This window comes from Paraglaciecola sp. L3A3 (genome assembly GCF_009796765.1).
GTDB lineage: Bacteria > Pseudomonadota > Gammaproteobacteria > Enterobacterales > Alteromonadaceae > Paraglaciecola.
The window spans coordinates 3,495,731-3,553,401 of record NZ_CP047023.1 but is presented as its reverse complement, the minus strand read 5'-3'; the positions used below and the strand labels follow the sequence as shown (position 1 = coordinate 3,553,401).

The following is a 57,671-nucleotide window of genomic DNA, read 5'->3' as shown; positions in this document are numbered from 1 at the left end:
ACTGCAACAGGTTTATTAACCTCTGCTGCTGAACAACTTAATCGGGGTTTTATTAAACGAATGAAAACCGGTCAACCTTGGGTAACAGTCAAATTAGCTTCTACCTTAGACGGTAAAACCGCCTTGCAAAATGGCTTAAGTCAATGGATCACCGGCCCGATGGCCCGCCAAGATGTGCAACGTCATAGAGCAAAAAGCTGCGCTATTTTATCTGGCTCGGGTACTGTGATGGCCGATAACCCCTCACTTAACGTGCGATATGCCGAGTTAGGTTTATCCGCCGATGACTTACTTCTAGGTAATCTGCGCCAACCCCTAAGGGTGATTTTAGATGGCCGTAATCAGTTACCTAGCAGTTTAGTTTGTTTGCAGTCTATACAGAAAAATCAAGCAGGTGATGTGTTATTAATTAATGGCCAAGTAAGTCAACATGAATTTGCAGAGCACGTCGAGCAATGGCAAGCGCCCTTTAATAATAACAAATTGGACTTGCCTGCAGTGATGTCTAAACTCTCAGATATGCAATTAAATCATATTTGGGTTGAGGCAGGAGCTAAGTTAGCAGGTGCTTTGTTACAAAATAATCTGGTTGATGAATTGATTTTGTACCAAGCGCCCAAATTAATAGGGGCAGCCGGTCAAAATCTTTTTGATATTTTACCTATCGAGTCAATGCAAGAGGTGGTGGATTTGTCTATCACCGATGTGAGGCAAGTGGGCGAGGATATTAAAATCACCGCGCTGCTTAACAAGAAGTCAGTTAATTAGTATTCAGTTAATCAAAAATAAAGTTATCGAGAGACTATGTTTACCGGAATTATTGAAGATGTAGGTGTCATCAAAAGTTTAACCCCTACAGGTGAAGACATTAGGTTGTCGATAGACGTCAACAAATTAGACATGAGCGACGTTAAACTGGGTGACAGTATAGCCAATAACGGTGTGTGTTTAACGGTTGTCGCTATGTCGTCTAACGGTTTTAGTGCTGATGTGTCCCATGAGACAATTAAGCGTACAGGGTTTGTTGCCTATAAAGCCGGTCATAAAGTTAATTTAGAAAAGGCATTGCAAGCTAACAGCCGTTTAGGTGGCCACATAGTCAGTGGTCATGTGGATGGGGTAGGCCAAGTATTGTCGGTGACAACTGTGGGTCGGTATGTTGAAATTTGGCTTAAAGCTCCTGATGAATTAGCTAAATACCTTGCAGAAAAAGGGTCAATTACTGTGGATGGGGTTAGCCTGACAGTGAACCAAGTGAATGGCGCTAAATTTTTGCTGACACTTATTCCCCATAGTTTACAAGAAACCATTATTGGCTCTTATAAAGTGGGCACTAAAGTGAATCTAGAAGTCGATGTAATTGCCCGTTATTTAGAAAGATTAATCATGGGTGACAAAGCAGCACAAGAGCAAAATGATAATGCTAAAAGCGATATTAGTATGGCGTTTTTAGCTGAAAATGGTTTTTTAAGATAAAAAATTTAAATCTATCCCTAATGCGTTAAACCTATTGGTTTTAACAATTACCAAGTCAATAAAGAAAGTGAATTATGTTACTCAATAGCTGTGAAGAAATAATTGAAGATATTCGTCAAGGTAAAATGGTTATCTTGATGGATGATGAAGATCGCGAAAATGAAGGCGATCTAATCATGGCCGCAGAACATGTTACGCCTGAAGCGATTAATTTTATGGTGACACATGCAAGAGGTTTAGTATGTTTACCTATGACAGCAGAACGCTGTCGCGCACTTAACCTACCTTTGATGGTAGATAACAATGGCGCACAATTTTCCACTAATTTTACTGTTTCTATTGAGGCGGCAGAAGGTGTGACCACAGGTATTTCTGCCGCAGACCGAGCTAAAACAGTATTAGCCGCAGTGGGCAAAAATGCGCAGGCCAAAGATATAGTGCAGCCAGGGCATATTTTTCCCTTAATCGGTAAAGAAGGCGGTGTGTTAAACCGAGCTGGGCATACGGAAGCGGGCATTGATTTAGCCCGTTTAGCTGGTTGTGAACCCGCTTCTGCCATTGTTGAAATTTTAAATGAAGACGGCAGCATGGCTAGACGTCCAGAATTAGAGCAGTTTGCGATTAAACATGGTCTGAAAATAGGTACTATTGCTGCTCTTATTGAATATAGAAACTTAAATGAAACCACTATTCAGCAAGTCGCAAAATGTAAATTACCCACTGAATATGGTGAGTTTGATCTCGTCACTTATAAAGATGTTATCGACAATCAAGTACACTTTGCTATGTGTAAAGGCCAAATCAAAGGTGATGAGCCTGTTTTAGTCAGAGTGCATTTACAAAATTCTTTGAGTGACTTATTGGGCTCTCAACGTTCAGTTTCCCGCAGTATGGGATTATCTGAGGCCATTAAAACCATTGCAGAAAATGGCGGTGTGTTGGTGGTGCTGGGCAAAGAAGAAGATCTGTTGTCGCAAGTGAAATTGTTTGAAGCTGAAGATAATGGCGAGCAGCCAGTGACACCTGCTTGGCAGGGGTCGTCGAGAACAGTCGGCGTTGGTAGTCAAATTTTAGCTAGTTTAGGCGTGAAAAAAATGCGCTTATTAAGTAAACCTAAAAAGTATCATGCCTTATCTGGATACGGTTTAGAGGTGGTTGAGTACGTAGAAGTTTAACTCTGTTTGTTATAACAAATAGAACTGAAAATTTCGCAATATTTTAAACTATGGATGTGCTAAACTGCGCGCCGATTTTTCTAGTAAGGTTTTTAGATGAATATTATTGAAGGTAACGTTCGCGCTACAGGTAAAAAATTCGCACTTGTGGTTGCTCGATTTAACAGTTTTGTGGTTGAAAGTTTAGTTGAAGGTGCTATTGATGCACTAGAAAGACACGGTGAAGTTAACGAGCAAGACATTACGCTAGTTCGTGTGCCAGGCGCATATGAGTTGCCTATTGTGGCTAAAAAACTTGCTGAACAAAATAAGTATGATGCAATTATTGCATTAGGTGCCGTGATTCGTGGCGGTACTCCACACTTTGATTTTGTGGCAGGCGAATGTAACAAGGGCTTAGCTCAAGTTTCTCTAGAATACGGAATTCCAGTATCTTTTGGTGTGATTACCACTGACAGTATCGAACAAGCGATTGAGCGTTCTGGTACTAAAGCGGGTAATAAAGGCGCTGAAGCGGCAATTAGTTCACTAGAAATGGTTAACGTTATCGCAAATATTGAAGGGGCAGAGTAGGTGAAACCTAAAGCTCGCCGCCTAGCCAGAGAATTAGCAGTGCAAGCTGTTTATTCTTGGCAAATGTCTAAAAATCCAGTTGAGCAAATTGAATTAAGCATAGTCACTAGTAACAATATGCAAAAAGTAGACACTGAATACTTTTTGGAATTATTACGTGCTGTTGTTAAAGACTGTGCTGAAATTGATAAAAAGGTTAAGCCATATCTTGGCCGCTTGCCTGAAGAACTGGATCCAGTTGAGAAAGCTATTCTCAGAATTGCTACTTATGAACTTATCGCTCGTTTAGATGTACCTTATAAAGTTGTCATTAACGAAGCTATTGAATTAGCTAAGTCTTTTGGTGCTGATGAAAGCCACAAGTTTGTTAATGGTGTGCTGGACAAAGCTATCAAAACCCTGCGTAAAGACGAGTTATCGTAAATTTACCCTAAGTTTATGACTAGACAGTACACTGTCTAGTCACTTTAGTGCCATGCTAGTTAAATGATAAGTAGGTTCCTGTCATTGTGAAAGAATTTAATCTGATAGAACATTTTTTCAAAGCCAATAGTGGCCAACGTAAAGATGTGATCATAGGCATCGGTGACGATGCTGCTGTTACCCATATACCTCAAGGCCAAGCATTAGTGACTACCACTGATACTTTGTTAAGTGGTGTACACTTTTTACCTGACGCTAGTGCTCATGCTGTGGCGCAAAAAGCCATTGCCGTCAATTTAAGTGACTTAGCTGCAATGGGAGCAGAACCTGCTTGGTTAAGTTTATCATTGAGCGTGCCCCATGCTGATGAGCTGTGGTTAAAAGATTTTTCTACTGGTCTCCAAGAACTTGTTGATTATTATTCTATTCAATTAATTGGTGGTGATACTGTTCAAGGACCTTTGGCTATCACTATTACCGCTCAAGGTTTTGTGCCTTTTGAACAGGCAATCACCCGCAGTGGCGCTAAACCTGGTGATCTTGTTTATGTGACTGGCACCCTTGGTGATGCAGGATTAGGCTTAGCTATAGCTAAAAACCAGCAAGAAAAAGTGACTGACTCTGCTATCACTGCAGAAAATAGAGACTTTTTACTTAAGCGATTAAATTATCCCACTCCCAGATTGTTAACTGGCACTATGCTTCGTCGTATTGCCAACTCTTGCATTGATCTGTCTGATGGGCTTATTTCTGATATTAAGCATATTCTGACCATGTCTCACTGTGGCGCGACTTTAAATCTTGATAAATTACCATTATCAACTGCTTTATCTGAGTCAGTGGATGAAGAAACCGCGATAAAGTATGCTCTCAGTGCTGGCGATGATTACGAGTTGTTATTTACCGTTAGTGAAGAACAAAAAGGTAATTTGGAAACAACTTTAGCCAGTGCCAATATTCAAGTGACTTGTATTGGTCAATTGAATGGTAGTAACGGAAAACTAGATTTACGTAAAAATGATCAAGCCTATACACTTAATATTCAGGGTTACCAACACTTCTAAAGGACTACAATGGATAAGCAAATACGTCAACGTGTCAGTCTGTTTAATCCAGTACATTGTTTGGCTTTAGGATTGGGCAGTGGTTTAGCGCCAAAAGCCCCTGGTACATTTGGTACTTTAGCGGCCCTCCCTTTAGTGATTGTTTTATCACTATATAGCAGCTTTAGTTTTTATCTGATCTTTACTTTGATTGCCTCGGTTGTGGGTATTTGGATCTGCGGTAAAACTGCTGATGACATGCAAGTGCACGACGACTCGTCAATTGTGTGGGATGAAGTCGCAGGCATGTTGATCACTATGTTGGCTGTGCCTTTGTCATGGCAAACCTTATTGGCTGGGTTTGTATTATTTAGAATTTTTGACATATTAAAACCTTGGCCTATTAGTTACCTTGATAAACATGTGCATGGTGGTTTTGGGATTATGATTGACGATGTGCTAGCAGGGATATTTGCTCTTACATGTCTACATTTAGGTCTGTATTTGCGTAACCCATTTCTATACTTCTGGTTAATCCCATGAGCTGTTTTGCCTTTCAATATTTTCAATAATAAATCATATACAATTTATCTAAGCTTATGTATCTTGTTACTTTTATGTTAAGAAATCGTTTTCATTGATTTTTCTAGAATAATAAAAGTACTTGGAGGTACTCAGTGGCAATCGTTTCAGTTGGTATTGCAATACTCATTTTGATTTTGTTAGTGACTTGGGCAAAACTTAATCCTTTTCTGGCATTTTTAATCACTTCTATTATTGCAGCCATCATGCTTGATGTGCCGCTAGACACTATTCCCAAAACTCTCGAGCAAGGAATAGGGGGCTTGTTAGGCTCTCTTGCTGTGATTATTTGTGTAGGTGCTATGTTTGGTAAATTAATCTCAACCAGCGGGGCTGCACAGCGAATTAGTAGTAGTTTAATGAGTATGTGTGGTGATAAATATATTACTTGGGCCTTAATGCTCACGGGCTTTATCGTAGGTATCCCACTCTTTTACAATGTGGGTTTTGTTTTGTTGGTGCCATTGGTGTTTTCTGTGGTGTACCAAACTAAGTTGCCTGCTGTGTACTTAGGTATTCCTTTGTTAGCGGCTTTATCAGTTACTCATGGTTTTTTACCTCCTCATCCTTCACCGACAGCCTTAGTACCACAATTTGGTGCTGATTTAGGTTTAACCCTAGTTTATGGTTTGATTGTAGCTATTCCGACTATGGCTTTAGCTGGGCCTGTGTTTGCTAAAACTTTAAAAAATATCGATAGTAAACCTTTAGATACGTTCAAACCGCAAATCATGGAAGAACATGAATTACCCAGTGCACTGAATAGTTTTGTCACTAGTTTATTACCTGTAGTGTTAATTGCCGGCACCACGGCCTTACCTTATATTGCCGGTGAAGAGTCATCAGCTTTGATTAAATTTATCGGTAACCCCATGGTGGTGATGTTAATTGCACTGGTTATTGCCACTTATACTTTAGGTATATCTCGAGGCATTAACATCAGTAAAATAATGGACGATTATAGCGAGGCAATTAAAGATATTGCGGTGATCTTATTAGTCATTGCTGGGGCAGGGGCTTTGAAGCAGGTTTTTGTCGTCAGTGGCGTGAGTACTGAAATTGGCGATGCGCTTAAAAGTATCGATATTAATCCGTTAATTCTAGGTTGGTTAATTGCCACTATTATTCGTATTTGTTTAGGCTCAGCCACAGTAGCTGGGTTAACCGCAGCGGGTATTGTTGCGCCTTTAGTGTTATCTACAGATGTTAATCCTAACTTAATGGTACTAGCCATTGGTGCCGGTAGTTTGATGTGCTCCCATGTCAATGATTCTGGCTTTTGGATGTATAAAGGTTATTTTAACTTGAGTTTAAAAGATACTTTCAAATCTTGGTCTTTGATGGAAACAATTGTTGGTGTGGTAGGAATTATTAGCGTGTTGATTTTAGATCAATTTGTCTGATGTCTATCATTTTTAATCATGCTATACATTAGCAATTGTAAGTATTAATCTTCGCTGTTGAAATTATTCACTAGTAAATAAGGGAATTTATAATGAGGTTTGGTGTAAGTATTTTATTGTTATTAGCAGGTCTTTCGGGTTGTGCATCACAAGTTGAAGTGGATGCTAGTTTTACTGATTCAGAGGATGTCATGGATTTATATACAGGCAATATACCAGGCGCGATTGAATCAAAAAATCTGGAGTATGTGCGCGACTCTATTGAAGTAAATAAGTTTTTAATTGATGTCACTTTTCCTCAATTAACAGCTTATATGCCGGCTCCTGAAGCTGCCAATGGCACAGCTGTGATTATTTGTCCTGGTGGCGGTTACAAAGGTGTGTCTATTTATGCTGAAGGTGAACAAATTGCTAAACGTTTTAATAAGATAGGCGTAACAGCTTTTGTTCTTAAATATAGAACACCTTTAGATGAAACTATGCAAAACAAAAGTGTTGGCCCATTACAAGATATTCAACAAGCTATTAGTGTGGTTCGACAAAATAGCCAAGAGTGGAACATCAATCCGAATAAAGTGGGAGTGATGGGCTTTTCAGCTGGTGGACATTTAGCATCATCAGCGGCAGTGCATTACAACAAAGCTGTTAATCAAACATTAGCCGGGCAAAACCTACGTCCAGATTTCCAAGTGTTAATTTATCCTGTTATTAGTTTTGCCGATGGCATTGTGCATAAAGGCTCACGGAAAAACTTAATTGGAGCCACTTTAGATCCTACATTAGTCAAACATTACTCCAATGAGTTACAAGTCACAGCCGACACACCTCCGGCTTTTATTACTCATGCTGGTGATGATAAGGCTGTTCCGGTAGAAAATGCATTAGTCTATTATCAAGCACTGAATGACAACAAAGTACCTAGTCAGCTATTGATATTACCTGAAGGTGGTCATGGTTTTGGATTACGTAACTCATATGATTGGTTCAAAGATTTAACCCAATGGATGGATATTAGTCAGTTATTAACTGAGTAATAAGTTCTATCAACCAATAGGTAAAGCTGTAGTATTAACTGGGGACTTCAACACAAAAGATGAATGTACCCCACTGACACCTTCGATTGGGGTGAGTTTATTCAGTAAAAATTGCTGAAAATCATCCATGTCTTTGACTATTACTTTCAATAAATAATCAGCCGACTGGCCCGTCACTAAGTGGCATTCTAATACTTCAGAAAATTCAGCTATTTTTCTTTCAAAACTTTTGAAACGCTCTGGCGTGTGTTTATCCATACTAATTTGCATAAAACACATGAGCGTTAAGCCTAGTTTTCTGGCATCGAGTAAGGCCACATAACCCGCTATCATACCTGATTCTTCTAATTGGCGTACACGGCGCAAACAAGGCGAAGGCGATAAGTTAATTGCCTCGGCTAACTCTTGGTTTGAGATCCTGCCTTGTTGCTGAATAGTCTCTAGAATTAAGCGATCATACTTGTCTAATTTCATGATTTTCACTATTGAAGGTTAATCTTGCTAATAATGTTTTTATTCTAGCAATAAAATTGCGGTTAATCTGCTGATTGTTGGGTCTTCGCAATTATCTATGCCTGTTTTTACGATAACCTTGTTTTATTCTTTATTAGCCGAATTTTGGAGCAGCACATGATCAATAATCCTCAAAGTAAATATCAAGCCTTTAAAGGGATCAAATTGACTCAACGACAGTGGCCTAACAAGACTATTGTTAACCCACCTATTTGGATGAGTACAGATTTGCGTGATGGAAATCAGGCGCTAATTGATCCAATGTCGATAGAAACCAAATTACGTTTTTTTAAAGCATTAGTGGCGATTGGTTTTAAACAAATTGAAGTGGGGTTTCCATCGGCTTCAGAAATTGACTATCAGTTTGTGCGTTTATTGATCGAAGGTAATCACATACCCGAGGATGTAAGCATAGAAGTTTTAGTGCAAGCTAGATTCGACTTAATTGAAAAAACCGTAGACAGTTTAAGAGGGGCTAAACAAGCCATATTGCATATGTATAATCCCTTAGCGCCGACTTTTCGTGAGATTGTTTATAAAACTGATAAAGCCGGTGTGAAAAAAATTGCTACCCAAGGCACCCAATGGGTTAAACAATTAACAGCTAATGCGCCAGAAGTGGATTGGACTTATCAGTATTCACCAGAAGTGTTTTCTAGTACCGAAATTCGCTTTGCCAAAGAAGTGTGTGATGCTGTGGTAGAAATTTGGCAACCCAGTAAGGCAAATAAGATCATTATTAATTTACCCGCGACAATAGAAATGAATACCCCTAATACTTATGCGGATCAAATTGAATGGATGCATATCCATCTTAAACAAAGACAACACATTATCTTAAGTGTGCACCCTCATAACGATAGAGGCACAGCCGTAGCTGCAGCAGAATTGGCCATTATGGCAGGCGCTGACAGAGTAGAAGGTTGTTTGTTTGGTAATGGTGAACGTACCGGCAATGTGGACTTAGTGACCTTGGCCATGAATATGTACACCCAAGGGGTACATCCTGAATTAGATTTTTCAAGTATTGACCAAGTGCGTAAATTGGTTGAAGAATGTAATCAAATGCCAGTGCATCCACGGCACCCATATGCCGGTGAATTGGTTTTTACTGCTTTTTCTGGCTCCCATCAAGACGCTATTAAAAAAGGCTTAGCGGTACAAGATAAGCAAGGTGTGTGGCAAGTGCCATATTTACCGATTGATCCTGCCGATTTAGGCCGTAGCTACGATGCTGTGGTGAGGGTGAATAGCCAATCAGGTAAGGGCGGGGTTAGCTTTTTATTAGAACAAGAAGCAGGCTTAGCTTTACCTAGAAAATTACAAATGGAGTTCAGCCGCATTGTACAAAAAGTGAATGATGAAACGGGCAAAGAAGCCACAGCTAAAGCAATAGTCGCGTTATTTGAACAAGAGTACTTTGCTCAAACTACGCCTATTGAATTTATCAGTAGCCAGATGACCACCATACTTGATGGTCGACAAAAAGTGGATGTGAAGTTTAGTTATCAAGGTAACAAACAAAATATCAGTGGAGTAGGCAATGGCCCTATTGACGCTGCGGTTAACGCCATTAGCCAGTTTATTCATACCCCAATAGAAGTGGTAGATTACCATGAACATTCTATTGGCAGTGGTTCAGACGTCGCGGCTGTGTGTTATGTAGAGTTAAAAATAGACGGTATTAACTGCGGTTTTGGGGTAGCTAAAGATAGCAATATTATGACTGCAGCAATTAAAGCTTTGTTTTCTGGAGTGAATAGACAGTGGGCAGAGACAGAGATGCAACAGCAGGCTTAAGCTTCTGCTCATTTAGATATTTCTGACGGTATACAGTGCGCTATTTCTACTTCAGTCTAGTTGCTGTGACTTGAGTGTCATTTTTTGTGTACAGCGTGTTTAAGCTGGGTCATTTGAAATTTAATTGATATTTATTTAACAACTCTTGGTAATAAGGTGTCGTAATTAATTGTTTTGTGAGCTGTTCAAGGTTCTCTTTTATTTCTAATGAATTTTTTCTTTTCTTTGTTAATGCTATATATAGTGGGGTCATTGCAATATAGGGAGTCATTCCCTTAACCTTAGACCTTATACTTTGGTTAGAAATCAGCTTATTAAAATGTAACGGATTCGAAATAACAAAATCAATGCGTTTTCCCAGTAATAACTTTAGCAATACCTCTTCGGTAAAGGTGGAGAATTTTGTCAGGTAGTTTGCTTGCTCGAAAGACTCGCCATATGAAAAACCAGATTTAACGCCAATTATATATGGTGTTAAATCTGCTAAGTGGCCATTAAATTCGAATTTATTGTCTGTTAATGTAAATAGTTGAATGGCTTCGTTGGCGTATGACGGCTCAATAAAATGATATGCTTGCTCGCGTTTTGCTGATTTAAACAAAGTCAGCATCAGATCAATCTTACCTTCTGCTACAAAATGCATAGCTCTCGACCAAGGTAGAATTATAAATTCAAAATCATACTTTGAATTTTTTTCGATATAATTAAGAATATCAATGGAAAGGCCTTTTCTTGACCCATTTTCTTCGAAATTGTAGGGGGAAGATCCGTGTTCTGTTGTGGCAACAGTCAGAGTTATTTTATTTGCCGTTGAAGCGGGCATTAGAATTTTTGGTGTGGCAGAGGTGTGAGCTATTACCGACAATGGATAGATTAAAAAAAGAAATATTATTTTAATTAAAATATTCATAATAATACTCAAAAGAAGAGATGCTAATTATGTAAAGTAGGCTAATTTTTAGTCTAACATTTTATTATTGGTAATTCGTAAGGATTTTAACGACAGCTCTAAACGAATGAATTGTTCTTGTTGTGGAACGCCAAACCTTAGGGCGTTTTTTTCGTCGCATAGTCTAAGGTAGATACCTTGTTGGCATAGGTGGAAGAATATTTGTGCGGCGTTTTTATGTTGAATAGTTGAAGCTTATCAGGACAGCCATAGCTTATCAGGACAGCCATAATAGTATTGTCATGGGCTAGGCTGGCCTACCTGTTTAGAAAACAAGATGAAGAACATAAACAGGACAGGCATAATTATTTGTTGATATGGAAATTGGGTCGTTTATTCTCTGGGTTATCTAGATGAATTGTTTGCTGCCCATAAAAATAGGAGTTTTGTGTGGATATAGATGAAAATAAAATTGATGAAGCAGCTTTAGCGTTAATGTATTTGACTCTTCATGATAATGGTCGAGCTTGGAAAAAAATCGATTGGCAGGCTATGAGTAGACTTCACGAGAAAGGTCTTATTTGCGATCCTGTTGGAAAGGCTAAGTCGGTTCAGTTAACCGAAGAAGGGCTAAAACAGTCTGAAGCACTATTTAATAAACTTTTTGCAAAGTAGAAAATATCAGGGGAAGAATAAGGTTAAATAAAATATAGGCTTTACTTGAATTAGTCTCGACTTAACCTATCCACGCAACTTCGAAAGAATGGATTCCGGCCTAAAAGCTCACCGGAATGACGAATTTCAAAGCCAGTAAAAACTATCTCCTAGTTCCTATTTACTTTCTACTACTTTATTCTTTTGCTCGAATCTCGCGATTGCTTTCAATGGATCCCAGCTTATCACATGCAGGAATGACAGACTTCGGAGGTTAGGTGATAATCTTGTAGCTAATCCTAATCTTTAACTATTTTCTATCTAGCTACTAGGATCTGCTGTTGTCTTTTCTCTGTGTAGCGCAGTCTCTGTGATCGGCTTTTGATTTTAATAATGTTACGGCTCTTCTCTGTGTAACTCTGTGACACGCTTTTGTTTTGTCTTTTCTGCCTTATTCTGCTCACTCTGCGCCATGCTGCCTTATTCTGCTTTTATAACTTTAAAAATTTGGTTTATAGTCAAAACCTGCTTCAGCTTCGCTGTCGCTAAAGGTATTCAGTTTTACCTTTTTGTTGAGTAGGTTGTTAACCATTGAATTAGGGAAAACTTCAATACCGTTATTAAAGGCTTCGACATTTTGATTGAAAATGCGGATAGCGGCACCTATGTTTTCTTGTTGTTCGGCTATTTCACGCATCAATTTAGTAAACATTTCATTGGCTTTGAGTTCTGGGTAGGCTTCTACCGCGATATTCATACCTTGTACTAAATTACGAGTGGCGCTTTCTACTTTGGCTAGTTTGCCTGTGTCCATTTTATCGCTATCTAAGCCACCTAAAGCACTACGTAAGGCTGCTATTTTTTCTTGAACAGCAGATTCAAATTGTTGGTATTGCTCGGTAACGGTTTGTAGTTGGGGAATGATTTTGTTTTTTTGTCTTTCTTGGGTGATCACATTAGCCCAAGCACGTTGAGCTGCATTAGCACGGCTTATAATGCCATTATAAATCACTATCACTGATAGAATAACGAGGCCAACAATGACTAAAAATACAATACTAGTGTTCATAGAAAGTCCTTAATTTAAAAATTATTATCACTGTGTCGCATTAATGTATGAATGCGTTCTAGCGTTTGTTGCAGCAAAGGAATTTTTTGATTTTGTTTAATTTCATCTAAAAATTCCGCAGGCTCATCCAACCCATGTTGCCGTTGCCATTTACAAATGTTGGGGGTAAACGACATACATAATTGGCCGTCAGAGCTGAATTCTAAATTCAGACCTTTTAACTCTTTACCCATATCTTCTATTTCTACTACTACAGCCGGTTTGAGAAATTTAGCAGCGGCCATTTCACTCTGTGCATTCACTTTAAAGTGGCGATTAAATTCTGTGGATGCCGGTTTATATGTGCTGCCAAAAAAGCTGCCAAACCAGCTAGAAGAAATCGTTATGCTCCTAACAAAGTTAAAGGGTAGATATAGCCCATATCGATAATGATGATCATACACGGTGCGAGTGCGATGTCGGCCTTTCGAATCGGTAGAGCTGACTCGGCGACGATCCACATAGTGAAAGGTGTAGGCATGATAGTCAAATTGGTGTTCTTGCCCTTGATAATGGCCTTTCACTAACCATTGAATTTCACGTAAGTGATTGCCTCGTTTAAATTCATTAAAACGTTGAGCTAATTCTGCTGCCAGTCTTTTGCCATGAAAGGGGGCATCTTGCCAGTTGTTATCTAGATATACGTCTCTTTGATATAAGGCGTCGGACAAACTACTTATTTTGTTGCGCCGCATAAAAATTAATCCAGCAAACACCAAAACCGTGATACCTGATAGGCCCATTAACCACATAACAACTGGCGTTTGAGGATTGTAATTAAGATAGAAAAAGCTAATACCTGCAATGAATAAAGCTGCGAATAAACTATACCAGTAGCCTGAGTTATCGTATTTTAGCGGGCGACCGAAGGACTCTACTTTTTGCAGTATGGCGTTAAGTTCGACACGATTACGAGCCATAGCAATTTTATTCTCGAGAGATTTGAGAAACAGCTGTAGTTGTTGATTGCTGGAAGCTCCTTGCTTATCCATCTGTGGTGGTATTTTCCTTACTATATATTTATATCGACATTAACATTGCTTGATTTTTTCATCAATTTTTTATCATTTTTACTATGTCTGTCCAAATAAGCTTTTTGCTTTTAGTTTATTAGTTTGTCACTCGAATCAAGTCGCTAACAATATGCTGGAATGACGTCCGTTAAAGTCAGCAAAAACTATCTGCGGCTTATTGGCTAAACTTTGTTTTTGAACTGCTTTACCCACTTTCTGGGGGCTGTTTCTGCTAAATTAAACCCAGATGTTAAACGTTGTTTAACATTTAAAATATAAATGTTACATTGGTTTAATATATTGAATAGCAATCTCAGGATTCAGAAATCATATGACTTTGAAAAATAAAACATTGGTTTTGCCTTTACTTTTAATTGCCCTTGCCAGTTGTAACACCCCTTTAAATTCGCAAAAAAACACAGCTAAGACAGTAGTTAATGCCACTGTATCAAATGTAAATAAGCAGCAAAGTGAAAATAACAGCATAGTATTAATCGCTCAGCCGCAAGGTAGCAGTTTAATCGATACACTTGCTAAGGCTAAAACCTTATTACAGCAAAACAAAGCTGTTGAAATTCAATTAAGCAGAGGCACCTATTATCTTGCTGAGCCTGTTGTTTTAGGACCAGAATTTTCAGGTACAGCTGAAGCCCCATTTGTTATGAAACCAGTAAAGGGGCATCAGGTGATCTTTAGTGGTGCCACTCTTGTGCAAGCCAATTGGCAACGCCACAATAAACAATTAATGAAAGCCCAGATAGATGCTAAAAATTTCGATTTGCTGTTCATTAACGATCAACAACAAGTTCGTGCTCGTTATCCTAATTTTGATCCAGAAATTCGAATTTTTAATGGTTATGCTACCGATGCCATTGCGCCGGATCGTGTTGCTACTTGGCAAGATCCTACAGGTGGCTTTGTCCATGCTTTACATCGTGCCCGCTGGGGAGGCATGCATTATGAAATTAGCGGTGTTGATAGCCAAGGCGAAGTCACGCTAACCGGTGGTTTTCAAAATAATCGCAGTTCGGGTTTACATAATATGTACCGGTATGTAGAAAATGTTTTTGAAGAGCTAGATGCACCCAACGAATGGTTTTTTGACAAAAAAAACTCAACCCTTTATTTTTATCCGCCAGCAGATCTTAACTTAGCTAATAGTAAAGTCACTGTTTCTCAAGCAGAAAATTTAATAGAGTTACGTGGTAGCATCAATAACCCAGTCAAACACATTCATGTGCAGGGGATTACCTTTACCCAAACTAAACAAACCTTCATGAAAACTAAAGAGCCATTACTACGCAGTGATTGGACGATTTATCGTGGTGGCGCAGTGGTTTTAGAAGGCACCGAACATTGTCAAATTAGCCATAACACCTTCACCGAATTAGGTGGCAATGCCATTTTTGTGAGCAACTATAATCGTGCTGTAAATATAGCCAGCAACGAAATCTATAACATTGGTGCAGGTGCCATTAACTTTGTGGGCAACCCTGATGCAGTGCGTTCACCAAGCTTTCAATATAGAGAGTTTGTTGAACTTGATAAAATGGATATGCAAGCTGGGCCTAAATCCTCTGATTATCCTGCAAACTCAAGGGTATACGACAACTTAATTCATCATATCGGCCAACTTGAAAAACAAGTGGCTGGTGTACAAATTCAAATGGCCGCTAATATTACTGTGAGCCATAACTCTATTTATCATGTACCGCGCGCAGGTATCAATGTTGGTGCAGGTACTTGGGGTGGGCATATATTTGAGCACAACGATGTGTTTGATACTGTATTAGAAACCAGTGATCACGGTGCATTTAACTCTTGGGGGCGGGATCGTTTTTGGCATCCTAAACGTGATGTACTCATTGATATTGTTAAAAGTCATGCAGATATGTACAAGCTTGATGTACTCAAACCTATCATCATCAGAAACAACCGTTTTCAATGTGATCATGGTTGGGATATCGACTTAGATGACGGCTCTTCACATTATCAAATCTATAATAACGTCACTTTAAGTGGCGGTATTAAATTGCGTGAAGGTCTTGATCGTAGGGTTGAAAATAACATTATAATAAATAATTCGCTGCACCCCCATGTTTGGTTTGAAAACAGTAAAGATATCTTTCGTAAAAACATTGTTTTTGGGGCTTACAAGCCGGCACTGATGAAAATAGAAAAATGGGGAACTGAAATTGATTACAACTTGTTTACTAGGCAAAAAAGCTTAACTGCATCACAAAAATTTAATACCGATCAACATTCAATTTTTGGTGATCCACAATTTGTAGATGCAGAGTCAGGTAATTACCAAGTTAAAAAAGATTCACCTGCATATAAAATGGGCTTTAAAAACTTTGCTATGGATCAATTTGGTGTAGTCAGTGAACATTTAAAAGCCAAGGCACAACAACCTAAAGTACCCAATTTAACGAATAACGAAACTTCAGGTCGCCACGGTAATGCCATCACTCTATTCGGTGCTAGATTTAGTTCGGTTACTACACTCGGTGAACAATCAGCCTTAGGTATCCCTGAAATTTCTGGCGCTTTAGTGCAAATGGTTAGAAAAGGCATTGCCGAAAACGCAGGGCTACAGGTAGGAGATGTCGTACTTTATGCCATTATCAACGACAAAAACCATAAAATAGTCAGCAATACTGACTTACGTGATGCTTACGATAAAACTAAATGGCAGAGTCATATTAAATTAGTGATTGTTCGTAACCAAAAAGAACAGACTGTATTATTAACTTATTAACTTATTAACTTATTAACTTATTAACTAATAAGCCAGCAGGGACAGAGTGTTTGATTTATCTAAAACTGCAGGTTTCTCTAGTATAGTTGCGTAAATAAGTCGTTTGTGAGCAGATAAGGTTAACCACTTTGAGTATGTTCTTTAAGTTAGGGGCTGTTGATCTTTGTTGAATGTTTTTAAACAGCTTTGCTGGCTTTAGCGTAAGGCAGGATGCCTGCAGTAAACCAGCGCCGCGATTAAAAAACGTTTAGATAGAACAAAATTTATACACCAAAGATCAACAGCCGCTAGTAAAGAGTTATGAAATTTGTTAAAAAGATGAAAATCTAAATATAAGCATCAGTGCCCCAAGCTAAAAATAAGTGAACTTTTAAAAGCCAATTCCACGGAAATCACTCACGGCATATGTCAAAGTTTACAGGTTTCCGTTATTGGCGAGATCAGGTTTGATTTTATGTGTCGATCTATTTTTTGTACCTAATTTCTGTCAAGTCATTAAGTCTTTTTGCAGTAAAAGAATACGCTCAGGTATGGAGTCAGGATCAAACCGCAAATGCATTTTGTGAAAATAAACCTCACCTAGATCCCACTCTGTATGTTGTGTACTGTGTAACTAGCACATGGTAAGTGTGAGTCTGGTTGAAAAAGCCAATTTAGCATCTTTTACTTTTAAGCTCGTCGCTCGCCACTCTCGGTGTTTTGGGTCTTTTCCTGCTTCACTCTACTATGTCTGCCTCATGCTGCTTTTCTTTGTTATCTCGTATATTTCGAAAAAAATAATCGGTAATTTATGTGTCATTTCATAAGCTAGAGGACAATAGTTATATTAATACTTAAAATTCGGTATTTACTAGTGCATGCTTTGTGGAGGTGTTTTGCTAGAGGTAAAAGGGCCATTGGTATTTTATTGAAGGGGCGTTAGTACTTTAACTACATCTTTTAAAGTTGGGAGTTTTGTATGAAAAGTCGTAAATTAAAATTTAGGGAAATTAATTAGATGCGTATTTCATTTTGTATTTATATTTCTTTGTTATTCAACTCTTGTTGGGTGTTAGCGGCTGATGACAACAAAAAGATATATCAGCCCCTTGTTAACCAAGCGGGTTATAACTTAGGTGAGTCTAAACGCTTTGTTAGTTATGGGGCAAAAGATGGTACTCAATTTACTATTTTAAATGCAACTACCTCTGAAGTAGTTTACACAGGGGAAATATTGGGCTTCCAAGGTTGGTTTAACGACTTCAATCCTACAGGCGCGACTAATGAGTTTATTGTCGAAGTAGCAGGCCATGGGCGTTCAACTCCGTTTTGGGTAGCCGATCATTTAATTGAAAAAGTATCTTCTAAACTGGCTTACGATTTTTTTGTTGATTCACGGGGTTTTGAATCCTTAGAAAATTACAAAATTGAAGAGGTTTACAGCGGTGGCCCAACAAGAGACGGTGGGGCTTTTGGTTTAGAAACTACCTTTGAAATACTACAATATGCCAGTAATCCTGCGTTATTCGATAACTGGACTAATGAATTGGGTAGTAATAAAACACCTGATTTAATTGCCTTGATTTTATGGCACGCTGAGTTTGCATATAAGTATCATCAATATAATGGTCCGGTAAAAAATCGTCACGGCACACTAGGTTATGAAGGTCAGCCTAGAATGAATTTTGATTACTGGAACACATTGGATCAACTTGCTGCCGTTGTGGGGGCTTACCATGATTTTTTATATCGCTACATGGATGAGAACACCTACCAAAAATACCGCAAAGTATTGTTAGAAAATTGGCAACAATACGATCGTCATAAAGTCGTGCGTTATTGGACCTTTAGCACTAAGTGGGTGGATTCTGGCTTTCAAGAATTTAATGAAATGGGCAATGCATACGGCCAGTCAGTTTTTAGAAATATAATGATGTACCGAAGCGAAAAAGCGTCAGGCTCAAAACATGCAGATAAATTTTTAGAGTGGGCGGTTGCTGGGGCTCAAGACATTATTACTAACTGGGATTTCAATAACCCTAGGCATATGTGGTGGATCCGCAATGCCGAACATATTACCCCACAAGCTTTAGCCTTTTTCTTAATGTTAGAGCCGGATTTAGCCCCTAAGGGCAGCAAACAAAAACTCGCGGCTTGGTCGATTCATATGAAGCAAAAAACCAATAACTTTTGGAAATATCGAGTTCATAGTGAAGACGAATGGGCACATACAAAAACCAAAGAGTTAGGCGGGGCACCTGCGTTAGGTGGTTCAATGTTTGCCATTGCTCATTTACTGGATGATCCTCAATTACGTCAACTTGCTTGGGCACAAGTAGATTTTGTTTTTGGCGTTAATCCAGTTGGTACACATTTAGGCAATAAGAGTGATGATCGTATAAAAGTGGGTTATTGGCCGGGCGTAGAAAAAGGCTGGCCATCGTCTCACCCTGAAGGTTATGGGCAGTTAGGTAAAGTGCGTGGCACATTAGACGGTAGTCCTCTTGATAGTCAATTCCCAATCACCAGTATAGTTGAAGCCCATGAAGGGAAAAACTTAGGCAAAACCTTTGGTAACAAAGCATATGCCACAGAAGGCTGGGGGATTTCAAATAGAGGCTGGATGGCCACCCTGAGTTTTTCTACCTTAGGTAGTCACAAATTACAGATTTTGGATGGCCAATCTCATCAGTCAATTAACCAAGCAAAAGCAGGTAGCTCTATTGTTATTCAGTTAAAAGCAGCGTTAAACCAAAACTGGAAAATTAGAGATAAAGCTTGGGTCGAGGTATTGATTGATAACCAAAAGCAACGAATAGAGTTATTAGAAACTGGCATTAATACCGGCATATTTTCAACTGAATACAAAGTACCTAAAAATGCGAAAACAGTTTTGGCAACTTATGGTTATTTAGGGTTTGAAAAACAAGCGAACATAAAGATTAAATAACCGCGTCACAAGTATCATAAAATATAGAAAGGTAGAGTATAAAAATGAAAAAACTGATTATTGGTTGTTTATCAGCCGCTGTGATCATAGGTTGTGGTTCCACTAAAAATGAATCACAAGTTGCACTTGTTGATCTTCAACCTAATGTTGTCTCGGATAAGTTCCAACCATCTAACTGGCAATTAGCATGGCATGATGAATTTGACTATGTGGGCGAAAGTGGCGGCAAAGAACTGGATAAACGCTGGGATGCTCATCATGGGCCAAGCCATCATATTCTTTCTAGCCGTTGGCGTGAAAATGTTGAAGTAAATGACGGCGCTTTATATCTTGTTAACCGAAAAGAAAAGCGCGCAGGACAAGACTGGACATCGGGCAGTATTCGTACAAAAGAACAGTTCAGTTACGGTTATTATGAAGCCAGATATAAATACGCTGCGTCAAATGGTACCAATAATTCTTTTTGGCTAATGTCATATCCGCTGGGCACACAGCCGCCAAAAGGTAAGTTGTTCGAAATAGATATTAATGAAGGCCATTACCCCAATGAGGTGAATACCAATATTCATAATTGGTCCGATATTACAGTAAATGAACAAGGTAAAAATACCCACCCTTCTGATTCGCGAACTTCTACTTACGGTGCTAAACATAAATATAATTATCCGTTAGAAATCCCTGTAACTACCACTAAAGTACGCTTTAGTTCTAATAATTTTAGACCTTTTCATATTCGCGACTTTAATGTTTTTGGCAGTGATCCCTCAGCCACGGGTACAAGCAATTTATCGCAAAGCCAAGACTTAAAGTTAACGGGCTCTAAATTAAATAATTTAGCAAACCTGTTAGATAACAACATTGGCAGCAGTTGGGTAGCACAAGCTGAAGGTGAAAAATGGTTTGAACTGGAATGGGAAAAACCAAAAACTATTTCCGAAATCGAATTTATCAATGGTTGGTTGTATAAAGGTAAAAGTTGGTCTGGCCTAATAACTGATTTTAAAGTGCAATATGAAACGCAAGAAGGTTGGCGAGATATTGCTACTTTAGATGTTAAAAAATCAATTAACTTTGCTGAGCAATACCATACTTACGGTTTAGAGTGGAATGAAGATGAACTGATTTTCTATTTTGATGGAGAAGAAATTCGTCGTGAAAAGAACGACATAGCTCATAGCCTTACCCCAATTTGGTTGAGCCTAGCCATTATTAAATGGGATGGTCCAGTCACTGACAAAATAGATGGTACTAGTATGAAGGTCGATTATGTTAGGTATTTTAAGGCCAAGCCGTAAGCGGGTTTAGTACCTAGTTTTTAACGTAAGCTGCTTTGCACTTTAATGGCGCAAAAATAGAAATTGAGTGTATTGCAGCTAATGATAAGTAACTATTATACTGTCTTGAAAGCGGCTCTAAAAATGTATCGTTAGGAAAGTGAAACATGATCGTAATATATGGAATTAAAGAAAACCTAAACCCAATTAAAGCTAAGTTTTCAGATGTCATTCATCAATCAATGCAAGATGTGCTCGGTATGCCCGAAGACAAAAGGGCACACAGATTTATCCCTTTAGATAAGTCTGATTTTTATTACCCTGATGGACGTTCTGATAGTTATACCGTGATAGAAATTAATATGATGGAAGGCCGGCAAATAGAGACCAAAAAAGCCTTAATCAAATCTTTGTTTCATAACATCGAAACAGAACTGAATATCTCGCCGATTGACATAGAGATCACCATCAAAGAACAGCCTAAACACTGTTGGGGCTTTCGTGGTATTACAGGCGATGAAGTGCAAGATTTAAAATATAAAGTGAATGTTTAACCACTATGCGTTTTCATCAATAAGCCGTTTTATTCATTTTGTGTTTGTTGGTTAATAATTTGGTTTTTAAATCTTTTGCTTTTTCTGTCATTCATGGTTTTAGCAGGGTAGTCATATTATTGTCTTATAACCGTCATCTAACTGTCAATAAAAACACACACTAGATTCATCTAAAAGTTGCATATTATTGCCCATTAAAAAAACTAATGGAAACAAACACATGCAACACAAAACTAAACTCGCCTTAGCGGTATCTGTCGCACTTTCTAGTCAATTTTTTCTGTCAAATGTACATGCTGAAGAAGCTGAGTCAGAAATTGAATCGATTACTGTGGTAGGTAAAAGTGTATCTTATGCCAATAACCTAACCTCTGATGAAATGGTTAAACAGCAAAGTAATTTAACCAGTGTATTAGCCGTTATTGATAACTTACCTGGGGTATTAATTAATGAGGGTGATACTTTTGGTTCTGATGACTGGTCTACTACTGTGTCAATGCGTGGTTTTCAATTAAGCCTAGACGAACAACAAATTGGTATCACAATAGATGGTATTGCTAATGGTAACTCAAACTATGGTGGTGGTGCTAAAGCCAACCGTTATATCGATACTGAAAACTTATCAGCTGTTGAAGTATCACAAGGTACGGGAGATATCGCTTCGCGTTCAAATGAAGCATTAGGTGGTACGTTGAACTTCACCACCATTGCGCCTAATGATACAGAGCAAACTACCGTAAGCTGGTCACAAGGTAACTTTGATGCTCAGAAATTTTTTGTTCGTTACGATACAGGCAAGATTGCTAAAGATACGTTTGCATGGGTCAGTGTATCGAACAGCCGTAACAGTGATTGGATAACAGGTACGGCCGAAAATGCTCGTGATCATTTAGCAGCCAAGGTTGTAAGCTTAGTAGGAGATGTGGAAATCACTGCTTATGGTTCTTGGGATGATACCCACGAGGAAAACTACCAACGCGTTACTTTAGATGGCTTTAAGCAAAACCCAGAAACAGATGGTTTAACTGGCGAATGGACAGGCATTCCATATGTTGATCAAGTATACCGTCAAGGTTGGTCAACCTTGCGTGAAAATTTATTTGGTTATGTTTCGGCCGAATATAAAGGCGATAACATTGAATTAAATGCGAATGTCTATTATCACCGAAATGAAGGTCGTGGTGATTGGATGCCTCAATATGTGGTAAACGTAACTGACGATGGCGTTGGTAATCCTCACTCTGAATTAGTATCAGGCAACACTGTATATGGTGGTACGCCATATGGTGTTATGGAAAATATCTCTGCACTTGGAGTTGATGCTGAAGGAGAATTAGTGCAAATAGGCTATGTAGATAAAGAGGGCATGTCATTAGCTCTTGGAGATATTTCAAGTTGTGCGTCATTAACTTTCCCTTATGGCGGCACAAGCAATGATGACCCAAGCTCGTCTGATAAGAACGAAGCAAGTGGTTTGCATACTGATCCTAACTGTTTTGAAGAGGAAGCCATTCCTGTTAGTTCATATCGCCATACGCATTACAACAAAGAGCGTATTGGTTTTAACGCCGATTTTGCTTGGTTCACTCAGTTCAATGACATGGACAACACTTTACGTGGTGGTATTTGGTACGAAGACTACACCCGTGATGAGTCACGAGACTGGCATAAAATACTAGATTCACGTTCAAGTTATGAATTTGACCATACTCCATACTGGGTTCAATATGAGCGAACTTTCCCGGTTGAAACGACTATGCTTTATCTTGAAGATGAACTTGATATGGGCTTCGCGACTTTACGTTTAGGAGCGAAAAAATTCTTAGTTGATTTAGAGCGCCAAGATAATTTTGATGCCAGCAACTCAGCCGCGGTTTCTTCAGATTCAGACATATTAATCAGTGCCGGTGTAGTGGTTCCTTTACCTGTAGAAGGACTTGAAGTGTTTGCTGGCTATGCGGAAAACTTCGCGGCAATTAAAGACACAGTACTTGAGCGTGATGCTTCAACGCTGGATACAGTGACACCTGAATCGGCAGAAAACTTCGACTTAGGTTTCCGTTATGTTTCGCAAAATGTGAATGCAAGTTTAACCTACTACAGTATCTCGTTTGATAATCGCTTAACTTTTATTGCGCCTAATTCGCCAGCAGGAATAAATTATAATGTTGGCACCAATGGCAGCTATGAAAACGTTGGCGGAATTGACTCGACCGGTTTTGAAGCGTCGTTATCGGTTAATCTAACCGACACTCTAACTGCTTATGGTTCATTTACCACCAACGATTCTGAGTATGTGGATGGTTCGATAGACTACCCAAAAGGTAACACTGTATTCGGCTCGCCAGAAAATATGGCTGTGGTTTCACTAGATTGGGAAAAAGACACGCGTTTTGCAGGTTTATCGACAAAATGGGTTGACGATCGTTATATCGACGCGGCAAATGAGCAAATTGCCGATGCTTATTTAGTCACTGACTTATATGCAGGTGTAGCTGTGCAATCACCAGTGAAAGGTATCCAAGGACTCGAAATTCGTTTAACAGTGAATAACATGTTCGACAAAAGTTATTTAGGTGGCATTGCTGGACAATCAGCTTGGATTGGTGCCCCGCGCACAGCAGCAATAAACGTGACTGCTCAGTTCTAAATTAGACTATCTACAAAAAGGCGAGCAAATATGCTCGCTTTTTTATTTTTTATAAAAGAGAAACAATATGAAATATTTACTGATTATTTTGATGGTTATAATGACGGCTAAAGTTTATGCCGCAGACAATTTAGTCATTGTCTCTATCGATGGTTTACGTTGGCAAGAAGTGTTTCGTGGTTACCAAGACGATGTGCTTAACCTAGCCGAGTTCGACAAACAAAAAACAGGATTAGAGCAACAATTTTCGGGCCAAAACGACAAACAAAAACGCTCAAATTTAATGCCATTCTTGTGGAGTGATATTGCTAAAAAAGGTGCAATTATTGGCAATCGAGACCTCAATTCTAATATGTCGGTTACTAATGAACTATGGTTTTCGTACCCTGGTTACAACGAAATTTTAACCGGTAGGGCAGACCCTAGAATTGATTCTAATAAAGCCAAGCCCAATCCCAATGTGACTATTCTTGAATGGTTAAACCAACAGCAGGGTTATCAAGGAAAAGTCGTTGCTTTTGGTAGTTGGGATGTCTTTCCGGCCATTATTAATCGCGATAGAAGTAAATTAATGATTAACGCTGGTTTTGAATCAGCTACATGGTCACAACTTTCAGAAAAATCCGCGTGGTTAAATCAGTTGCAAACACAAATTCCTAGCCCTTGGCACAATGTGCGCTTAGATGCTTTTACTCATGGTTTTGCTGTTGAATATATTAAAAGTTACTCGCCTAAGGTGATTTATCTGGCATTAGGTGAAACCGATGATTTTGCCCACCAAGGCAACTACCCTGAATACATTAGAGGAGCCAATCGAAGTGATAAATTAATCGCAGCCTTATGGCATCAGTTACAGCTTATTCCACAGTATAAAAACAATACCAATTTATTGATCACGGTCGATCACGGACGAGGTGAAAACGCAGAAACTTGGCAACATCATGCCAGTGCTAAAGCAGTTAAAGGTTATTTAAATGGTTTAAACAAATTTCCTCAAGGCATAGTGGGGGCTGATCAAGTTTGGTTGGCGGCTATGGGCCCTGATGTGAAAAACTTGGGCGAAGTCAGCAAAAACCCTCCTTATTACCTGAATCAAGTTGCTGCCACAGCTTTACAATTATTAGGTATTGATGGCCAAAGTTACGCTAAAGACATAGGTAAAGCTTTACCTATTACTCACAATAAATAATTGAGAAAACCATGTTTAAAATAATAAGGTTTAGGCCTATCAATTTATTTTTGTGTGGGTTATTGGTTTGCACAGCGAATGCGAATAGCAGCCAAACTAACAGTCATTACAAAATAGTGTTTGGCTCTTGTTTGCATCAAGATAAAGAGCAACCCATTTGGCAAGCCATGAATGCCGAACAGGCCGATTTATTTGTGCTTTTGGGCGACAACATTTATGGCGATACCGAAGATATGGCTGTGTTAACAGCCAAATATGCCAAACAGTGGCAGCAGCCCGGTATGCAGACTATGTTGCAAAATACTCCTATGGTGGGGATTTGGGATGATCATGATTTTGGAGTGAACGACGGTGGTGCTGAATATCCACAAAAAGAAGCATCGCGACAAATCATGTTAGATTATTTTAAAGAGCCTAAAGACAGTATTAGACGCACCCGAGAAGCTGGCATATATACAAGTTACATCTTTGGTAAAGCGCCCATGCGTGTACAAATTATTTTGCCAGACTTACGCTGGAATAGAACACCGCTTAATTCTGTCGATAAGTCTGCTTATATGACTGACAAGGCCCCGAAAAAAATGGGCCCATATGAACCAAGCGAAGATCCCACAGCTTCTATGTTAGGTGAAGCCCAATGGCAATGGTTAGAGCAGCAACTACAAGAGCCTGCTGATATTAGGATCATGGCCTCAAGTTTACAGCTTTTACCAGAATTCACCGGGTGGGAGTCATGGGCTAATTTCCCCAAAGAGCGACAGCAATTTTTAGATTTGTTAGATAAATATCAAGTGAATAATTTGGTGGTGGTAAGTGGTGACACTCACTGGAGCGAACTGACTAAAGTTAAGCGTAAAAATCAGCAAGTTCTATGGGAAATGACCGCATCAGGTTTAACCGAAGAGTGGAAAGATGTTAGCCCTAATCAACATAGAGTGGGGCAAAGTTATAGTAAGGCCAATTATGGTGTCATCGACATCAAGGTGGCAAATAAAACCCAGCTCCAGATGTCGATAAAAGATGTTCAGGGCACAGTGAAAATGGCGCAATCTATCGAACTTCACAGCAATCTATAAGTATGTACCATTTAGGCTCAGCTTTTTGGCTGAGCCTAACACTGAAACTCTCAAATTATTTTAATTAATACGTTTAAACTCAAAAATAAAAATTTGCGTTTAATGTTTGATGTGACATACTAAATTTCATATAAACTAAATAAATTAAAAGTGAATAATGTGGCTAAAGCGATAGTGGAAAAAGCGCCTAAGTTAAGTATTCCTGAAGACTTTCAAGCTATAACGCCCTTTCTGAATAAATATGATGTAACTGATGATGAAGGGAGATACCTTCACTGGAGTCAACTTAAGTGGCGAGTCCCTAAAAATGATGCTGAGAGTATTTGGAAAACGGTAAAGTTTAAAAGAATGTCTCAGTACAAGGCTTTGCCTATTTTAGACGAACAGGGCAACCCTTTTTTATACTGTACGCCTCATTCAATGGAAGCTTTGTTGTATCAGCTAGTAAAAATCGCCGGTGGGAATGTCGGTGCGGTATCTGATTCTGCGGCCAGTGATAACTTGCAAAGTAAATTCTTAGTATCGTCTTTAATAATGGAAGAGGCTATCACAAGTGCCCAACTTGAAGGGGCCTCTACCACTCGTGAAGTAGCTAAAAAAATGTTAGAAGATGAAAGGGAGCCTATGGATGAAGATGAGAGAATGATATTAAATAATTATCTTCTTTTGAGGTTCGCTGAGCAAAACAAAAAAGAAAAATTAAGCTTAGATCTGATTTTAGAATTTCATAGAATAGCGACCACTGGAACAACCGAAAACAATGTGGTTCCAGGCGAGTTTAGAGAAGGTAACGATATTTACATTGAAGATGGTGGTGGCAATATCGCTCATCAACCACCACATTTTGATTTACTTAATGAAAGGCTACAGACGTTATGTGATTTTGCTAATGCAGAACATACAGGTTTAAACGGTTGTGATTTTGTACACCCTATAATTAAAGCAATAATACTTCATTTTATGTTGGGTTATGAACACCCCTTTAGAGATGGGAATGGTAGAACAGCAAGAGCACTGTTTTATTGGTTTATGCTTAAAAGTGAATATACCCTGTTCAAATATGTATCTATTAGCAAATTACTAAAAGAGAAACCAAAGGAGTATGGTTTGTCTTACATTTATACTGAAAAGGACGCTAATGATTTAACTTATTTTATTTACTTCCAATTGGATATTATTCTGAATGCTTTTGAAGAGCTGAAAACGTATTTGGGTAATAAAAGTCATGAATTTAAGAAAATTGCTGAGATATTAGATAAAACTACTTGGGGTAATAAACTTAATTTTATTCAAAAAGATTTAATTAAAAAAGCGGTCAAAGAGCCAGGAAGGATATTTAGTGCGAAAGAGGTGTCTAATTCCTATAGTATTTCAGCCAATACGGCTAGAACATATCTAGCAAAATTAGCCGAACTAAAGCTGTTTCTTACCACTAAGGATGGTAAAACTCTAATTTATATCGCCCCTTCTAATTTACTGGCTAAATTGAATAGTGGCTATGTGTAAGGAATAACGGATACTAAAGCTTAAGAATTTGAACAAATGGTGATTAGCACCGCGCATAATAGTATGCTCTATGGGTGGGCTCATACAACTTTATCTGCCTCAAAAGAATGGATTCCTACTAACGACATGCAGGAAGGACGGGCTTTGACGTTAGCGATAATCTTGGACCTAATACCTGTTTTAAGCTAGTAGCTCGGATTTCGTAGCTAGTCATCGTTGATGCAGGAATAACAAACATCAAAAAGCCTGAAAACTATCTCCTACTCCCTATTTACTATCTAACCTGAGTTCTGGATAAGAAGTATCGTCCAATCTTAATTTATTATTACAATTCAATAAGTTAATAATATTCACCCAATTCACCTCACATGAATACTTACTCGGTGACGAAATTTTTCGTGGATAGCAAGGCGGATTGTCGTACGTAATAACGTGTTATTGCTACACTCTCCTCCAACGCGGCTAGCCCAACGCCGCTAGGCACAAAAAGAGCGTTATCGAGAGGTTCAGCTTATCCAGTATTCAGGTTATCTACTGCTTTATGGCTTTTCTCTGTGTAGCACAGCGGCTCTGTGCCCTCTGTGGTGAATTGCCTTTAGCTTTTGCTGTCATCTTTTCCTGCTCCACTCTGTTTAGTCTGCACCATTCTGCTTAAAGCTTTTTCTAGCCGTTCAAGTTGTGGTGGGGTAGGCGTGCCAAACCTTAGGGCGTTTTGTTCATCACATAATCGAACATAGATACCCTGCTGGCATAGCTGGTGGAATATTTGTGGAGCCTGTTTGTGATGTATGGTTTGAAACAGGGCAGTGCCTTGAGGCGTGCTTTTAAAATGCTGCTGTAATACGGTTTTTAGATTGAGGCTAAGCTTGTGCAGTCTCGCTCTTTGTTTTTCTTGCCATATGCTGTCGCTCAGTGCTTGTTGGCCTATATATTGGGCAGGGCCATTAACACTCCATGGACCTAATAAAGCCGCGATTTTTTGTAGCCAGATTGGCGCTGCTGCTACAAAACCTAATCTTAACCCAGCTAACGCATAAAATTTTCCCACAGAGCGTAACACTAGCAATTGTGGATCGCTGCTGTGCTTAATAAACGAATGTTCTGGGCTGCAGTCCATAAAGGCTTCGTCGATAATCAAGTAAGCTTTGGCTTGTTTTACTCGGCTAAATAATTCTGCCACTTCAGCGAGCGTATATAATCGGCCACTGGGATTATTGGGGTTAATTAACACCACCACATCACCACTGGTTAGGCTGGTGATTGCTTGGCTGTCTGTGTATTTTATTAGCTCAAACTGACTGTTTTGCCAAGCCTTGTTATGTTCTTGATAGCCGATCTGTGGAATGAATACTCGTGGGCTGTTTTGCCCTTTGTTTTGCTGTTGACTAAACAATTGGGGTAATAGTTGGATCACCGCTTGACTGCCACTAATGGGCAGAATATGTGGGCATTGATAATATTGCTGTGCGGCATGCACCAGTGCTGAATTTTCCTCAGGTAAACGTCGCCAGATATGCTCAGGCACTTCCTTTACTGGGTAACTATAAGGCGCAATACCGGTTGAAAGATCTAACCAGTCTTCAACTGGGAGCGCATATTGTTGGGCTATCAGGATTAACTGACCACCATGTATCAGAGGTTTTGTCATGGGTTTGATATAGTGGTTATCTGTAATATTAAGCCAATAAATAGCAGGCAAGCGACTAATAGATACACGCTTTTATTGACCAATTTGATACTGAGTGGAATATCTTGCATCGCAACCTTGCGGCCTTTGCCTAAAGTGACAGTCATGGTTTTTTGACCATGATAATAAGCGCTTCCGCCTAAACTTATGCCTAGTGTTTGTGCGCCGGCCGACATACATAAACCGCCATTTTTACTTTTATATTGATTACTTTGCTGCCAGGCCAAAGACAAACCGTTGAAGACATTGTGGAATATTCTGCTTTTGCATAAATACAAAACACTGGTGAAACATGCTGAAAAAAAGCCTAAAAAATCGTCGAACTTGGCTGCAAACCAACCAAAATGTAAAAACTTAGCTGTTTTGTAACCCCACATAGCATCTAAGGTATTGACCAATCTATGTAATATCACTAAAGGTGCGCCGCCGATTAAAAAATAGAACAAGCTAGCAATCACAGCGTCATGACCATTTTCTAACACAGACTCAACTGTGGCCCGTGACATGTCGCTTTCTGTCAGTTTACTGGTATCGCGGCTGACCATGTAACTTGTGTAGTGTCTTGCTTGTTTGATATCGCCTGCCAGTAAAGGAGTAAATATTTGCATAGCGTGTTGGCATAAACTTTTTTGGCCTATGGCTAAATATAAGATCAAGGTTTCTACAACCAGATAAATAATAGAGGGATTCGCCACTAAGCCAAATAATAAGGGCAGGGGTAAAACTAGTACTAAGCTACAAACTGCACCTTGAATTTTTAATACATTGTTTGGATTTGACTGTTGTTTATCAAGTCGATTAAAACGGGCTTCAAGCTTGTTGGCCAAATTGCCAAAACCCACTAACGGATGATATTTAGTGAACTCACCAAAAATACGGTCTAGTAGTAGTGCCGCTAATATTTGTAGGGCCACAATTAAAAGACTGTTCAAATTTTATCCTTAGCATCTAGGGTAAAAGTGTGATCCCAAATAAAATTATGATCATTTAGTACCAGCCTAACAGCTTGGCAGTTATTTAACTGCAAGGCTTCTGTCCATGCTGTCATTAAACAATCTATGGCATCACCATGGCTAATTAATAAAGCATGGCCAGTTGGATCAGTTAACATAGCAGCGGCAATCTTATTGAGGGCAGACTGTATTCTAGCTTGAACTTGCTCGGTGGATTCCCCTAAAGCATTAGGTGATGTATTTCTTTGTTGATAACAATATTGCCGAAAATCGTGATAGGCAGATAATGCAGACACGGGTTGACCTTGCCAGTCTCCAAAGTGGCGTTCTTGGGTGCCTGGTAAAGGCTTGGCAATTATTTGTAACTCTCGGGCGCAAATCTGCGCTGTTTGCTCGGCTCGAGCTAAGGGGGAATGGTACAAGTGTTGAATGTTCCATTTGGCTGCTTGCTGAGCTAAACCCTTAGCTTGTTGCTTACCTAATTCACTCAAATTATTGTCAACTTGGCCTTGTAATAACCCTAGAGCATTCCATTCGCTTTGACCATGTCGGCAAAAATACAAATAACGGGGCTCAGTCATTGTGTTGGTAAAATAAGCGCGCTTGGTGAATTTTTTGGCACATGACTTCTACTTCTTCCAACATCCGTGAGGTCATACGGTGGACTTTGTCGGCGTCTAATAAAAAGATGAAGTCGTTTTTTGCTGCCGGTAAATGGGGCCATTGCTGCCACTTTATTCGGTCTGGGCTTTCTTCGCCATGCTGACTCGGTTGCAAAATCACTTGTGGTTCACTGACTAGTACTTGTTCTAAACCTATGGCTGGATAATCTTCTGGAACATCAGCAAAAGGATTTTTTCCGCCACATAAGTCAATTTGTTGTTGTGGCCAAGATTGTCCCGCAACAGTACGAAGAGGCCGTGACCATAACTCATTAAATACAATGACAGGGGGGGTATCGGCGTATTCTTGTGTTAATTGATTCAGTTTGTTTAAGTATTTGGTAGCCATTTGTTTGGCTTTTTCTTGCCGCCCAGTGAGTTCACCTAACATGATCATTTCACTGGCTACGTCTTCCAGTTTTAACGGTTTAGAGTAGACGATTTTGAAGTCGTATTTTTCTAGTCGAGCCAGATCGCTCATAGGGTTGCCGGTTTGCCAAGCTAAAATAATATCGGGCTTGAGCTGTAATATTTTTTCAAGTTGTAAACTGGCGTAGTTGCCCACTCGCAAAATATCTTTGGCCGCTTCGGGATAATCTGCATGAGAAGAGGTACCAATAATTTGCTCACCTGCGCCTATTTCATACAAAGACTCGACAATATGCGGAGCCAAAGCGATGATTTTTAGTTGTTGTTTTTGCTGGTTGCTTAATTCTGTTGCAGCAAAGCTATAAGCAGCAAAATGTAAACTCGCTAGGCAAGTAAATAGTTTGAATATCAGCCTCACCAATCAATTCCTTTTTGCGCTTTGATGCCATTATCAAATGCATGTTTCACTGGGCGCACTTCACTGACGGTATCGGCTATGTCGATGATGGCTCGGTGACAAGCTCGGCCGGTAATGATCACATGTTGATCTTTAGGACGTGCTTCTAGTGCTGCTAATACTTCGTCAAGATCTATATATTTGTAAGTTACCATATAGGTGATTTCATCTAATAACACTAGATTAATACTGGGATCTGCTAATAAGGTTTTACTGTGTTGCCATGCGGCTTGAGCGGCTTGTATATCGGTGTCTTTATCTTGAGTTTCCCAAGTAAAACCTGTGCCCATCACATGAAATTCTACGCCATTTTTTTCTAGTAAATTACGTTCGCCACATTCCCAACCGCCTTTTACATATTGCACCACTGAGGCTTTCAGACCGTGACCTACAGCACGAGCCACAGTGCCAAACCCTGAGGTGGACTTACCTTTACCGTTACCTGTGATCACCAGTAATAAACCTTTATCTTGTTGGGCGGCAGCTATGCGTTTATCAACATTGGCTTTTTGTTCTTGCATGCGTGCTTTATGACGCTCATTACTTTTGTCTGTTGCTTTGTTATCTGTCATTTTGTTTCCTTGAAGTATTTGGTTTTAAACCTGATGTTCAGGTTATATAAAAAAGCTTTCAATTTTTGCCCAGTCTAAATGTTGTAAACAAGCCTCGGCCAAACGTTCTAATTCGTGTTCTTGTTGGGCATAGTAATCTGTCACTACCTCTGTGTTAGCTCCGGCCCAAGCTAATATTTGTTGTAAAGCTGTGGGGCTATCGAACAAACCATGTAAATAACTGCCCGCTACTTGGTTATCGTCACTTATACAGCCTTCTGCTTGGTCTTCTTGTGTCTCACTGTTTAACCATGCAAATGGGTGGGCATCAGCCGCAACTGTGGTTTGCCCTACATGAATTTGATAACCCTTTATCTGACAGTTAGGGCTAGTTTCTGTTGGGTTATCTGTTTGTAACATTAAGCTACCTTGGCTTTGGGTCAATTGTTTTTGCTCACAAAGCTCAGTAGTAATGGGTAAATAACCCAAACCTTGAGAACTGCCGATGTCACCTTCAACCCCAGTGGTATCGCTAATGCTATTGCCTAACATTTGATAACCACCACAAATACCTAATAACTTGCCGCCGTAGCGCAGGTGTTTGGCGATATCTTGTTGCCAACTAAGAGACTTAAGCAAGGCTAGATCGGCTCTAACACTTTTACTGCCCGGCAGGATTATTAGATCACAAGGTGGAATAGGCGAACTTTGCCTAATAAAAGTTAAGTCAACTTGAGGGTGGGCCCGTAACATATCAAAATCAGTGTGATTGCTGATCCTTGAAAACACAGGCACGGCAATGCGTAAGCGAATATCTGTTGGGTCGATGGTTTGGCTGGCCTGAATAGCGTCTTCTTCAGCGAGTTGTAAGTCCATTAAATAAGGTAGCACACCTAACACTGGTTTGTTGGTGCGCTGTTCCAGCCAATCTAAACCTGATTGCAAAAGTTTAATATCACCACGGAATTTATTGATCACAAAACCCACCACGCGGTTTTGTTCACTTTCGGATAATAGCTCTAAGGTGCCAACTAATTGGGCAAACACGCCGCCACGATCAATATCAGCTACAATAATAACCGGGCAATCTACCGCTTCAGCAAAACCCATATTGGCAATATCGCCTTGTCTTAGGTTTATTTCTGCTGGGCTACCTGCACCTTCCACCATCACCACTTGGTATTGAGATGCCAATCTAGCATGAGATTCTAGTACTGCTTGCATCGCAACTTTTTTATAGTCGTGATAAGCCTTAGCTTGCATGTTACTAATGGCTTTGCCATGAATAATCACTTGTGCGCCTGTATCTGAACTGGGCTTTAGTAGTACTGGGTTCATGTCTACGTTCGGCTCTATGCCTGCGGCTTGGGCTTGTAATGCTTGAGCTCGGCCTATTTCGCCGCCGTCTGCGGTGACAGCACTATTCAGTGCCATATTTTGTGGTTTGAAAGGGGCAACCTGATAACCTTTTTTTACTAAGCAGCGACAAAAACCGGCTACCAGCAAACTTTTGCCAGCGTCGGACGTTGTTCCTTGTATCATTAAAGTCGCCCCTTGGCGCTTTAATTGTGGTGAAGTGTTATTCACCGTTTTCTGCTCCAAAATCTGCTGGCAAGCCGATAAAATTGACTTGAGGTTTAGCGTCTTCGTAATTCGCAATAGTGATGCGGGTTAAGCTGGCATATCCTATGTTTAATTGGGAATACCAAGTACCGTCTTGCCAATCAACGGGCAGTAAATGGGCTAATATTTGTCTTATCACCCCTCCATGGCATACTACTAAACTATATTCTGCAGTAAATTGTGTGGTTAATTTCTGCCATGCTTGTACAACACGGTTATGAAATGCCTGTAATGACTCACCTTGGGGTGGGGTATTGTGTGACGGATCTTGCCAAAATGAGGTCATCAAAGGCCATTGTTGAGAGGTGTCGTCGAATTCTATGCCGTCCCACGCACCAAAGTCGCATTCTTGTAAATCGGGCTCAATCACTAAAGGCACTCTGTGATCTTGCGCCATCTTTTCGGCAAATTCTTTACAGCGTCTTAATGGCGAACTAATGATATTATCGGGGTAATGTAATTGTGCCACTTGGCGAAACATTTGTTTCAAGCCCTGCTGGCTTAAAGTCACATCGGTGCGGCCATATAAAGCGGGTGGGCCGTCTACTTTACCGTGTCTGAGTAGATCGATAGTGGTGACTGTATTTTTACCTTCTTTATCTAGCTCTGACATGTTATTTAGCACCTTTTAAGGTCATAGGTAAACCCGCAGCAACAAAGGTTACTTGGTCGGCAGCCGCAGCAATAGCCTGGTTTAACCAACCCGCTTGATCAACAAATTGACGAGTAATTTCACCCATAGGAATAATGCCTAAACCCACTTCATTGGCGACCATAACTATCTGGCAATCACTTGCTGTTAGGGCGCTGACTAACTTATTGCTTAATTGTTTGAAGTCTTGTTGAGTGTTGTCAAAAAGCTGATTATTCAGCCACAGGGTTAAACAATCGATCAATAGAATTGTATTGTTTTGTTGGCGAATAAAGGCCTCTAGGTCTAAGGGGATCTCGGCTAATTGCCAATCTTCTGGACGTTCCGTTTGATGGCGAGCAATACGTGTAGTCATTTCTTTGTCTGTGGCAGTGGCTGTAGCCACAAACGTCACAGGCTTGTTGCTGATTTTTTGTAAGTTTTTTACTTGTTCTAAAGCAAAACTAGACTTACCAGAACGGGCGCCACCTAATACTAAATGTATCAATGTTTGGTTTTTTTCAAGCCTCATTGGATTAGCCCTTGTGTCGGTAGGTTGGCCAGTAATATCAGATAGATAAGTAACTCTTGTAATTGCTGAGCCGCACCTAAACTGTCCCCTGTGTAGCCTGCAATATGTTTATTTAGCCAATGTTTTAGCCAAAACCTAAGTAGGCTACAGGCTAACACTAAATAAATAATCGTCATTAAGGGCAAAGCCAGTGTGGCCAATGAACCGCTAGCTAAGACAAAAAGTAAAGTTTTGCTTTTGAACGGTTTCGCCAAAGGTTCACTCTTACTGCCACTGGTGGGTAATCTATTGGATACATATGACATATCTTGCACTAGGCTTATGGCCGCTGCTCTAGATAGTGGATAGGCGACAAATAAAGCTAAAAGTAGTTGTTGGTGTTTAGCTAATTCCCACAATAAGACAAACTTAGTTAACAGCACTAAAACCAAAGCACAGGTGCCATAGGTGCCAATTCGGCTGTCTTTCATTATCTCTAGTTTACGCTCTGTAGTGTGTCCTCCCCAGATGCCGTCGCTGGTGTCGGCTAAACCATCTTCGTGTAGAGCACCAGTCAAGAGTATGCTTAAAACCATTAATAAACAGATGCTAGGTAACAGGCCTATTACTGGCAAAAGTAAGCTAAAAAATAGACTTAAGATTAAGGCTAATAACCAACCAACCAATGGGAAATACTGACCGGAACGGCGCATTTTACTTGGGCTATAACAAATGTTACTGGCCATAGGTAGGCGAGTGAAAAAACTGCAGGCCAGTAAAAATAAATTAAGTTGATATAAAAAGTATTGTTTCACTGCTAATGGCTCATAAAGGGGGTTATTAAATGATCACTTGGGCACTTTCGAAGGTAGCCATATTATTGTAGAACTCTGCTGCCACTTTGATTAACGGGATAGCTAATGCCGCCCCTGTGCCTTCACCTAAACGCAAACCTAAGTTGAGCAAAGGTTTGGCCTGTAATTTTTCTAAAACCAGTTGATGAGCTTGTTCGGCAGAACAATGGGCGAACAACATAAATTGTTGTGCTTTAGGGGCTATTTGTACCGCGAGTAATGCTGCTACAGAAACTATAAACCCATCGACTACTATGGTTTTGCCTGCTTTAGCCGTGGCCAACATAGCGCCGACTATTTGTGCAATTTCAAAACCTCCCACCTCTTGCAAAGCTTGTTCAGCAGAAAGGGGCTGTTGACCATAAATGGCCTGAACACGTTTGATTGCAGTATCAATTAATGCGATTTTTAGCTGCATTTGTTGTTCGTTAATACCCGTACCTTTGCCTGCTGTTTCGAATGCAGGTAAATCAGTTAACACGCTTAATAAAGCTGCAGCGGTTGCAGTATTACCTATACCCATTTCGCCAAAACCTAAAACATTACTACCTTTTAGTATCTGTTGCTCTGCCGCTTGCGCGCCTAAGGTTAAGGCTTGTGCAACTTGAGTTTGGCTCATGGCTGGCTGAATTGAAAAATCTTCAGTGCCCGGGCCAATAGCTTGTTGAATAAAGTGTTCATTGGTTATGTCTAATGGCGCTAACATACCGGCATTAATCACAGTTAAATCAATATCTAAGCTATTACAAAAACAATTAATAGCCGCGCCGCCTGCGATAAAATTTAACACCATTTGGGTGGTGACTTCTCTTGGCGCAATACTAATGGGATGCTGGGCAATGCCATGATCAGCAGCAAAAATAAGGATACTAGGTCGACTTATTTGTATCTCAGTTAACTGGCCTGTTTGTAGGCTTTGTACCAGAGCCAAATTAGCGGCAATATCTTCAAGCTGGCCCAAGGCCCCTAGTGGTTTGGTCTTGTTGTCAATTTTATGTTGAATAGCAGTCAAAAGACTTTCATCGAGTTGGGCAATTTGCCAATACTCTGGGTTAAAAATAGAGGTTCTAGCTTTGCTCATAATGATTGATTTCCCTTTGTCATCATTTTTGTTTTTGGCTCATGGCCATAAGGAAAAATACGCTACCAATAGCAGAGGTGATAATACCGATAGGAATTTCTTGATCGGCTAGGGCGACTCTTGCCACTACATCAACCCAGACCATAAAACAACCGCCTAACAATACACTGCCAATAATGACGACTCGGCTGGTGACACCTAACCAAGAGCGCACAATATGGGGGATCATTAAACCGACAAAACCAATGCCACCACAATAAGCCACAATACAAGCGGTTAGCGCGGCACAAATAGCTAATGACATGATACGTAAACGGGTAACTTGTACCCCTAAGGTTTTGGCGTTTTCATCACCTAACAATAAGGCGTCCATGTGCCTACCATAAATAAGCAGCAATACCACACTGGCTAAAACCACGGGTAATATTACCCAGGCATACCAAACTTCAACTCTGGCTAAGCTACCCATCAGCCAAAAGATGACTTTACTGGCAGCAAAAGGCTCAGCTAAAAACAATAAAAAGTGGCTCATGGCACTTAACATAAACGACACTGCCACACCTGCTAACAACATGTGTTCGGTTTTACTACCGAAGGTTTTTGCAGCCAGAATTTGTACTAAGAATACGGCAAACAGAGCCCCTAAAAACGCAGCAAAGGGCAGGGCAAGGGTGAAAGAAAACTCCGGAAATAAGTTAATTAAGCCGACTTTTTCGGCAAAACGACTATCAAATAATAAGGTGGCAATACTGGCACCTAGTCCTGCTCCAGATACCACACCAAATAAATAGGGATCGGCCAAACCATTACGGGTGATGTTTTGTAAAGTGGCACCTGCTACGGCCAGTCCAGCACCCACTAAAAAGCCCACAAATACTCTAGGCATACGAATTTGCCAAAATATTAGATTGTTAACAGGTTTTTCGCAGACACTAAATACACACTGGTATAGCTCTTTAGCATTAAAATCAGCGGCACCAAAAAACAGCGCAGCCAATGGAGAGAGCAGTGCTGCTAGGATTAAAATGGCCCATTTTTTATTGATTAATTGTTTACGCATTATTGATTACTGCCAAACGGGTCATCGTGCTGATTAGCACTTTGCGGAGGAAAAAAATCAATGCGCAGTGAGCCTGGTGTTCCAGCCGTACTGTGTTTAATTTCGCAAGGAATACGAAATACTTGCTCTAAGCGATCAGCTTTAAGTACTTGTTCTGGTGTGCCTTGGGCAACCATTTTACCGTCATTTAGCAGGCATAAATGATCACAATAATTGGCGGCTAAATTCAGCTCATGCAAACTCATTACAACCGTAATATTAAATTGATGAGCGAGTGAACGAAGCAAGTTAAGTACTTGATGCTGATAATAAATATCTAAATGATTGACGGGTTCATCAAGCACAATAAACGCCGCTCTTTGCACTAACGCTCGGGCAATTAAACCCCGTTGTTGTTCGCCACCAGACAGGGAATTAAATGTTTGATAGGTTTTGTCAGCAAGCCCCACTCGGGCAATTGCGTCGGCAATATGTTGGTCGTCTTTGGGGGTTTGCCTAGATAACAAAGATTTGTGGGGTAACAAACCCATACGTACAATTTGCTGCAAGTTAAGAGAAAACACACTCTCGTTGAGTTGATTGACCACAGCAATTTGTTGGGCGAGTTCTAATGGCTGATAAGTATTTAGTTTTTTATTTTGCCAACTGACACAACCTTGGCTATCGGTTTGCCCTGATAACATTTTTAATAAACTGGTTTTACCTGCACCGTTTGGTCCAAGCACGCCCATCACCTGCCCAGAATTTAACTGCAGATTGATGTCTTGTAAAATCGACTTTTGGCCAATTTTTAGACTTAATTTTTGGGTGATTAACTGAGTCATATCAGTTGTTTAACCAATGAATAAAGGTACTGCGCCACATAATAAAAATAAAAGTATCAACGTTTAAATGGCAGGAAGGGGTACATAAAAAATAGGCCATAGCCTATAGAATGATTATGTATCCGCGTATTCCCGCGCGAAATTAAAAAGGTTTGGATTGCAATATCCATCTTAGAGGCTGGTATCTGACTTAGTTTAGTTCGGCCTGTCGTTAAAACGACTGAATTAAACATCACAGTTGCGGGTACAGTTCTGGAATAGCACTTTTTAGTATTTAATAGCGCGACCAGATTCCCAATTAATTTATGTTCGCTAATCTAATAAGACAGGTCAAAACATAAAACCTCATTAATTGCCGCGCAATATACCAAGTAATTGAAAGTTCTACGATGTTTTTATCTAAAAGATAAAATGCTGCGAAAAATTTCTTGTTACACTGTGTTTTCAAATTTAAAACTACACTTATCGAAGATTTGATTGATTGTCTGCAAATAGAGGCGGTTAGAAGTTTATTATTTGCCTTAAGGTTCATGTGACATTCATAGCGCAACTTATTTTTTAGACTTCGAGCACTTAATTTATAATGGGTGAGTTTTGTGGGCGTGATAATTTTAGTTCGACTTTATAGGCAAGAAATATGATTGTTTTTAACAGGGACTGCCTATTATATTTGGTGAACATAATCGGCAGTTAATTAGGCGCTTAACTTGCGCCTAAATAGATACCGTGAGCTGGTAATTTAAGTGTTTTTTCTGATTGTTGCCCTTGTTGAATATCAAACTCTAGCTGTATTTGTTGGCTATCATCTGGCAAAACAAGCACTGTCTCTTTAGCCGATAAGTTAAAACACATCAACCAAGTTTGATTCAGATGTTTACGATAAAAACACAATACCTCTGAGTGTAAATCGACAAACTCTATTTCACCTTGCTTTAAAATGTCTTGTTGTGCACGCCACTTCAGCCAGTTTTGATAAAACACCAAACTAGAAGTTGGATCGTTTATTTGCACATCTACAGATAATGCTTGATGTGATTTTGTGACTGGCAACCAAGGTTTGTTTTGACTAAATCCCGCATGTTCCTTTGACTCATTCCAAGGCATAGGTGTACGGCAGCCATCTCTGCCTTTGAAGGTTGGCCAAAATTCTATTCCGAAAGGATCTTGTAGTTCATCAAATTGCACTTCGGCTTCTTCTAAGCCTAATTCTTCACCTTGATAACTACATACACTGCCACGTAAACTAGTGACTAAAGCGGTAAACATTTTAGCTAATTGCTTCGATTGTGCATGATCTTTGCCCCAACGAGAAACAACACGGGCAACATCATGATTACTAATAGCCCAACATGGCCAACCGTCAGTAAGCTGGCTTTCAAGTTGTTGAACAGTGGCAGTGATATGTTCAACATTAAAGTCTTCAGTCAACAACTCAAAACTATAAGCCATTTGTAGCCGTTTGCCTTGAGTGTATTCAGCCATTGATTTAATGGAATCTTCTGAGCTAATTTCGCCTAAAGCTGCGGTGTCAGGATATCGATCAAGTAGCGCTCTGATCTGTAACATAAAATCTAAGGTTTCAGGTTGATCATTATTGTAATAATGATATTGATAAGCGTATGGGTTATCTTCAGAAAAGCCTCTGCCATTGCGTTCGTTAATTGGTTTGGCTGGATTATCTCTTAACTTTTGATCATTAAAACAAAAAGTAATCGCGTCTAACCTTAAGCCATCTACTCCTTTTTTCAACCAATACTCAATGTTGTCTAACACCGCTTTTTGTACGTCTGGATTATAAAAATTGAGATCGGGCTGTGAGCTTAAAAAATTGTGTAAATAATACTGCTGACGTCTCGAATCCCATTGCCAGCCCATTCCGCCAAATATAGATAACCAATTATTGGGTGGGGTGCCGTCTATTTTTGCATCGGCCCAAACATACCAATCGGCTTTGTCATTGGTTTTGTTTTGGCGACTTTGATGAAACCAGGCATGTTGATCAGAAGTGTGGCTGAGCACTTGGTCTATCATAACTTTTAAGCCTAATTCATGGGCTTTTTCTAATAAAAGATCAAAGTCTTGCATATTACCAAACAGAGGATCGACTGCTTGGTAGTCACTGATATCGTAGCCAAAGTCTTTCATGGGGGATTTGAAAAAAGGCGATATCCAAATTGCATCTACGCCCAAGCTTGCCACATAAGGCAGTTTTTGCGTAATGCCCGCTAAGTCACCTACGCCATCATGATTGCTATCGAAGAAAGAGCGCGGATAAATTTGATAAATTACTGCGCCTTTCCACCAAGGGAGTTCACTCATATGTAACCTTAATAATGAGAGTTTGCTGAATTGTCTCTAGAGTAGAGGATACTAGCGGTAACATTCAATTACCTGCAATCGTATGCATTTTCATGTTTTAGCTTGTAATTTTTAATATTTAATATGAAAAGTTAATTATTATCAATAGCTTAAGTATGTATCCGAGTGTAATGTTTAGGTTAATAGTGTGTTACAGCTACATGTTGAATACGTATGCATAAGTTTGTAAATAGGTCAGCCGCAGATATATATTGACTGCCATCCTAGTATCACCTAGCACTTTTTATATCTTTGGTGAAACTTATTACACATAAATGAATGTTAATGATTTAACTTTTATTATCAAAATAGAGAAAATTTGATGAACGAAAAACCGCAGCTATCTTTTTGGCAAATCTGGAACATGTGTTTTGGATTTTTAGGGATTCAATTTGGTTTCGCTTTACAAAATGCCAACGTCAGTCGAATTTTCGAATCTTTAGGCGCAGAAATTGATGATATTCCATTATTGTGGATCGCTGCGCCTGTGACCGGTTTAATCGTGCAGCCCATCATCGGTTATATGAGTGACAATACTTGGGGGCGGTTAGGCCGCAGAAGGCCCTTCTTTTTAATTGGTGCTGTGCTGGCGTCAATTTCTCTAGTGTTTATGCCCAACTCTCCAACCTTGTGGATTGCCGCTGGTATGTTGTGGATTTTAGATGCCTCAATAAATATCTCCATGGAACCTTTTAGAGCCTTTGTGGGTGACAATTTAAATGAAAAACAACGTCCTTTAGGTTATGCCACTCAAAGTTTATTTATAGGTATTGGTGCGGTTGTTGCGTCAGCCTTACCTTGGATGATGACTAACTGGTTTGGCGTGAGTAATGAAGCGCCCATTGGCGAAATAGCAGATTCAGTTAAATATGCATTTTACTGGGGAGCTTTAGTGTTACTCGCCGCTGTGGGTTGGACAACCTTTAGTAGTAAAGAGTATTCGCCAGAAGAGCTAGCTAGCTTTGATAAAAATCAATCACAACAACAGGGCATTGTCATTTTAGAGCAGACTAAATTTGCGATTCCTTCTGTTGCCTATTTAGTTATTGGTCTAGTGTTTAGTGCCGTTATTTATTTAGCCGATTGGGAAAAACAACTTTATATATTGTCTTTTGGTTTAGTCTTTATTGGTATCTGTTTTATTGTGGCTAAACAACTGATTAGTAACGGCAAACATCAAAATGGTTTTGCTATTGTGATGCATGACTTATTGAATATGCCAGGCACAATGAAACAGCTTGCCTTAGTACAGTTTTTTAGTTGGTTTGCCTTATTTGCTATGTGGATATACACCACATCAGCGGTGACACGTTTTCATTTTGGTAGTTTAGAAGCTAATGATGCTGCTTATAATCAGGGCGCTGATTGGGTTGGGGTATTGTTTGCTGCTTACAATGGTTTTGCTGCGATTGCCGCGATTTTCATTCCTAAAATGGTACAAGTTTTTGGTATACGTATGGCTCATACGATTAACTTAGGATTAGGTGCTATTGGTTTTTTAAGTTTTAATTTTATCGCTGATCCTGACTTATTATTATTGTCTATGGTAGGAGTGGGATTTGCCTGGGCTTCTATTTTGTCTTTGCCGTATGCCATGTTATCTAACAGTTTACCTAGTCATAAAATGGGCGTGTTTATGGGCATATTTAATTTCTTTATTGTTATTCCACAAATATTAGCCGCAAGTTTATTAGGGCTAATATTAAATCTATTCGATGCTCCGCCTATTTACGCTTTTTATATCGGTGCTGTCAGTCTGGCTATGGCCGGTCTATTTACTTTAAAAACCCGAATTCAAGCGGCTTAATAGGAACTATTTATGAAAAATTTACAAGCTATACAAACCTTAAAAACCATGTCCTTAAGTGTAGCCTGCATTTGTGTGTTATCTGCTTGCCAATCAACTGCACAAAATACAATCACAAAGTCCACCGCAGAGTATTACGGAACCCAAGATAAGTTTGCCAAAGAGTCAGTGTATTTTTTAATGACAGACAGATTTGTTGATGGCGACTCTACTAATAATTACCCTGAGCAAGGTGGTCAAACGCCTACTTTTAATCGTCAATTAGTTAATCCAAATGGTCAACACAATGCCAATGTTGGATATCTTGGAGGAGATTTTAAAGGCATTGTAGACAACATTGATTATATTACTGACATGGGTTTCAGTGCTTTATGGATCACGCCTATTGTTGATAATCCTGATTTGCCTTTTAATGGAGGTCAACAAATTGAGTTTGCTGGTCAGTTTAAAGATGGCGGTAAAACGGGTTACCATGGTTATTGGGGAGTGAATTTTTTTGTCGAAGATGAGCATTTATTCTCTCCAGGGTTACACTATAAACAATTGAATCAAGCCCTTAAAAGTAAAGGTGTGATGCCTGTTATGGATATAGTGCTAAATCATGGCTCACCGTCTTATACCATGGATCTTGACTTGCCTAAGTTCGGTGAAATTTATGACCAAGATGGCGTTTTAGTTGCCGATCACCAAAATATTCATCCCACTGAGTTAGATCCCAATAATCCATTACACAGCTTTTTTTATAACAAACCTGATTTGGCGGAATTATCTGATATGAATGCAGATAACCCAGCTGTGTTGAATTATTTTGTAGATGCTTATTTATATTGGATCGAGCAGGGCGCAGAAGCTTTTAGAATCGATACAATTAGACATATGCCTCATCATTTATGGAAACAATTTAGTGACCGTATCAGAGCAAAACATCCAGATTTTTTTATGTTTGGTGAAAGCTTTGAGTACGAAGCCACTAAAGTTGCACAACATACCTTACCTAAAAATGGTGCGATTAGTGTGTTGGATTTTCCCGGGCAAAGAGCGATTACCAGTGTGTTTGAAAACAAAGATGCCAGTTATGCCGATGTTCAGTCATACCTGCACTTAACCCATGGGCCTTATCATAATCCTTATGAACTGATGACCTTTTATGATAATCACGATATGGCGAGGATGAATACTGACGATAAAGGTTTTATCAATGCCAACAACTGGTTGTTTACTGCCCGTGGCATTCCTGTGGTGTATTACGGCTCAGAAATTGGTTTTATGGCAGGCTTAAAAGAACATGAAGGTAATCGTAACTATTATGGTCAAGAACGTGTTGATACAGCACCTCAGCACCTAATTTATCAAAACTTAAAACGTATTAACCTTGTTAGGCAACAGACTCCTGCTTTACAAAGGGGATTACAAGTTAACCTAGATTTCACCCAAGATACCGCCAGTTTTTTACGGGTGTTAGAAGATAAACAAGCAACCCAAACTGCATTAGTGTTATTAAATAAATCAGCTACAGCGAAAACTATTAAAGTAGATAAATACCTTTCTAATGGTCAATGGCAAAGCCAACTCAATAACAATACATATCAGGTTAAAACAGGCTTGATAGAAGTGACGGTACCTGCCAATGGGGTTGAAGTTTTGCTGTTTGAGCAGAAAAACAATAATCTAGATTTATATGCAGAATTGGATCATTTGATGGGGCATAAATAAAAGTGAGTGGCGAGTCGCGAGATTAGAGTTACGAGTAGCAGTAGCTAGTAAATAGGGGGTAGCAGATAGTTTTTCTGGCTTTGAGATTAGCGATAGCCTTGAACAGAATGTTATCTATTCACTATCTCCTATTCACTGCTTTTATCTTTTCCTCGTGGCTCGAATCTAGTATCTCGGCCCCTCTGCTAAGTCTGCTCTATTCTGCCTCATTCTACTCATTATCCGCCGCCACATGATTCTCTGACTATTAACTTAGCTGGGATTAAGGCTGAGTCTATAGGTAAGTCGTGGATTTTTTTAATTAATGATTCCACTAATACATCTGCTGCGAGTTTAGTATTTTGTTGCATAGTGGTTAATTCTGGAGAGGTGAGATGGGCCACTGGAATATCGTCAAATCCTGCTAAAGCTACTTGTTCTGGTACTTTAATACCTTGCTTTTGAAAGACTGTTAGCGCACCAACGGCTATCATGTCAGAAGCACAAAATATCGCATCAGGTAGCTTACCTTGTCGTAATAATTGTGTGGCGGCTTCGAAACCTGACCCCTCGGTTGAAATTGCATCGATTTGATTGTTGTTAATTACCTTTAAGTTGGCTTCTTGTAATGCTTGGCAGTGTCCTAGATATCTATCTTTAAATTCAGGACAATGTTCATCAGCCCCCCCTAAAAAAGCAAAGGTTTGATGCCCTAGACTAATTAAATGTTGGGTCATATCATAACCCCCTTTGACATTGTCACAGCCAAAGGAAACACCTGTTTGCCCTTCTTCTATGGAACCATAACGGACAAAGTGAGTTTCTTGTTCAGCTAATTGTTTGAGCTTAGCTTCGTAATCTACATAGTCACCGTAACCCAATAAAATGAGTCCGTCGGCCTTGGATGCATCCTCATAATCGGCATGCCAGTCTTCGCTTAGTTGTTGGAAAGAGACTAACAAATCATAACCATTTTTGGCGGTGGCACGGGTGATGCACCCTAGCATAGACAAAAAGAAAGGATTGATCATAGAATCATCGGAAGTGGGATCTTCAAATAAGAGTAAGGCTAGCGTACCAGTTTGCTGAGAACGTAAATTACTGGCGTTTTTATCCACCTTATAATTCAATTCCTTGGCTAAGGCTTGGATTTTTTTCCGGGTTTCTTCATTGACTAAAGGACTATTACGTAAGGCCCTTGAAACAGTAGATTGAGATACCCCAGCCTGATAGGCGATGTCTAACGACGTTGCTTTTGTTTTCACACCATTAAGCTCTTAATTTTAATATCAAAAAGGCTACCACAACTAATCTATTTGGGGAAACAAGTTAAACTTTTGTTTAATAGTTATGGCCAGTAAATTGTGAGATAGTACTGGGTTAATCAATTAAGATTATCTTTTTAGGGGTTCTATTTTGACATTAAATTTTAGGTTTTTACTCAAATCAGCATCATCACTTGTAGGTTTAATGTTTTGCTTAAGTTCATTTGTTGCAACAGCTGCACATCACAATGAAAAACCGGCAAAAGTGTATGAGTTGCGTACTTATCATACTCATGAAGGAAAATTAGACGCGCTACATGCAAGGTTTAAAAATCATACGCATAAAATATTTAATCGTTTAAATATGAAAGTAGTGGCTTATTGGACACCCACTCATTCTCCCGAGTCTGAAAATACATTGATATATATTTTGCAGCATGACAGTGAACAAGATGCAAAAAATAAGTGGAAAACATTTGTTGCTGATCCAAAATGGAAAGTGGCTTACAAAGCATCGAAGGTAAATGGACCTTTAGTGAAAAAAATTGATGTAGTGTTTATGCAATCTACTGACTATTCACCGGCATTATAATTTGCAGAACGTAAATAAAACATTGCGCTGTATTGACTCATTTATTAATGTTATCAGCACTGAGGCACATTATATTTTAGCTGTTCTCAAAAACGTCTCAGGTGTGATTAAATGAATTTCATATACGTTACATGTTTGTTTTTATTGTTATCTTTGTCAGTAATAGCGGCTGAAACTATTACCGTGATGTCGGGTATAAATAAACCACCCTATGTCATACAAAAAGAAAATAGTGGCTTTGAAATTGAATTGATCCACAGCATTATCAGCAGTATGGGTAAGTCAGCTGAGTTTAGTTATGTTAATTATGGCCGAGCCTCAAAAATGCTGTATATGCAGGGTGTGGATGCTGTTATGAGTACTAATAAAAAGGTATTTGTTGACGAGTCTGTGTTAACTGAGCCTTATATTTATTATCAAAATGTGGCAATTTCTTTAGCCGAAAATAATTTTAAAATAAATACGATCACTGATTTAGCCAAACATAGTATTGTCAGTTTTCAATTAGCTCATAAAGTGTTGGGACAATTATTTTATAATGCGGCTATGTCTAGCCCTATGTACGTACAAATGAGTGACCAAGCAAGACAGCCGGAAATGTTGTTCAGAAAAAGAACGGATATTGTTATTGCTGAAAAACAAATTTTTTACTCATTATTGGCGCAATCAAGTTGGGCTAGTAAAGCGGATGATGCCAAGGTGCATTATGTTTTCCCAAAGACAGCATATTCTATGGCGTTTAAAGATAGAAATAATGTAGCTTTATTTAATGTGGCTTTAAGAAAGGTGTTAGCAACCAAAGAGTATATCCAGTTAAGACTTAAATATGGTTTTGATTAATTGCTTGGTCATTCTTTTTTATTCCCACCTTTTATTCGATTTCATATAGCTACTAGCTAACACGCTGTTTGTGTTAATAATATACAAATTGCTGTAATACCATTCAGTCAACAATAATCGCTCCCAAGTTATGAAATTATATTATTGAAAATTTTTTAACGACAATGAATAATACATTTGACCTTTGCGGTTTATTCTTAATTCACTTTAGTATGCGGCTATCCTACTTTTAAAAATGGCGGCCGACACTTAACGAATTAAATTCCCATACCGATGAACCTTACTCTTTTAATTAATAGACGGTGGGGATAATTATGTTTTTTGATTTCTTAAGCTAATAAGGAAAATCCAGTATGAATACAGTTTTACAAAATGCATTAGCTAAAGGTCATGGCATTAAAAATGGTCGTGCAGTGTTATCGTTGTTAAAACCTTCAAATTCACGAAATAAAGCTAAGGCGGATATTGTGATTAGAAAAATATCCATAGAAGAACGGTACTTTTCTGGCAGAGGATTTTTATGTGCTAACCCCCTGTTAATGTGCATGATCCAAGCGACCGATATTGATAACTATAAAGGTAATGATGAATTAGTTTTTTTCGTGGATGCTGGCGCGGCTCCAAGCAGAGATAATAGAACAATACTTGTGTTATTAAACAATCGATATTTTTTTAAAAAATTTAGTGGCATAGATAATAAAGATATAGTGATTGGTAAAGTGATTGGTCAGAATGAAATATCAGAGTTAGGTCTGGCTGTCGCTGATGCTAAGGTTTAGTTAAACACAAAAGAGGGTTATCTAGTCAGTTTTAACATAAATTATCGAAATATATTTCGATAATTATCTGAATAACCTGAGTTCTGGATAAGAAGTATCGTATAAGCTAAATTTATCATTATAATTCAATGGTTTAATATTTTTGTCCAAATAATCTCACCTAAATGCTCACTCGGTGACGAAATTTTTCGTGTATATCAAGGCGGATTGTTGTGTGTAATAGCAGGCTATCATGTTACTTAGTGCGAGAGTTTTAAGCCAACTACGCCAATTATAATTAAGCATAGAAAAACTAATTGTTGAGCAGAAAGTATTTGTTTAAATATAAAGTGATCAACTATGCAAATACTGCAAACACCTATAGCGAGCCAAATAATATAAGCTTGTGCTGTGGGTATGGTTTTGATTGCTAGGGCAAACAATAAGAGGCTTGCAGACATAGAAAAAATGGCAAACAGAGTGTAGTAAATGTGTGTGAATCCAGCTGACTTTTGCACACCATATATCCATGCACCTTCAAGTATTCCAGCAATCAACAATAGTAACCAAGACATGAGACCCTCAAATATAAGTTTTGGGGTCGTCCCGCAGTAATATAGAGAGGTGAGGTCGTCCCCACTTCAGATGATATATTTTAGCTGATTAAATAAGTAAGACAATCTATATTGAGCCTAGGGGAAATATGTATTTCTCCCAAGGCTAGATTGTTTTGTTTTATTGAGGTAAATACTTTTGAAAAAAGTCGTAAGAACTTCTGTCCGATAGCTTTTGAGCAAAGCTCATACCTAATTGGGCTAACTGATAAGGGGCAGGGTATTTACCAATGACCATTTTTAATTGCGCTAATGCCTGTTGGGTTTTGCCTACATTATCTAGAGCAATAAAATAAACATAGGCATATTGCATGTTTTCTGGCTCTAACTTTATGGCTTGCTGAAATGATTTTAATGACGCTTGTTTTTCACCTGCACGAATTTGGTGTAAGCCAAAACTGTAGTGCAATATGCCAGATAATGGATTGTTGCTAATACCTTGTTGATAAGTGCTTTTTTCTTTATTTGTGGCTTGTGAACGACGATATATGTCGGCCAAATTGATATAAGCCGCAGGAAAATAGGGATCAATCTTAATAGAATGTTGCAACGATTTTATCGCAGGTTCAAGTTGTTGTAAGTTGAGCTGTACCATACTCATATTTAAGCCACCTTCGCCTCGCCACATACTGACTTTATGAGAGGTGGTTAATTCTTCAAAAGCTTGTTTTAACTCATTTGAATGATCAATACCTAATTGTAATAAGTGGGTAGCGGCTTGTACACGAACGGCCTTAAATTGGTCTTTTAGCAATGCTAAATAACTTTTGCTTCGTTCAGGTAAAGGTAACAAAAAGCCAATTTGTGCGGTGGCTAAGCGGATTAAAGGTTCAGATGAGTTGACCCAGCTTTTGATTTGCACATCAGTTAACTCTTGAGCTGAATTAGGTAGTAGGGCAATGGCACTTGCCCGATAAATTTCATTTAAGTTTTTGTCGTTAATAATGGCCAAATGTTGATCAAGAGGCAAAGTGTATTGGTGTTGCAGTTGGATTAAAGCCAACTCATTTTTACTTAAAGGATTATTGTTGCCATACAGTGTTTTGATTTGGCTTTTCGCCCAACTTGCGCTTTTATCTTGGTGACAGGTGTTACAAGTATTGGGAGCTTGATAGTTTTGCGTGAGCTCTGGACGAGGGATCCTGAAACTATGATCTCGTCTTGCATCAACGCCCATATAGGTTTTTTCAGGCATGTGACAGCTCACACATTGTCCGCCTGCTGAATCGGCAGGGTGATTTAAATGTTTATCTTGTTGATAGGTTTCTGCGCTGTGGCACTGAAGACACAAGCCATTACCTTGTACTTTTAATTTCATCGTATGTTGGTTATGGCAATCTAAACAGTTAACCCCAGCATCAAACATTTTGCTCTGTAAAAATGATCCATACACATACACCTCTTCTCTGATTTGCCCATCTACGTGGTACATAGGTTGACTCAGAAATGAGGGAGAAAATTGGTCTAAAAATGGTTTGTTAGGTGTAATACCATCGGTGAGTGGTGTCCGTAACGAGTGACAGGCAAAACAATTGTCCATAAAACTATTATCACGTTTTTCACCTTGCCATTGTGCTACTTTTTTACCCGGAGTATGCAACCATTGGCCAAGAGCTTTTTGTTCTTTGGCATTAAGCTTAAGGGCGTTATTAGTTGTTTTAGCTGTTTTGTGAGCCGTTGTATGTTCTGCCATGGTGCCATGACAAGACTGACAACCTACATTAATGTTGTCCCATTTAGTGTCAAAGTGATTGGTTTCAGCAGTGTATTTACGCTGTAAACCGTCTGAGTGACAATCGGCACACATCCCGTTCCAGTTCTGTAAAGGTTGTTTCCAATGCAATCGGTCGGCGGCTTGAATGTCTTCGTCAGCATACACTGGATACCATTTTTGTCCTCCTTGCTCTTTAGGACGAGAGTCCCAAGAAAAGGGAAATACTTGGTATTTATTATCGCCAGTTTCGATTAGATATTGTTGTAGAGGATAATGGCCAAAGGTATAAGTCACTTGGTAATCAGTGGTTTTTCCACCTTCAGTAAAACTAATGTGAAAATTATCGCCTTTTTTATAAAATTTTGCAGTTTGGCTATGATGTGTAGCGGTGACATCAGAAAAGTTACCCAGCACTGATTTTGCTGTTGCTGTATCCATGGCTTTTGCATGATCTGAGGTTTGCCAATCAGACACGGCTTGTTTATGACAAGATACACAATTTTCAGCTTCAGTATCTGCTAATACATAAGCTGAAAAAAGCGTGCTAATTAAAAGTAGTTTGATAAAAGACATAAATGAAATTTGGAACCTTAAGTACGGCCGAAAAGGCAAAAAGCATAAAGTGTAATGGTAATACGCATTTAGCACCGATAAAAAGAGCGATGAGTCTAACAGATAATTTTACAGGTTAAAAATATGTATGAACATATTAAACTATTGTAAAGTAGTAGGCATACGTGGAACTGATTTAAAAGAAAATGGATAAATAGATGAAATTAAGAACAATACTTTGTGGTTTGTCATTGCTGATAGCACAGACTTCATATGCAGCAAAACAGGAATTTTTAATTGGTACTTATACCCAAAATGGCAGTGAAGGTGTCTATCGTGTTGTTTTAGATGATGAAAAACAACAAATTAGTAATATGGGGGTTGTGGCTGAAGCGGTTAATCCATCTTATTTAACCATTGATGCTAACAATAAAAATATCTTAGCGGCAACAGGCAGTAAACAAGGCGGGATTGCTAGTTTTAAATGGAATAACAAAACGTCTAAGTATGATCTAGTGCAACAAGTTGAAGGGCTGGGCAGGGGAGCTTGTCATATTGCCACCAACCCTGATGGATCAAAAGTGGCAATTGCAGACTATGGCTCTGGCGAAGTTTTTATGTACTCTATTGACCGTCAGTCATTAAAGTTAACCAAAGCAGGTTATTTTAAAAATGAAGGTAAAGGCGATAACAGCCGCCAAGAAGCGCCCCATATGCACTATGTTGAATGGGACAAAACTGGCCGATTTTTATACGCTGTCGATTTAGGCACAGATGAAATTAAGTTGTTCGATAGCCAAGATAAAACATTTACCGCCCAAGTTGCGGCAAAGCTACAAGCTGGTGATGGTCCTCGCCATATTGCCCAACATCCACAAAAAGCTTGGGTATTTGGTATAAACGAATTGTCGAATACAATTACTGTTTTTGATCAAGATTTAGAAACAGGTAAATTAAATGCCAAACAGCGAGTTGAATTATTAACTGAAACTGATCCTAAAGGTAATACTGCATCCGCTATTAAAGTATCAGATGATGGACGTTATGTTTATGCTGCTGTACGAGGGGTAAATACTATTTCTGTGTTATCTGTCGGTAAAAATGGCAAGCTTAAATTATTACAACAACACTCGACTATTGGTAATTGGCCAAGAGATATTACTATTTCTGCTGATCAAAACTATCTTCTGATTGCGAATCAAAAATCAGGGGATATTTCGGTATTAGCTAGAAATCAAGAAACCGGTTTGTTGTCAGCAACAGGTATGCAATTAGCCATAGATACCCCTTCCTATATAGGTAATTTTTAAACACAGCCATGTGCCTGCCTTGGGTAGGCACATGGCTAACAAGATAAAAGAAATACAGTTGATAATATATCTATCTGCTGCTCTCAACCCGTTATACTTTTTCTAAACCTTTCAGATAAATTATGATCCAGATTATCGTGTTATTGTATGCCAGTAAAAATGGAATGGAAGGTTTAAGAGAGTTTGAATCAAAGGCCATTCCCATTCTCAGCGAGCATAAAGGCATATTGATCAGTGCTTCATCTAATCAAGAAGTCAGTGAGGATGAACCTGACGAGATCCATGTGATCCAGTTTCCTAGCGCGGCAGATTTTGAAGCTTATAAATGTGACCCAAGTATTATTACGGATTGGTATAAAGCCTTAGCATCATTAAAAAATGAAATGATCAGAAAAATGGATGTATTGATCACCCATAATTTTTATCAATATTAAACTGAGTCTCGTTTATACCTTGCTCACATTGACAAATAACATACTTGCTAAGTTTGGGGGGCTAGGTAAACTTTGTTCCTAAAATTTAAATGGGCTAGTCAAAAAATGTTAAATCAGCTTTTAGTTAGAATTAAAAGATTGAAGGCATCTTTAATTTACATTATTTGCATGTGTATTCTGCTGTCCTGTTCCACTGTCAAAGAGGATGAATTATCTGTTTTAGTGGTTCGAGGCGGCCATAGCTATGACACCCCTGATTTTGAAATAATGAGTAGCACTCTTGATGGTATTCATGCTGATTTAGTTTTAAATGCACATTTCTATCAAATGAAAACAGCGGATGTTAAAGCAAAATATGATGCAGTTCTTTTTCTTAATCAGAATAAACATTACCCAGAATATAGCTGGAACAAGGATAAGTATTTAGCGTTAAGCAAACAGGGAGTGGGTATGGTGTTTTTACATTTTACTTTATCTTCTCAACCTGAATGGGATGAGTACCATGATTTGATTGGCGGAAAGTGGTATTTAAAAAATTACACCCAAGATGAAAGTTTACATTCTACCTATTTCACCGATATGACATTAGATATTGAAGTGTTAGATAAGACCCATCCTGTAACAAAAGGATTGGATAACTTCATTCTAAAAGATGCTTTTTATGGCAATATTTATATGGATCCTAGTGTGCATCCTTTGTTAGCCACTAATCATCCTGATGTTTCGAAGGTTATTGCTTGGCAGCATTCATATAACCAGGCAAAAATTGTTTATATAATGCCTGGATTTACCAAAGACGCTTACACTAACCCTTCCTATAAAAAACTTATTAGTAATGCCCTTCATTATGTTGGTTTAGCTAACAACTAGATTGAGTTTAGTTAGATTCAAAATTTACTCAGCAAGTTGAGCATTAGGTTAATAGTTGACTAACCTGAATACTGGATAAGCCGAACCTCTCGATAACGCTATTTTTGTGCCTAGCGGCGTTGGATTGTCTAGCAATAACATGTTATTACGTAGGACAATCCACCTTGCTATATACAAAAATTTCGTCACCGAGTAAGCATTCAAGTGAGGTGATTTGAGTGAATGGTATTAAGCTATTGAATTGTAATGATAAATTCAGATTAGACGATACTTCTTATCCAGAACTCAGGTTAACTAATACTTAAAGCCATATTGTTCGGTTTGTTGAGTCTTCAGCCTTTATTATTTCACTTAATTTAACCCCATAGATTCTGGATATTTTGTCTTACACATGTTTTTAAATCTATCTTTTACTTGTTTATTGTTAACAAAGATCTTTTAGTCGAGCAGCCAGTCAGGTAAAGTAGTGGGCTTTTAAATAGTGCTAATTGTTAATTATTTACAATTTATCGCTCATTCATTCCTTCTAGATCTTTGCTCGGCAAATAACTAGACAAGACAAATATAAAGACAAAATGAAAGTTAAATATATATCAAATAAATGGACCGCAAACTTACTTGCGGCTGCAGTCTCTGGTTTGTTGCTGGTGGCCTGTAGTAGCTCTAAAAATGTGCTAGAAAATCAGCTGATTAATAGCGAAAGTGGTTTTAGCATTGCTCATGACATAACTGGAAGTTTAACTAAAAAGTTAACGCTAGATGTTATTAACCCTAAAAATTATGCCAATATTAGTGTGTACGCTAATGATGAATTAATAGTGGATAACTTGGATGTACCCACAACTGGGCAGCAGGAGTTGCAGGTTTTAGTGCGCTTTAAATCTCTTGGTCAAGTTAACTTAAAACTAGTCTCTAACCATGCAAGCTTAACGTTAAATAGTTTGCTGATAGAAGATGCTGGGCAAATACAATTACCAGAATACCGAGATATTACAGTTAAAGCCGGTATGGATAAAGCCGAGTCAATTAAATATGGCGGCCCCACTATTGCTGATATGGATAACGATGGCGATTATGACTTTATTGTCAATAACCATAACGCCGAAAGCAGTAAATTATATTGGAACAATGGCGACGGCACCGTTAGTAAACATCATAAAAATCTATCTCGTTGGTTTAAACACGATTTACATGGTACCGCCGCCGGTGATTACGACAATGATGGCGATTTAGATCTCATTGTGACTCAAGGTGGTGGCAATGGTAAAAATCCATCAAGGGCTAATTTTTTACAAAATAATAATGGTCAATTTGTCTTAACGACCGGTGATGTAGGTATTGTAAAAGGCTCTCGAGGACGAGGTGCACAGTGGTCTGATATGGATTTAGATGGCGATCTTGATCTTATGCTTATCAATGAAGAAAGTTTAGATCATGAACGACCTATTCATCATTTTTATGAGAACTTAGGCACAGGTAAATTTGCCCGTAAGATGATTGACGGTGTGCAAGATCAGCATCCTTCTCGATCGCTATTAACAGATATCAATGGTGATAATATTGATGATCTGATTTTGTATAGCCCTTTGTCAGTATGGCAAGGTAATGGCGATTTTACCTTTACCGAAGTCACTGCCAAGTTTCCTGAAGCCGTTACTTCGCTCAAAAGTATTATGGCTATCACAGATATTGATATCGATAACGACGGCGATTTAGATTTATACCTAGCTACCAGTGAAGAATTTGAATTTGGCACAATTGAAGCTCCTTCAATCGATTATGAACCCAGTACAGAAACCTTTTCGATTAAACCGAAAGGCACCAAAGGAACCGATGAATTTGAATTTATAGCTAACAATGACTTTAATTTTACCAACTATAGTTATTTAGCTAGAGGTGGTTTTAATGGCAATAACTATCCTATATTTTTAGGGGAAAGCAAAAAACAGCTACTTCCAAAATTCAAAGGCTCTGTTGGTATATCAGCTGATCAAGCACAAGGCTGGCCTGATGATATTAGCCAAAACGGTATCTATTTTGGACATACAGCTAATGGCAACTGGAAAACGGCTGTGGTGCGTAATGGCAGCATTTTTTGGAACTTTAAATTTAGCCTAGTAGGTGTGAAGTCTGTTGTCACCAAATTTGAGCCTAAAAACCGCAATAGCACAGAATTTTTATTGAGAAATGATGGTGATAAATTTACCGATGTCTCAAAACAATGGAACATTCCTACCGCCACTAATGCCTTTGGAGTGACCACTGGCGATTTTAATAATGACAGTTACCAAGACTTGTTTGTTTATCGTTGGGGTAAAGTCGGTGCCATGATTTCTGATTATATGTTGTTAAATACTGGCAACGGAAGTTTTGTTACCACTACTATGCATGGCGCGAATGATGTAGGTGGACCGGGAAATGGGGATATGGGCCAAGCTTTCGATTTTGATTTAGACGGTGATCTTGAATTGCTTAACGGCAGTGAAGGAGGAGAGTGGTATCTCTACGAAAACAACTCTTCTGAACAGGGTCACTATGCTTTGGTTAAAGTCGGTTATTCACCTGTGTCGAATGTTGATGCACTGTCAGCAGAAGTCATTTTAACCACGGCTAAACATAAGTACCGTAAACGAGTAGGCTCTGCAGGCTCGGTCTTTTCGCAAAGTTTACTAAATATTGTACATTTTGGTTTAGGTGAACTTGATGAAATTAAAAGCATTCAAGTGAAGTGGCGTAACGGCGAAACCGCTGTGTTTAAAAATAAAAAAGCCAATCAAATTTTTGATACCAATAAGTTAGATCCTGCATCTGTCGCCATCACTACTGGCCAATTAAACCTTAGAAAAGGCACATCAACTACTTTAGCAACCCAAGTTAAACCTGTTAATGCCGCACAAGAGTTTGATTGGATATCAAGTGATGAAAGTGTATTAAGTGTTGATCAACAAGGTGTGGTTACAGCAATAGGTGAGGTAGGGCAAACCGCTAACATTACAGCGATTAGTCAAGCTAATGGTAAACAGGCCACAAGCCAAGTGACAATTGTAGATTGGTATGCACAAACTGTTGAATCCATTTCATTGTTAGCGTCTGGCAATCACACTCAGTTGATCTCTGGCGATAGTTTAGCTTTACAAGTGTCTGTACTACCTAATAATGCCGATGATAAAAGTGTGACTTGGTCAAGTAGTGACACCCGAGTTGCCGAAGTTAATTCAAAGGGTGAAGTTAAAGCTTTAACTGCTGGGACAGTCACCATAACGGCTAGCTCAAATGTAAACTCGTCGATAAAAGCAGAGTTAACTCTCACTGTATTACCATTAATAAAACCTTCATTAACCATCACTAATGCAGCGTTTATTGAAGAGAATTTACGAGTTGGAGAAGAGCTAAATATTGCAGTGGATTATCACGCGGGTAGTGGTAATCAAGTTATTTCCTCTGATCAAGGTGGTATTCGTTACTGGCTGAGACACTTTAGGTCAAAATGGAGCCCTATTAAAGATACTGTCTTAATTGATACTAACGCATTAAAAACAGAATCAGGTCAATCATCAATGAGTATATCGCTAGATGGTTTAACTCCTACTGATGAATTGCCTGCAGGACAGTTTTACCAACTAAGAGTGTCATTCACTAATAGTAAAGGCATGGTACAAGATGCATTGATTTATCCTTTAGATATTAAAAAGGCTGATTAGTTGTAATACTGCGCCACTCAAAGGGGAATAAAGCAGAGTGGCGCAGACTGAGTGTCTTATGAATAAAAAACAATCAAAACTAATAGTACGAATTTTGTTGTTAATTGGCACCTTCACTTCTTTATTTTTTGTGCCTTGGATTTTAGTTTGGGCTTGGTTATTACCTTTGCCGGCAACGGTTCAACAGCAAGTCAATCAAGCTGTTGAGCATGGCTTTGATGGTATTATTGTTTATGTAGATCAGGTTGGTAAGCCGCCAGAATTTTATGCTGCTGG

General features: G+C 39.0%; 49 protein-coding genes and 1 riboswitch (2 of these 50 running past the window's edge). Of the genes, 28 read left to right on the top strand and 21 right to left on the bottom strand.

The genetic code is table 11. The features are described 5' to 3' along the window. The 9 genes from ribD to GQR87_RS14710 form a co-directional block, all read left to right on the top strand. On the top strand, positions 1-768 hold the 3' portion of the coding sequence (gene ribD / locus GQR87_RS14750) for a bifunctional diaminohydroxyphosphoribosylaminopyrimidine deaminase/5-amino-6-(5-phosphoribosylamino)uracil reductase RibD (protein ID WP_158970602.1). The gene continues 387 nt to the left of window position 1, outside the view; 768 of the gene's 1,155 nt are visible here — the last part of the coding sequence; the start codon falls outside the window, past its left edge; its stop codon occupies positions 766-768. A gap of 36 nt (positions 769-804) precedes the next feature. Beyond that, positions 805-1,476: a riboflavin synthase gene (locus tag GQR87_RS14745; protein WP_158970600.1), complete on the top strand. Its 672-nt coding sequence runs from the start codon at positions 805-807 to the stop codon at positions 1,474-1,476. Between the two features lie 74 nt (positions 1,477-1,550). Beyond that, entirely contained in the window at positions 1,551-2,651 is a 1,101-nt protein-coding gene (gene ribBA, locus GQR87_RS14740) for a bifunctional 3,4-dihydroxy-2-butanone-4-phosphate synthase/GTP cyclohydrolase II (RefSeq protein WP_158970598.1), read from the top strand. Positions 2,652-2,747: 96 nt separating this feature from the next. Beyond that, entirely contained in the window at positions 2,748-3,224 is a 477-nt protein-coding gene (gene ribE / locus GQR87_RS14735) for a 6,7-dimethyl-8-ribityllumazine synthase (RefSeq protein ID WP_158970596.1), read from the top strand. After that, on the top strand, positions 3,225-3,647 hold the full coding sequence (gene nusB, locus GQR87_RS14730) for a transcription antitermination factor NusB (protein ID WP_158970594.1): 423 nt from the start codon (positions 3,225-3,227) through the stop codon (positions 3,645-3,647). Positions 3,648-3,733: 86 nt separating this feature from the next. Beyond that, positions 3,734-4,711 carry a thiamine-phosphate kinase gene (gene thiL, locus GQR87_RS14725; RefSeq protein ID WP_158970592.1) on the top strand — a complete coding sequence of 326 codons (978 nt, stop codon included), beginning with the start codon at positions 3,734-3,736 and terminating at the stop codon, positions 4,709-4,711. Positions 4,712-4,720: 9 nt separating this feature from the next. Then, positions 4,721-5,233, top strand: a complete 513-nt coding sequence (locus tag GQR87_RS14720; protein ID WP_158970591.1) for a phosphatidylglycerophosphatase A — start codon at positions 4,721-4,723, stop codon at positions 5,231-5,233. Between the two features lie 134 nt (positions 5,234-5,367). Next, a complete protein-coding gene (locus GQR87_RS14715) occupies positions 5,368-6,675 on the top strand; it encodes a gluconate:H+ symporter (protein ID WP_158970590.1) in 1,308 nt (435 codons plus the stop codon). Positions 6,676-6,767: 92 nt separating this feature from the next. Further along, positions 6,768-7,709, top strand: coding sequence for an alpha/beta hydrolase (locus GQR87_RS14710; RefSeq protein WP_158970589.1), 942 nt, complete (start codon positions 6,768-6,770; stop codon positions 7,707-7,709). 9 nt (positions 7,710-7,718) lie between these two features. Here GQR87_RS14710 and GQR87_RS14705 read toward each other — a convergent pair whose 3' ends face one another. Next, on the bottom strand, positions 7,719-8,186 hold the full coding sequence (locus GQR87_RS14705) for an Lrp/AsnC family transcriptional regulator (RefSeq protein WP_304611203.1): 468 nt from the start codon (positions 8,184-8,186) through the stop codon (positions 7,719-7,721). Between the two features lie 153 nt (positions 8,187-8,339). Between GQR87_RS14705 and leuA the strand changes: the two genes are divergently transcribed. After that, on the top strand, positions 8,340-10,022 hold the full coding sequence (gene leuA, locus GQR87_RS14700; RefSeq protein WP_158970587.1) for a 2-isopropylmalate synthase: 1,683 nt from the start codon (positions 8,340-8,342) through the stop codon (positions 10,020-10,022). 109 nt (positions 10,023-10,131) lie between these two features. Here the strand turns inward: leuA and GQR87_RS14695 are convergent, their stop codons facing one another. Then, on the bottom strand, positions 10,132-10,932 hold the full coding sequence (locus GQR87_RS14695) for an ABC transporter substrate-binding protein (RefSeq protein WP_158970586.1): 801 nt from the start codon (positions 10,930-10,932) through the stop codon (positions 10,132-10,134). 429 nt (positions 10,933-11,361) lie between these two features. Between GQR87_RS14695 and GQR87_RS14690 the strand changes: the two genes are divergently transcribed. Next, the gene (locus GQR87_RS14690) at positions 11,362-11,586 is read left to right on the top strand and encodes a DUF6429 family protein (protein ID WP_158970585.1); all 225 of its coding nucleotides are present in this window, start codon (positions 11,362-11,364) and stop codon (positions 11,584-11,586) included. 478 nt (positions 11,587-12,064) lie between these two features. On the opposite strand, the gene GQR87_RS14685 is transcribed toward GQR87_RS14690, so the two are convergent. Next, complete coding sequence (locus GQR87_RS14685; protein WP_158970583.1) at positions 12,065-12,634, bottom strand: LemA family protein; 570 nt, start codon at positions 12,632-12,634, stop codon at positions 12,065-12,067. A gap of 14 nt (positions 12,635-12,648) precedes the next feature. Continuing rightward, the gene (locus tag GQR87_RS14680; RefSeq protein ID WP_158970581.1) at positions 12,649-13,665 is read right to left on the bottom strand and encodes a hypothetical protein; all 1,017 of its coding nucleotides are present in this window, start codon (positions 13,663-13,665) and stop codon (positions 12,649-12,651) included. Positions 13,666-14,017: 352 nt separating this feature from the next. On the opposite strand from GQR87_RS14680, the gene GQR87_RS14675 reads away from it, so the two are divergent. Next, a complete protein-coding gene (locus GQR87_RS14675; RefSeq protein ID WP_158970579.1) occupies positions 14,018-16,447 on the top strand; it encodes a PDZ domain-containing protein in 2,430 nt (809 codons plus the stop codon). Positions 16,448-18,937: 2,490 nt separating this feature from the next. Here GQR87_RS14675 and GQR87_RS22665 read toward each other — a convergent pair. Further along, on the bottom strand, positions 18,938-19,057 hold the full coding sequence (locus GQR87_RS22665; RefSeq protein ID WP_370459639.1) for a hypothetical protein: 120 nt from the start codon (positions 19,055-19,057) through the stop codon (positions 18,938-18,940). Positions 19,058-19,420: 363 nt separating this feature from the next. Here GQR87_RS22665 and GQR87_RS14665 point away from each other — a divergent pair, with 363 nt between their 5' ends. The 6 genes from GQR87_RS14665 to GQR87_RS14640 all read left to right on the top strand — a co-directional run bounded on the left by GQR87_RS14665 (position 19,421) and on the right by GQR87_RS14640 (position 27,625). Beyond that, the gene (locus GQR87_RS14665) at positions 19,421-20,671 is read left to right on the top strand and encodes a family 16 glycosylhydrolase (protein WP_158970575.1); all 1,251 of its coding nucleotides are present in this window, start codon (positions 19,421-19,423) and stop codon (positions 20,669-20,671) included. Between the two features lie 146 nt (positions 20,672-20,817). Continuing rightward, entirely contained in the window at positions 20,818-21,204 is a 387-nt protein-coding gene (locus GQR87_RS14660) for a tautomerase family protein (protein ID WP_158970573.1), read from the top strand. Positions 21,205-21,424: 220 nt separating this feature from the next. Beyond that, the gene (locus tag GQR87_RS14655; RefSeq protein WP_158970571.1) at positions 21,425-23,854 is read left to right on the top strand and encodes a TonB-dependent receptor; all 2,430 of its coding nucleotides are present in this window, start codon (positions 21,425-21,427) and stop codon (positions 23,852-23,854) included. Between the two features lie 67 nt (positions 23,855-23,921). Beyond that, entirely contained in the window at positions 23,922-25,043 is a 1,122-nt protein-coding gene (locus tag GQR87_RS14650) for an alkaline phosphatase family protein (protein ID WP_158970569.1), read from the top strand. 11 nt (positions 25,044-25,054) lie between these two features. Next, positions 25,055-26,119, top strand: a complete 1,065-nt coding sequence (locus GQR87_RS14645; RefSeq protein ID WP_158970567.1) for an alkaline phosphatase D family protein — start codon at positions 25,055-25,057, stop codon at positions 26,117-26,119. 159 nt (positions 26,120-26,278) lie between these two features. Further along, positions 26,279-27,625, top strand: coding sequence for a Fic family protein (locus tag GQR87_RS14640; RefSeq protein ID WP_158970565.1), 1,347 nt, complete (start codon positions 26,279-26,281; stop codon positions 27,623-27,625). Positions 27,626-28,220: 595 nt separating this feature from the next. On the opposite strand, the gene cobD is transcribed toward GQR87_RS14640, so the two are convergent. The 13 genes from cobD to GQR87_RS14575 form a co-directional block, all read right to left on the bottom strand. Continuing rightward, on the bottom strand, positions 28,221-29,273 hold the full coding sequence (gene cobD, locus GQR87_RS14635) for a threonine-phosphate decarboxylase CobD (RefSeq protein WP_158970563.1): 1,053 nt from the start codon (positions 29,271-29,273) through the stop codon (positions 28,221-28,223). Continuing rightward, positions 29,270-30,244 carry an adenosylcobinamide-phosphate synthase CbiB gene (gene cbiB / locus GQR87_RS14630; protein WP_158970561.1) on the bottom strand — a complete coding sequence of 325 codons (975 nt, stop codon included), beginning with the start codon at positions 30,242-30,244 and terminating at the stop codon, positions 29,270-29,272. The genes cobD and cbiB overlap by 4 nt, the downstream gene beginning before the upstream one ends. After that, positions 30,241-30,846: a histidine phosphatase family protein gene (locus GQR87_RS14625; protein WP_158970559.1), complete on the bottom strand. Its 606-nt coding sequence runs from the start codon at positions 30,844-30,846 to the stop codon at positions 30,241-30,243. Before GQR87_RS14625 ends, cbiB begins: the two co-directional genes overlap by 4 nt. After that, complete coding sequence (locus GQR87_RS14620; RefSeq protein ID WP_233267492.1) at positions 30,839-31,705, bottom strand: cobalamin-binding protein; 867 nt, start codon at positions 31,703-31,705, stop codon at positions 30,839-30,841. Before GQR87_RS14620 ends, GQR87_RS14625 begins: the two co-directional genes overlap by 8 nt. A gap of 5 nt (positions 31,706-31,710) precedes the next feature. Beyond that, positions 31,711-32,325, bottom strand: a complete 615-nt coding sequence (gene cobO, locus GQR87_RS14615) for a cob(I)yrinic acid a,c-diamide adenosyltransferase (RefSeq protein ID WP_158970555.1) — start codon at positions 32,323-32,325, stop codon at positions 31,711-31,713. 42 nt (positions 32,326-32,367) lie between these two features. After that, the gene (locus GQR87_RS14610; RefSeq protein ID WP_158973034.1) at positions 32,368-33,846 is read right to left on the bottom strand and encodes a cobyric acid synthase; all 1,479 of its coding nucleotides are present in this window, start codon (positions 33,844-33,846) and stop codon (positions 32,368-32,370) included. Positions 33,847-33,883: 37 nt separating this feature from the next. Next, complete coding sequence (cobC, locus tag GQR87_RS14605) at positions 33,884-34,540, bottom strand: alpha-ribazole phosphatase family protein (protein WP_158970553.1); 657 nt, start codon at positions 34,538-34,540, stop codon at positions 33,884-33,886. 1 nt (position 34,541) lies between these two features. Beyond that, a complete protein-coding gene (gene cobU / locus GQR87_RS14600) occupies positions 34,542-35,066 on the bottom strand; it encodes a bifunctional adenosylcobinamide kinase/adenosylcobinamide-phosphate guanylyltransferase (protein WP_158973033.1) in 525 nt (174 codons plus the stop codon). A 20-nt stretch (positions 35,067-35,086) separates the two neighbouring features. Continuing rightward, positions 35,087-35,884, bottom strand: coding sequence for an adenosylcobinamide-GDP ribazoletransferase (locus GQR87_RS14595; RefSeq protein WP_158970551.1), 798 nt, complete (start codon positions 35,882-35,884; stop codon positions 35,087-35,089). 25 nt (positions 35,885-35,909) lie between these two features. Continuing rightward, positions 35,910-37,004: a nicotinate-nucleotide--dimethylbenzimidazole phosphoribosyltransferase gene (gene cobT / locus GQR87_RS14590; protein ID WP_158970549.1), complete on the bottom strand. Its 1,095-nt coding sequence runs from the start codon at positions 37,002-37,004 to the stop codon at positions 35,910-35,912. Positions 37,005-37,026: 22 nt separating this feature from the next. Continuing rightward, positions 37,027-38,064: a FecCD family ABC transporter permease gene (locus tag GQR87_RS14585; protein ID WP_370459610.1), complete on the bottom strand. Its 1,038-nt coding sequence runs from the start codon at positions 38,062-38,064 to the stop codon at positions 37,027-37,029. Then, positions 38,064-38,888, bottom strand: a complete 825-nt coding sequence (locus tag GQR87_RS14580; protein WP_158970547.1) for an ABC transporter ATP-binding protein — start codon at positions 38,886-38,888, stop codon at positions 38,064-38,066. Before GQR87_RS14580 ends, GQR87_RS14585 begins: the two co-directional genes overlap by 1 nt. 158 nt (positions 38,889-39,046) lie before the next feature. Further along, positions 39,047-39,244: riboswitch (cobalamin riboswitch) on the bottom strand. Between the two features lie 346 nt (positions 39,245-39,590). Continuing rightward, positions 39,591-41,207: an alpha-amylase family glycosyl hydrolase gene (locus GQR87_RS14575; protein ID WP_158970545.1), complete on the bottom strand. Its 1,617-nt coding sequence runs from the start codon at positions 41,205-41,207 to the stop codon at positions 39,591-39,593. A 361-nt stretch (positions 41,208-41,568) separates the two neighbouring features. Between GQR87_RS14575 and GQR87_RS14570 the strand changes: the two genes are divergently transcribed. Further along, positions 41,569-43,053, top strand: a complete 1,485-nt coding sequence (locus GQR87_RS14570; RefSeq protein ID WP_158970543.1) for an MFS transporter — start codon at positions 41,569-41,571, stop codon at positions 43,051-43,053. Between the two features lie 12 nt (positions 43,054-43,065). Next, positions 43,066-44,766: an alpha-amylase family glycosyl hydrolase gene (locus GQR87_RS14565; protein WP_158970541.1), complete on the top strand. Its 1,701-nt coding sequence runs from the start codon at positions 43,066-43,068 to the stop codon at positions 44,764-44,766. Positions 44,767-44,984: 218 nt separating this feature from the next. On the opposite strand, the gene GQR87_RS14560 is transcribed toward GQR87_RS14565, so the two are convergent. Next, positions 44,985-46,010, bottom strand: a complete 1,026-nt coding sequence (locus tag GQR87_RS14560; protein WP_158970539.1) for a LacI family DNA-binding transcriptional regulator — start codon at positions 46,008-46,010, stop codon at positions 44,985-44,987. A 151-nt stretch (positions 46,011-46,161) separates the two neighbouring features. Here GQR87_RS14560 and GQR87_RS14555 point away from each other — a divergent pair, with 151 nt between their 5' ends. The 3 genes from GQR87_RS14555 (at position 46,162) to GQR87_RS14545 (ending at position 48,221) form a co-directional block, all read left to right on the top strand. After that, on the top strand, positions 46,162-46,602 hold the full coding sequence (locus tag GQR87_RS14555; protein WP_233267277.1) for an NIPSNAP family protein: 441 nt from the start codon (positions 46,162-46,164) through the stop codon (positions 46,600-46,602). 111 nt (positions 46,603-46,713) lie between these two features. Further along, positions 46,714-47,442: an ABC transporter substrate-binding protein gene (locus GQR87_RS14550; RefSeq protein WP_158970537.1), complete on the top strand. Its 729-nt coding sequence runs from the start codon at positions 46,714-46,716 to the stop codon at positions 47,440-47,442. 353 nt (positions 47,443-47,795) lie between these two features. After that, entirely contained in the window at positions 47,796-48,221 is a 426-nt protein-coding gene (locus tag GQR87_RS14545) for a hypothetical protein (RefSeq protein ID WP_158970535.1), read from the top strand. A 239-nt stretch (positions 48,222-48,460) separates the two neighbouring features. Here GQR87_RS14545 and GQR87_RS14540 read toward each other — a convergent pair whose 3' ends face one another. Further along, on the bottom strand, positions 48,461-48,775 hold the full coding sequence (locus GQR87_RS14540; RefSeq protein WP_158970533.1) for a multidrug efflux SMR transporter: 315 nt from the start codon (positions 48,773-48,775) through the stop codon (positions 48,461-48,463). A 160-nt stretch (positions 48,776-48,935) separates the two neighbouring features. After that, positions 48,936-51,101 carry a multiheme c-type cytochrome gene (locus tag GQR87_RS14535; RefSeq protein WP_158970531.1) on the bottom strand — a complete coding sequence of 722 codons (2,166 nt, stop codon included), beginning with the start codon at positions 51,099-51,101 and terminating at the stop codon, positions 48,936-48,938. A gap of 197 nt (positions 51,102-51,298) precedes the next feature. Between GQR87_RS14535 and GQR87_RS14530 the strand changes: the two genes are divergently transcribed. From GQR87_RS14530 to GQR87_RS14510, 5 genes are all read left to right on the top strand, one after another. Continuing rightward, positions 51,299-52,390, top strand: a complete 1,092-nt coding sequence (locus GQR87_RS14530; RefSeq protein ID WP_158970529.1) for a lactonase family protein — start codon at positions 51,299-51,301, stop codon at positions 52,388-52,390. A 122-nt stretch (positions 52,391-52,512) separates the two neighbouring features. Beyond that, positions 52,513-52,824 (top strand): DUF1330 domain-containing protein, encoded by a 312-nt coding sequence (locus tag GQR87_RS14525; protein ID WP_158970527.1) that lies wholly within the window; start codon positions 52,513-52,515, stop codon positions 52,822-52,824. Positions 52,825-52,962: 138 nt separating this feature from the next. Continuing rightward, the gene (locus tag GQR87_RS14520) at positions 52,963-53,694 is read left to right on the top strand and encodes a ThuA domain-containing protein (RefSeq protein ID WP_158970525.1); all 732 of its coding nucleotides are present in this window, start codon (positions 52,963-52,965) and stop codon (positions 53,692-53,694) included. 575 nt (positions 53,695-54,269) lie between these two features. Continuing rightward, positions 54,270-57,395 carry an FG-GAP-like repeat-containing protein gene (locus GQR87_RS14515; protein WP_158970523.1) on the top strand — a complete coding sequence of 1,042 codons (3,126 nt, stop codon included), beginning with the start codon at positions 54,270-54,272 and terminating at the stop codon, positions 57,393-57,395. A gap of 58 nt (positions 57,396-57,453) precedes the next feature. Beyond that, positions 57,454-57,671, top strand: the beginning of a protein-coding gene (locus GQR87_RS14510; protein ID WP_158970521.1) for a serine hydrolase. It continues 838 nt past the right edge of the window; only the first 218 of its 1,056 coding nucleotides appear in the window; its start codon is at positions 57,454-57,456; the stop codon falls past the right edge of the window.

Excerpts from the sequence above, each read along its gene's own strand:
- GQR87_RS14585 (WP_370459610.1), bottom strand. The coding sequence starts at position 38,064 with ATGCGTAAACAATTAATCAATAAAAAATGGGCCATTTTAATCCTAGCA.
- ribBA (WP_158970598.1), top strand. The coding sequence starts at position 1,551 with ATGTTACTCAATAGCTGTGAAGAAATAATTGAAGATATTCGTCAAGGT.
- GQR87_RS14675 (WP_158970579.1), top strand. The coding sequence starts at position 14,018 with ATGACTTTGAAAAATAAAACATTGGTTTTGCCTTTACTTTTAATTGCC.
- GQR87_RS14525 (WP_158970527.1), top strand. The coding sequence starts at position 52,513 with ATGATCCAGATTATCGTGTTATTGTATGCCAGTAAAAATGGAATGGAA.
- GQR87_RS14565 (WP_158970541.1), top strand. The coding sequence starts at position 43,066 with ATGAAAAATTTACAAGCTATACAAACCTTAAAAACCATGTCCTTAAGT.
- GQR87_RS14580 (WP_158970547.1), bottom strand. The coding sequence starts at position 38,888 with ATGACTCAGTTAATCACCCAAAAATTAAGTCTAAAAATTGGCCAAAAG.
- leuA (WP_158970587.1), top strand. The coding sequence starts at position 8,340 with ATGATCAATAATCCTCAAAGTAAATATCAAGCCTTTAAAGGGATCAAA.
- GQR87_RS14655 (WP_158970571.1), top strand. The coding sequence starts at position 21,425 with ATGCAACACAAAACTAAACTCGCCTTAGCGGTATCTGTCGCACTTTCT.
- GQR87_RS14545 (WP_158970535.1), top strand. The coding sequence starts at position 47,796 with ATGAATACAGTTTTACAAAATGCATTAGCTAAAGGTCATGGCATTAAA.
- GQR87_RS14645 (WP_158970567.1), top strand. The coding sequence starts at position 25,055 with ATGTTTAAAATAATAAGGTTTAGGCCTATCAATTTATTTTTGTGTGGG.
- GQR87_RS14550 (WP_158970537.1), top strand. The coding sequence starts at position 46,714 with ATGAATTTCATATACGTTACATGTTTGTTTTTATTGTTATCTTTGTCA.
- GQR87_RS14745 (WP_158970600.1), top strand. The coding sequence starts at position 805 with ATGTTTACCGGAATTATTGAAGATGTAGGTGTCATCAAAAGTTTAACC.
- GQR87_RS14540 (WP_158970533.1), bottom strand. The coding sequence starts at position 48,775 with ATGTCTTGGTTACTATTGTTGATTGCTGGAATACTTGAAGGTGCATGG.
- ribE (WP_158970596.1), top strand. The coding sequence starts at position 2,748 with ATGAATATTATTGAAGGTAACGTTCGCGCTACAGGTAAAAAATTCGCA.
- GQR87_RS14665 (WP_158970575.1), top strand. The coding sequence starts at position 19,421 with ATGAAAAAACTGATTATTGGTTGTTTATCAGCCGCTGTGATCATAGGT.
- GQR87_RS14610 (WP_158973034.1), bottom strand. The coding sequence starts at position 33,846 with ATGATACAAGGAACAACGTCCGACGCTGGCAAAAGTTTGCTGGTAGCC.
- GQR87_RS14530 (WP_158970529.1), top strand. The coding sequence starts at position 51,299 with ATGAAATTAAGAACAATACTTTGTGGTTTGTCATTGCTGATAGCACAG.
- cobO (WP_158970555.1), bottom strand. The coding sequence starts at position 32,325 with ATGACAGATAACAAAGCAACAGACAAAAGTAATGAGCGTCATAAAGCA.
- GQR87_RS14570 (WP_158970543.1), top strand. The coding sequence starts at position 41,569 with ATGAACGAAAAACCGCAGCTATCTTTTTGGCAAATCTGGAACATGTGT.
- GQR87_RS14710 (WP_158970589.1), top strand. The coding sequence starts at position 6,768 with ATGAGGTTTGGTGTAAGTATTTTATTGTTATTAGCAGGTCTTTCGGGT.
- cobT (WP_158970549.1), bottom strand. The coding sequence starts at position 37,004 with ATGAGCAAAGCTAGAACCTCTATTTTTAACCCAGAGTATTGGCAAATT.
- GQR87_RS14625 (WP_158970559.1), bottom strand. The coding sequence starts at position 30,846 with ATGACTGAGCCCCGTTATTTGTATTTTTGCCGACATGGTCAAAGCGAA.
- GQR87_RS14535 (WP_158970531.1), bottom strand. The coding sequence starts at position 51,101 with ATGTCTTTTATCAAACTACTTTTAATTAGCACGCTTTTTTCAGCTTAT.
- GQR87_RS14575 (WP_158970545.1), bottom strand. The coding sequence starts at position 41,207 with ATGAGTGAACTCCCTTGGTGGAAAGGCGCAGTAATTTATCAAATTTAT.
- cobD (WP_158970563.1), bottom strand. The coding sequence starts at position 29,273 with ATGACAAAACCTCTGATACATGGTGGTCAGTTAATCCTGATAGCCCAA.
- GQR87_RS14680 (WP_158970581.1), bottom strand. The coding sequence starts at position 13,665 with ATGGATAAGCAAGGAGCTTCCAGCAATCAACAACTACAGCTGTTTCTC.
- GQR87_RS14515 (WP_158970523.1), top strand. The coding sequence starts at position 54,270 with ATGAAAGTTAAATATATATCAAATAAATGGACCGCAAACTTACTTGCG.
- GQR87_RS14650 (WP_158970569.1), top strand. The coding sequence starts at position 23,922 with ATGAAATATTTACTGATTATTTTGATGGTTATAATGACGGCTAAAGTT.
- cobC (WP_158970553.1), bottom strand. The coding sequence starts at position 34,540 with ATGTCAGAGCTAGATAAAGAAGGTAAAAATACAGTCACCACTATCGAT.
- GQR87_RS14695 (WP_158970586.1), bottom strand. The coding sequence starts at position 10,932 with ATGAATATTTTAATTAAAATAATATTTCTTTTTTTAATCTATCCATTG.
- GQR87_RS14685 (WP_158970583.1), bottom strand. The coding sequence starts at position 12,634 with ATGAACACTAGTATTGTATTTTTAGTCATTGTTGGCCTCGTTATTCTA.
- GQR87_RS14720 (WP_158970591.1), top strand. The coding sequence starts at position 4,721 with ATGGATAAGCAAATACGTCAACGTGTCAGTCTGTTTAATCCAGTACAT.
- GQR87_RS14660 (WP_158970573.1), top strand. The coding sequence starts at position 20,818 with ATGATCGTAATATATGGAATTAAAGAAAACCTAAACCCAATTAAAGCT.